General features: G+C 67.0%; 59 protein-coding genes and 1 riboswitch (1 of these 60 only partly in view). Of the genes, 31 read left to right on the forward strand and 28 right to left on the reverse strand.

Translation table 11 applies throughout. The features are described from left to right. Window positions 1-741, forward strand: a 741-nt coding sequence (locus WKF39_RS08560) for a DUF6596 domain-containing protein (RefSeq protein WP_340387354.1), incomplete at its 5' end; no start/stop codon positions are given. Between the two features lie 45 nt (window positions 742-786). Here WKF39_RS08560 and WKF39_RS08565 read toward each other — a convergent pair. Beyond that, a complete protein-coding gene (locus WKF39_RS08565; protein ID WP_340387356.1) occupies window positions 787-1,248 on the reverse strand; it encodes a GNAT family N-acetyltransferase in 462 nt (153 codons plus the stop codon). A gap of 144 nt (window positions 1,249-1,392) precedes the next feature. Here WKF39_RS08565 and WKF39_RS08570 point away from each other — a divergent pair, with 144 nt between their 5' ends. Continuing rightward, window positions 1,393-2,049 (forward strand): DedA family protein, encoded by a 657-nt coding sequence (locus tag WKF39_RS08570; protein WP_340387631.1) that lies wholly within the window; start codon window positions 1,393-1,395, stop codon window positions 2,047-2,049. Between the two features lie 52 nt (window positions 2,050-2,101). Next, window positions 2,102-3,568: an NAD-dependent succinate-semialdehyde dehydrogenase gene (locus WKF39_RS08575; RefSeq protein ID WP_340387358.1), complete on the forward strand. Its 1,467-nt coding sequence runs from the start codon at window positions 2,102-2,104 to the stop codon at window positions 3,566-3,568. Here the strand turns inward: WKF39_RS08575 and WKF39_RS08580 are convergent. Together WKF39_RS08580 and WKF39_RS08585 are read right to left on the reverse strand one after the other, a co-directional pair. Beyond that, complete coding sequence (locus WKF39_RS08580; protein WP_340387360.1) at window positions 3,565-5,559, reverse strand: ABC transporter ATP-binding protein; 1,995 nt, start codon at window positions 5,557-5,559, stop codon at window positions 3,565-3,567. The genes WKF39_RS08575 and WKF39_RS08580 overlap by 4 nt on opposite strands. Further along, a complete protein-coding gene (locus WKF39_RS08585) occupies window positions 5,559-5,870 on the reverse strand; it encodes a YbaY family lipoprotein (RefSeq protein WP_340387362.1) in 312 nt (103 codons plus the stop codon). Before WKF39_RS08585 ends, WKF39_RS08580 begins: the two co-directional genes overlap by 1 nt. Before the next feature lie 107 nt (window positions 5,871-5,977). On the opposite strand from WKF39_RS08585, the gene WKF39_RS08590 reads away from it, so the two are divergent. Next, window positions 5,978-6,958 carry an NAD-dependent epimerase/dehydratase family protein gene (locus WKF39_RS08590; protein ID WP_340387364.1) on the forward strand — a complete coding sequence of 327 codons (981 nt, stop codon included), beginning with the start codon at window positions 5,978-5,980 and terminating at the stop codon, window positions 6,956-6,958. A 20-nt stretch (window positions 6,959-6,978) separates the two neighbouring features. On the opposite strand, the gene WKF39_RS08595 is transcribed toward WKF39_RS08590, so the two are convergent. Further along, window positions 6,979-7,629, reverse strand: coding sequence for a thioredoxin domain-containing protein (locus WKF39_RS08595; protein WP_340387366.1), 651 nt, complete (start codon window positions 7,627-7,629; stop codon window positions 6,979-6,981). Next, the gene (locus WKF39_RS08600; protein WP_340387368.1) at window positions 7,613-8,302 is read right to left on the reverse strand and encodes a cation transporter; all 690 of its coding nucleotides are present in this window, start codon (window positions 8,300-8,302) and stop codon (window positions 7,613-7,615) included. Before WKF39_RS08600 ends, WKF39_RS08595 begins: the two co-directional genes overlap by 17 nt. A 127-nt stretch (window positions 8,303-8,429) precedes the next feature. On the opposite strand from WKF39_RS08600, the gene WKF39_RS08605 reads away from it, so the two are divergent. Then, window positions 8,430-8,861 (forward strand): PaaI family thioesterase, encoded by a 432-nt coding sequence (locus WKF39_RS08605; RefSeq protein WP_340387370.1) that lies wholly within the window; start codon window positions 8,430-8,432, stop codon window positions 8,859-8,861. A gap of 60 nt (window positions 8,862-8,921) precedes the next feature. Continuing rightward, window positions 8,922-9,009: riboswitch (ZMP/ZTP riboswitch) on the forward strand. Window positions 9,010-9,053: 44 nt separating this feature from the next. Next, window positions 9,054-10,298 (forward strand): phosphoglycerate dehydrogenase, encoded by a 1,245-nt coding sequence (serA, locus tag WKF39_RS08610; protein WP_340387372.1) that lies wholly within the window; start codon window positions 9,054-9,056, stop codon window positions 10,296-10,298. On the opposite strand, the gene WKF39_RS08615 is transcribed toward serA, so the two are convergent. From WKF39_RS08615 to WKF39_RS08635, 5 genes are read right to left on the reverse strand one after another with little or no spacing between them, the layout of a single operon-like run. Then, window positions 10,291-11,127: an NAD-dependent protein deacetylase gene (locus WKF39_RS08615; RefSeq protein WP_340387374.1), complete on the reverse strand. Its 837-nt coding sequence runs from the start codon at window positions 11,125-11,127 to the stop codon at window positions 10,291-10,293. The genes serA and WKF39_RS08615 overlap by 8 nt on opposite strands. A 42-nt stretch (window positions 11,128-11,169) precedes the next feature. Then, on the reverse strand, window positions 11,170-11,694 hold the full coding sequence (locus tag WKF39_RS08620; protein ID WP_340387376.1) for a DUF1697 domain-containing protein: 525 nt from the start codon (window positions 11,692-11,694) through the stop codon (window positions 11,170-11,172). A 16-nt stretch (window positions 11,695-11,710) separates the two neighbouring features. Beyond that, entirely contained in the window at window positions 11,711-12,136 is a 426-nt protein-coding gene (locus WKF39_RS08625) for a hypothetical protein (RefSeq protein ID WP_340387377.1), read from the reverse strand. A 47-nt stretch (window positions 12,137-12,183) separates the two neighbouring features. After that, window positions 12,184-14,220, reverse strand: coding sequence for an NADPH-dependent 2,4-dienoyl-CoA reductase (locus WKF39_RS08630; protein ID WP_340387379.1), 2,037 nt, complete (start codon window positions 14,218-14,220; stop codon window positions 12,184-12,186). Further along, complete coding sequence (locus WKF39_RS08635) at window positions 14,213-14,617, reverse strand: nuclear transport factor 2 family protein (RefSeq protein WP_340387381.1); 405 nt, start codon at window positions 14,615-14,617, stop codon at window positions 14,213-14,215. The genes WKF39_RS08630 and WKF39_RS08635 overlap by 8 nt, the downstream gene beginning before the upstream one ends. A 106-nt stretch (window positions 14,618-14,723) precedes the next feature. Between WKF39_RS08635 and WKF39_RS08640 the strand changes: the two genes are divergently transcribed. Continuing rightward, window positions 14,724-14,963, forward strand: a complete 240-nt coding sequence (locus tag WKF39_RS08640; RefSeq protein WP_340387383.1) for a hypothetical protein — start codon at window positions 14,724-14,726, stop codon at window positions 14,961-14,963. Here WKF39_RS08640 and WKF39_RS08645 read toward each other — a convergent pair. Together WKF39_RS08645 and WKF39_RS08650 are read right to left on the reverse strand one after the other, a co-directional pair. Continuing rightward, the gene (locus WKF39_RS08645; protein WP_340387385.1) at window positions 14,939-15,502 is read right to left on the reverse strand and encodes a PadR family transcriptional regulator; all 564 of its coding nucleotides are present in this window, start codon (window positions 15,500-15,502) and stop codon (window positions 14,939-14,941) included. The genes WKF39_RS08640 and WKF39_RS08645 overlap by 25 nt on opposite strands. A gap of 44 nt (window positions 15,503-15,546) precedes the next feature. Further along, entirely contained in the window at window positions 15,547-15,981 is a 435-nt protein-coding gene (locus tag WKF39_RS08650; protein WP_340387386.1) for a helix-turn-helix domain-containing protein, read from the reverse strand. Between the two features lie 61 nt (window positions 15,982-16,042). Between WKF39_RS08650 and WKF39_RS08655 the strand changes: the two genes are divergently transcribed. Together WKF39_RS08655 and WKF39_RS08660 are read left to right on the forward strand one after the other, a co-directional pair. Further along, window positions 16,043-17,464 carry an MFS transporter gene (locus tag WKF39_RS08655; protein ID WP_340387388.1) on the forward strand — a complete coding sequence of 474 codons (1,422 nt, stop codon included), beginning with the start codon at window positions 16,043-16,045 and terminating at the stop codon, window positions 17,462-17,464. Window positions 17,465-17,483: 19 nt separating this feature from the next. Then, complete coding sequence (locus tag WKF39_RS08660; RefSeq protein ID WP_340387390.1) at window positions 17,484-18,170, forward strand: hypothetical protein; 687 nt, start codon at window positions 17,484-17,486, stop codon at window positions 18,168-18,170. On the opposite strand, the gene WKF39_RS08665 is transcribed toward WKF39_RS08660, so the two are convergent. The 4 genes from WKF39_RS08665 to WKF39_RS08680 are packed head-to-tail and all read right to left on the reverse strand — an operon-like array spanning window position 18,167 to window position 22,208. After that, window positions 18,167-18,757 (reverse strand): hypothetical protein, encoded by a 591-nt coding sequence (locus WKF39_RS08665; RefSeq protein ID WP_340387392.1) that lies wholly within the window; start codon window positions 18,755-18,757, stop codon window positions 18,167-18,169. The two genes, WKF39_RS08660 and WKF39_RS08665, sit on opposite strands and share 4 nt — an antisense overlap. Further along, window positions 18,758-20,245: a hypothetical protein gene (locus tag WKF39_RS08670; protein WP_340387394.1), complete on the reverse strand. Its 1,488-nt coding sequence runs from the start codon at window positions 20,243-20,245 to the stop codon at window positions 18,758-18,760. A 36-nt stretch (window positions 20,246-20,281) separates the two neighbouring features. After that, complete coding sequence (locus WKF39_RS08675; protein ID WP_340387396.1) at window positions 20,282-21,364, reverse strand: FAD-dependent oxidoreductase; 1,083 nt, start codon at window positions 21,362-21,364, stop codon at window positions 20,282-20,284. A 34-nt stretch (window positions 21,365-21,398) separates the two neighbouring features. Continuing rightward, window positions 21,399-22,208: an alpha/beta hydrolase gene (locus tag WKF39_RS08680; RefSeq protein ID WP_340387400.1), complete on the reverse strand. Its 810-nt coding sequence runs from the start codon at window positions 22,206-22,208 to the stop codon at window positions 21,399-21,401. A 120-nt stretch (window positions 22,209-22,328) separates the two neighbouring features. On the opposite strand from WKF39_RS08680, the gene WKF39_RS08685 reads away from it, so the two are divergent. Both WKF39_RS08685 and WKF39_RS08690 read left to right on the forward strand, forming a co-directional pair. Beyond that, the gene (locus WKF39_RS08685; protein WP_340387402.1) at window positions 22,329-23,480 is read left to right on the forward strand and encodes a CaiB/BaiF CoA-transferase family protein; all 1,152 of its coding nucleotides are present in this window, start codon (window positions 22,329-22,331) and stop codon (window positions 23,478-23,480) included. A gap of 13 nt (window positions 23,481-23,493) precedes the next feature. Beyond that, complete coding sequence (locus WKF39_RS08690; RefSeq protein WP_340387404.1) at window positions 23,494-24,636, forward strand: acyl-CoA dehydrogenase family protein; 1,143 nt, start codon at window positions 23,494-23,496, stop codon at window positions 24,634-24,636. A gap of 24 nt (window positions 24,637-24,660) precedes the next feature. On the opposite strand, the gene WKF39_RS08695 is transcribed toward WKF39_RS08690, so the two are convergent. Beyond that, a complete protein-coding gene (locus WKF39_RS08695; RefSeq protein ID WP_340387406.1) occupies window positions 24,661-25,377 on the reverse strand; it encodes a MerR family transcriptional regulator in 717 nt (238 codons plus the stop codon). A 159-nt stretch (window positions 25,378-25,536) separates the two neighbouring features. Between WKF39_RS08695 and WKF39_RS08700 the strand changes: the two genes are divergently transcribed. From WKF39_RS08700 to WKF39_RS08740, 9 genes are all read left to right on the forward strand, one after another. Further along, a complete protein-coding gene (locus WKF39_RS08700; protein WP_340387408.1) occupies window positions 25,537-26,748 on the forward strand; it encodes an acetyl-CoA C-acetyltransferase in 1,212 nt (403 codons plus the stop codon). A gap of 18 nt (window positions 26,749-26,766) precedes the next feature. After that, entirely contained in the window at window positions 26,767-28,968 is a 2,202-nt protein-coding gene (locus WKF39_RS08705) for a 3-hydroxyacyl-CoA dehydrogenase NAD-binding domain-containing protein (RefSeq protein WP_340387410.1), read from the forward strand. 208 nt (window positions 28,969-29,176) lie between these two features. Beyond that, window positions 29,177-30,166 carry an ATP-binding cassette domain-containing protein gene (locus WKF39_RS08710; RefSeq protein WP_340387412.1) on the forward strand — a complete coding sequence of 330 codons (990 nt, stop codon included), beginning with the start codon at window positions 29,177-29,179 and terminating at the stop codon, window positions 30,164-30,166. Further along, window positions 30,163-30,996: an ABC transporter permease gene (locus WKF39_RS08715; RefSeq protein WP_340387414.1), complete on the forward strand. Its 834-nt coding sequence runs from the start codon at window positions 30,163-30,165 to the stop codon at window positions 30,994-30,996. Before WKF39_RS08710 ends, WKF39_RS08715 begins: the two co-directional genes overlap by 4 nt. Before the next feature lie 67 nt (window positions 30,997-31,063). Continuing rightward, complete coding sequence (locus WKF39_RS08720; RefSeq protein WP_340387415.1) at window positions 31,064-32,062, forward strand: ABC transporter substrate-binding protein; 999 nt, start codon at window positions 31,064-31,066, stop codon at window positions 32,060-32,062. Beyond that, entirely contained in the window at window positions 32,059-33,111 is a 1,053-nt protein-coding gene (locus tag WKF39_RS08725) for an iron chelate uptake ABC transporter family permease subunit (RefSeq protein WP_340387417.1), read from the forward strand. Before WKF39_RS08720 ends, WKF39_RS08725 begins: the two co-directional genes overlap by 4 nt. 50 nt (window positions 33,112-33,161) lie before the next feature. After that, window positions 33,162-34,142, forward strand: a complete 981-nt coding sequence (locus WKF39_RS08730; RefSeq protein ID WP_340387419.1) for an iron chelate uptake ABC transporter family permease subunit — start codon at window positions 33,162-33,164, stop codon at window positions 34,140-34,142. Next, a complete protein-coding gene (locus WKF39_RS08735) occupies window positions 34,139-34,957 on the forward strand; it encodes an ABC transporter ATP-binding protein (protein ID WP_340387421.1) in 819 nt (272 codons plus the stop codon). Before WKF39_RS08730 ends, WKF39_RS08735 begins: the two co-directional genes overlap by 4 nt. A gap of 47 nt (window positions 34,958-35,004) precedes the next feature. Continuing rightward, on the forward strand, window positions 35,005-35,640 hold the full coding sequence (locus WKF39_RS08740; protein WP_340387422.1) for an LON peptidase substrate-binding domain-containing protein: 636 nt from the start codon (window positions 35,005-35,007) through the stop codon (window positions 35,638-35,640). Between the two features lie 3 nt (window positions 35,641-35,643). On the opposite strand, the gene WKF39_RS08745 is transcribed toward WKF39_RS08740, so the two are convergent. Continuing rightward, a complete protein-coding gene (locus WKF39_RS08745; RefSeq protein WP_340387424.1) occupies window positions 35,644-36,966 on the reverse strand; it encodes a cytochrome P450 in 1,323 nt (440 codons plus the stop codon). A 45-nt stretch (window positions 36,967-37,011) separates the two neighbouring features. Between WKF39_RS08745 and WKF39_RS08750 the strand changes: the two genes are divergently transcribed. Further along, window positions 37,012-37,629, forward strand: coding sequence for a TetR/AcrR family transcriptional regulator (locus WKF39_RS08750; protein WP_340387426.1), 618 nt, complete (start codon window positions 37,012-37,014; stop codon window positions 37,627-37,629). Between the two features lie 2 nt (window positions 37,630-37,631). Here the strand turns inward: WKF39_RS08750 and WKF39_RS08755 are convergent, their stop codons facing one another. From WKF39_RS08755 to WKF39_RS08770, 4 genes are read right to left on the reverse strand one after another with little or no spacing between them, the layout of a single operon-like run. Then, window positions 37,632-39,119, reverse strand: a complete 1,488-nt coding sequence (locus WKF39_RS08755) for an amino acid permease (protein WP_340387428.1) — start codon at window positions 39,117-39,119, stop codon at window positions 37,632-37,634. Window positions 39,120-39,163: 44 nt separating this feature from the next. Continuing rightward, entirely contained in the window at window positions 39,164-39,994 is an 831-nt protein-coding gene (locus WKF39_RS08760; protein ID WP_340387429.1) for a DUF1206 domain-containing protein, read from the reverse strand. Window positions 39,995-40,024: 30 nt separating this feature from the next. Beyond that, the gene (locus WKF39_RS08765) at window positions 40,025-41,530 is read right to left on the reverse strand and encodes an SDR family oxidoreductase (protein ID WP_340387431.1); all 1,506 of its coding nucleotides are present in this window, start codon (window positions 41,528-41,530) and stop codon (window positions 40,025-40,027) included. Window positions 41,531-41,573: 43 nt separating this feature from the next. Beyond that, window positions 41,574-41,894, reverse strand: a complete 321-nt coding sequence (locus WKF39_RS08770) for a hypothetical protein (protein ID WP_340387433.1) — start codon at window positions 41,892-41,894, stop codon at window positions 41,574-41,576. Window positions 41,895-42,068: 174 nt separating this feature from the next. Here WKF39_RS08770 and WKF39_RS08775 point away from each other — a divergent pair, with 174 nt between their 5' ends. Beyond that, complete coding sequence (locus WKF39_RS08775) at window positions 42,069-42,497, forward strand: OsmC family protein (protein WP_340387434.1); 429 nt, start codon at window positions 42,069-42,071, stop codon at window positions 42,495-42,497. Window positions 42,498-42,525: 28 nt separating this feature from the next. Here the strand turns inward: WKF39_RS08775 and WKF39_RS08780 are convergent, their stop codons facing one another. The 5 genes from WKF39_RS08780 to WKF39_RS08800 all read right to left on the reverse strand — a co-directional run bounded on the left by WKF39_RS08780 (window position 42,526) and on the right by WKF39_RS08800 (window position 45,877). Further along, on the reverse strand, window positions 42,526-42,987 hold the full coding sequence (locus WKF39_RS08780; protein WP_340387436.1) for a VOC family protein: 462 nt from the start codon (window positions 42,985-42,987) through the stop codon (window positions 42,526-42,528). Continuing rightward, window positions 42,984-43,478, reverse strand: coding sequence for an SRPBCC domain-containing protein (locus tag WKF39_RS08785; protein WP_340387438.1), 495 nt, complete (start codon window positions 43,476-43,478; stop codon window positions 42,984-42,986). The genes WKF39_RS08780 and WKF39_RS08785 overlap by 4 nt, the downstream gene beginning before the upstream one ends. Continuing rightward, on the reverse strand, window positions 43,471-43,845 hold the full coding sequence (locus tag WKF39_RS08790) for a metalloregulator ArsR/SmtB family transcription factor (RefSeq protein ID WP_340387440.1): 375 nt from the start codon (window positions 43,843-43,845) through the stop codon (window positions 43,471-43,473). Before WKF39_RS08790 ends, WKF39_RS08785 begins: the two co-directional genes overlap by 8 nt. 67 nt (window positions 43,846-43,912) lie before the next feature. Beyond that, window positions 43,913-44,770, reverse strand: a complete 858-nt coding sequence (locus WKF39_RS08795; RefSeq protein ID WP_340387442.1) for an NAD(P)-dependent oxidoreductase — start codon at window positions 44,768-44,770, stop codon at window positions 43,913-43,915. Between the two features lie 9 nt (window positions 44,771-44,779). After that, complete coding sequence (locus tag WKF39_RS08800; protein WP_340387633.1) at window positions 44,780-45,877, reverse strand: FAD-dependent oxidoreductase; 1,098 nt, start codon at window positions 45,875-45,877, stop codon at window positions 44,780-44,782. Between the two features lie 127 nt (window positions 45,878-46,004). On the opposite strand from WKF39_RS08800, the gene WKF39_RS08805 reads away from it, so the two are divergent. From WKF39_RS08805 to WKF39_RS08820, 4 genes are all read left to right on the forward strand, one after another. Then, a complete protein-coding gene (locus tag WKF39_RS08805; RefSeq protein ID WP_340387444.1) occupies window positions 46,005-47,021 on the forward strand; it encodes an MBL fold metallo-hydrolase in 1,017 nt (338 codons plus the stop codon). Then, complete coding sequence (locus tag WKF39_RS08810; protein WP_340387446.1) at window positions 47,021-47,440, forward strand: hypothetical protein; 420 nt, start codon at window positions 47,021-47,023, stop codon at window positions 47,438-47,440. Before WKF39_RS08805 ends, WKF39_RS08810 begins: the two co-directional genes overlap by 1 nt. An 85-nt stretch (window positions 47,441-47,525) precedes the next feature. After that, entirely contained in the window at window positions 47,526-48,281 is a 756-nt protein-coding gene (locus WKF39_RS08815) for an enoyl-CoA hydratase-related protein (protein WP_340387448.1), read from the forward strand. Window positions 48,282-48,289: 8 nt separating this feature from the next. After that, the gene (locus tag WKF39_RS08820; protein ID WP_340387450.1) at window positions 48,290-48,970 is read left to right on the forward strand and encodes a nitroreductase; all 681 of its coding nucleotides are present in this window, start codon (window positions 48,290-48,292) and stop codon (window positions 48,968-48,970) included. Between the two features lie 18 nt (window positions 48,971-48,988). Here WKF39_RS08820 and WKF39_RS08825 read toward each other — a convergent pair whose 3' ends face one another. Then, window positions 48,989-50,407: a hypothetical protein gene (locus WKF39_RS08825; RefSeq protein WP_340387452.1), complete on the reverse strand. Its 1,419-nt coding sequence runs from the start codon at window positions 50,405-50,407 to the stop codon at window positions 48,989-48,991. 141 nt (window positions 50,408-50,548) lie between these two features. Here WKF39_RS08825 and WKF39_RS08830 point away from each other — a divergent pair, with 141 nt between their 5' ends. The 5 genes from WKF39_RS08830 to WKF39_RS08850 all read left to right on the forward strand — a co-directional run. Beyond that, complete coding sequence (locus tag WKF39_RS08830) at window positions 50,549-51,238, forward strand: hypothetical protein (protein ID WP_340387454.1); 690 nt, start codon at window positions 50,549-50,551, stop codon at window positions 51,236-51,238. Window positions 51,239-51,475: 237 nt separating this feature from the next. Then, a complete protein-coding gene (locus WKF39_RS08835; RefSeq protein WP_340387456.1) occupies window positions 51,476-52,144 on the forward strand; it encodes a hypothetical protein in 669 nt (222 codons plus the stop codon). 214 nt (window positions 52,145-52,358) lie between these two features. Next, window positions 52,359-53,057: an anti-sigma factor gene (locus tag WKF39_RS08840; protein ID WP_340387458.1), complete on the forward strand. Its 699-nt coding sequence runs from the start codon at window positions 52,359-52,361 to the stop codon at window positions 53,055-53,057. 21 nt (window positions 53,058-53,078) lie between these two features. Continuing rightward, window positions 53,079-53,720 (forward strand): histidine phosphatase family protein, encoded by a 642-nt coding sequence (locus WKF39_RS08845; RefSeq protein ID WP_340387460.1) that lies wholly within the window; start codon window positions 53,079-53,081, stop codon window positions 53,718-53,720. Window positions 53,721-53,778: 58 nt separating this feature from the next. Then, on the forward strand, window positions 53,779-54,042 hold the 5' end (the start) of the coding sequence (locus WKF39_RS08850) for an SDR family oxidoreductase (RefSeq protein WP_340387462.1). It continues 495 nt past the right edge of the window; only the first 264 of its 759 coding nucleotides appear in the window; it begins with the start codon at window positions 53,779-53,781; the stop codon falls past the right edge of the window.

Consider the following 54,042-nt stretch of genomic DNA (forward strand, 5'->3'; position numbering starts at 1 on the left):
CGGACCGTTTCGGGCGTCCGGTTCAACCAACCTGGCGACGTCGCCACGGTGCTGCGCGTGCTCTACCTGGTCTTCAACGAGGGCTATTCCGGCGAGGTCGACCTCGCCGCCGAAGCGATCCGCCTCACTCGCCAAATGGCGGCCAAGATCAACCACGAGGAGGTCGCGGGTCTGCTCGCGCTCATGCTGCTGCACCACGCAAGGCGCCCGGCACGGACCGCCCCCGGCGGCGTGCTCGTGCCCCTTTCGGAGCAGGACCGCAATCTGTGGAACAGCCGCCTGATCGCCGAGGGCGTCGAGGTGCTCCAGGCAGCCCTCGCCCGAGACTGCCTGGGCGAGTACCAGGCCCAAGCCGCCATCGCCGCGTTGCACGCCGACGCCCGAACGGTCGAGGAGACCGACTGGGTGCAGATCGTCGAGTGGTATGACGAACTGGTGCGCCTCACCGAAAGCCCGGTGGTCCGCCTCAACCGGGCCGTCGCGGTCGGCGAGGCCGACGGACCGCGAACCGGCCTGGCCGCCCTGGCAGAGCTCGACCCCGCCCTGCCCCGCCACACCGCTGCCGAGGCATACCTGTACGAGCGTGACGGCGACCCAACGACCGCAGCACGGCTCTACTCCAAAGCCGCCCGATCAGCGTCCAGCCTCCCCGAGCGCGACCACCTCACACGACAAGCCGCACGGCTCAACGCGCAACTGCGCAGCCGAGCGGCCGACACCGGGCATTCACCGCCCCGATAGGGACACATGCTCACCCTGTCGGCCGGCCGAACCGGCGAGCGCTCTTCAGGTCGCCGCGAGGTTGCGCCGGAGTCGCGGTGCCAGGCCGAACAGGGTCTGCTCGTCCCCGACCCGGACGAACCCCACTGATGCGTAAAACTCCGCAGCGTGCCGATTTCCGGTCACTTCGATCCATGGCATCCCGCACCTCATGGCATCGAGAACTGCATCCTGAACCAATTGCGTCGCGACCCCCTGCCTCATCGCGTCCGGGTCGACAAACAGGTCTTCCAGCTCCCGCCCACCGTCGATGTCGACAGTGGTCACGAACCCGAGGATTCTGCTGTCAGTGTCGACAGCCACCAGGGTGCGGCCCGCTGCGACACCATCGCCTGACCAGTGCAGTGCCTCAGGGACGGCGAGCAGGTTGGCACGATAACTCTCATTGCTCAGGGACGACCGGCGGTAGAGGTCACGAAGGGAAGGCAGATCTTCATCGGTGGCCGGTCGGGTCACGCAATGCGCCATGGCCAGACAGCCTATGTGACCGGCTACGAAACTCGCTGCGTACCGCAGCGCCCGTCGGCACGGCAGGCAGGGAGTGTGGTTCATCCGCCGGTTGGCGGGACGAGCGGATTGAGCCTGCCGGATACGCTCATGCCCGTGACCCTCATGACAACGCTGGCGACGGACGCAGCCAATGCACCCGACTCCGGGCTGGCGGGCTGGACCGTCGACCTGATGGACAAGCTGGGTCTGTTCGGCGCCGCGCTCGCGGTCTCCCTCGACAACTTCTTCCCGCCGATCCCCAGTGAGATCATCCTGCCGCTGGCGGGTTTCGCGGCGAGCCAGGGCACGTTCTCCTTGACCGGAGCGCTGATCGCCACCACGGTCGGCTCCGTGTTCGGTGCCTCGGTGCTCTATTGGCTCGGCGCGATCTTCGGCCGCGACCGGGCAGCATGGATCTTCGACAAGACGCCGCTGCTCAAGGTCAGCGACCTGGAACGTACCGAGGCCTGGTTTGCCAAGCATGGGGGCAAGGCGGTCTTCTTCGGCCGGATGGTCCCGATCTTCCGCAGCCTGATCTCGATCCCGGCCGGCGTCGAGCGGATGAGCTTCACGTTGTTCTTCGTCCTGACGACGCTGGGCAGCCTGATCTGGAACTCGATCTTCGTGATTGCCGGATATCGGCTGGGAGAGAACTGGGATTCCGTCGAGCCGTATGCCTCGCTGTTCCAGAAGCTCGTCATCGCCTTGGTGCTGGCCGTGATCGGCGTCTTCGCCTTCATCCGCATCCGTGAACAGCTCCGGGCCCGCGGCACCGCCTGACGGCCCGTCCGCAGAAGCGGCGGTGGGAGGGCTCCGGTCCTAGGCTGGCGGCATGAGTGATTCACGCGAGACCCAGGTCGTCGATGCCGTCAACCCGCAGCTGTTCATCGGTGGGCAGTGGCGAGCCGCCGAGGGGGGAAAGACGTTCCCGGTCGAGGATCCCTCGACCGGCAAGATCCTCGTCGAGGTCGCCGATGCGGGCGTTGCCGACGGCAAGGCGGCGATCGACGCAGCGGTCGCCGCACAGCAGGAATGGGCTGCGACGCCTCCGCGAGACCGTGGGGAGATCCTGCGCAAGGCATTCGAGATCATCACCGAGCGCACCGACGAGCTCGCGCTGCTCATGACGCTCGAGATGGGCAAGCCGCTCGCCGAGAGCAAGGCCGAGATCGCCTACGGCTCGGAGTTCTTCCGCTGGTTCGCAGAGGAAGCCGTCCGCATCTCGGGCCGCTACTCGATCGCGCCCAACGGGGCGACCCGGCTGCTGACGCTCAAGCAGCCCGTCGGGCCGTGTCTGATGATCACGCCGTGGAACTTCCCGCTCGCGATGGGGACCCGCAAGATCGGTCCCGCGATCGCCGCCGGCTGCACCATGGTGGTCAAACCGGCCGCGTTGACGCCGCTGTCGATGCTGCGCCTGGGCGACATCCTTGCCGAGGCCGGGCTGCCTGACGGCGTCCTCAACATCGTCACGACCAAGAGCACCGGAGAGGTCATGGAGCCGATCATCCGCGACCCCCGTCTGCGCAAGCTGACGTTCACGGGCTCGACCGAGGTCGGGCGTTCGCTCGTGGAGCAGAGTGCCCAAGGGCTGCTGCGGGTCTCGATGGAGCTCGGCGGCAACGCGCCGTTCATCGTGTTCGACGATGCCGACATCGACGATGCCGTCGACGGAGCGATGCTCGCCAAGATGCGCAACATCGGTGAGGCGTGCACGGCGGCCAACCGGTTCATCGTCCACGAGTCGGTGGCCGAGGAGTTCGGCACCAAGCTGACGGCCAAGATGGCCGACCTGTCCGTCGGCCGAGGGACGGAGGACGGCATCAAGGTCGGGCCGCTGGTCGAAGCCAAGCAGCGCGACAAGGTCGCCGAGCTCGTTGACGACGCGGTCGACAAGGGAGCGACGATCCTGACCGGCGGTTCCGCACCGGACGGTGAGGGCTACTACTACTCGCCGACCGTTCTGTCGGACGTACCGCTGGATGCGCGGATCGCCAAGGAGGAGGTTTTCGGGCCGGTCGCACCGATCTTCACCTTCACCGAGGAGGAGGACGCGCTCCAGATGGCGAACGACACCGAGTTCGGTCTCGTTGCCTATGCGTTCACGCAGGACTACTCCCGCGCGATCAGGGTCTATGAGGCGCTCGAGACCGGCATGGTCGGGATCAACCAGGGCATCGTCTCCAACCCCGCTGCCCCGTTCGGTGGCGTCAAGGCCTCGGGCTTCGGCCGCGAGGGTGGAGCAGAGGGCATCGAGGAGTATCTCGAGACCAAGTACGTCGGGCTCGCGCTCGGCTAGAACGACACGTCGGCGCGGCGCTCGTCGGCGCCGGGCTTGTCGCAGTACGTCTGTCCGTCGGTGAATCGCACGCCGTCGGTGAAGCGCGCCTCGATCCGGCCCGAGCCGAACTGCTCGACATACAGGCGCGAATAGAGGCCGCCGAGCGTGAGCAGCTCGTCGTGGGTTCCCTGCTCGACCAGCTTGCCGTCCTCGAGGCCGAAGATCACATCGGCGTTGTGGATCGTGGACAGTCGGTGTGCGATCGCAATCGTCGTACGGTTGTGGGTCGCCCGCTCGAGCGCGTCCTGCACGAGCCGCTCGGTCTCGGTGTCCAGCGCGGAGGTCGCCTCGTCGAGGATCAGGACGCGAGGGTCCATCAGCAGGACCCGGGCAATCGCGAGCCGCTGCTTCTCACCACCGCTGAGGCGATAGCCGCGCTCCCCGGTGATCGTCTCGTAACCATCGACGAACGAAACGATCCGATCGTGGATGTTGGCGTCGCGCGCGGCCTGCTCGATCTCCTCGGCGCTCGCCTCGGGCTTGGCGTAGGCGATGTTGTCGCGGATCGAGCCGTGGAACAGATAGGGCTCCTGCGTCACCATGCCGACGGCCTCGGCGACCGATCCCATCGTCAGGTCGCGGACGTCGGTGCCGTCGATCAGCACGGAGCCTTGGTCGACGTCGTAGAAGCGAGGCACGAGATAGGTCATCGTCGTCTTGCCGGACCCTGAGGGACCGACGATCGCGGCGAGCTGGCCGGGCTGGACCCGCAGCGACACGCCTTCCAGGGCCCAGCCTTGCTCTGGAGCAGGCTCGGAACGGTCGATTCGCACACCGTTGTCCCCAAAACGGTCGCCGCTCGTCGCGCCGGTCAGGCTGCGGGGCTCGGGGTATCGGAAGTAGACGCGGCGGAACTCGATCTCACCGCGCAGGCTCTTGGGATTGAGCGCGAGGGCGCCGGGGCGCTCGGTGATGGCGGGCTTGAGGTCGAGATATTCGAACAGCCGGCGGAACAGCGCGAGCGAGGTCTGCACGTCGAGCGACACGCGCATGAGCTGGAGCAGCGGCATCTGCAACCGAGCCTGCAGCGTCGTGAAGGCCACCAGCGTGCCGGCCGTCAGCGAGCCGGAGCCCCCGTTCAGCATGTAGCCGGCGGCCAGATAGATCAGTGCGGGCGTGATCGCGAAGAAGGTCTGGACTGTCGCGAAGAACGCCCGACCGGTCATGGCCTGCTCGACCTGCAGACGGGTCTGGTTGCGATTGGCCTCGCGGTAGCGCTCGACCTCCGAATCGGCGCGATTGAACACCTTCGACAACAAGATGCCCGAGACGCTGAGCGCCTCCTCGGTGATCGCGGTCATCTCCGAGAGTGATTCCTGGGTCTTGCGCGCAAGCCTCTGCCGGCGCTTGCCGACCTGCAGCTGGATCCACACGAACAGCGGCATCATGACGATGGTCAGCAGGGTCAGCTGCCACGAGAGGATCACCATCGAGACGAAGGCCGCCGCGACCGTGACGCTGTTCTGCAGGATCGACGTCGCGGTATCGGTCAGCACGGTCCGTACGCCGGCAACATCGTTGGCCAGACGGGACTGGATCGCGCCGGTCTTGGTAGCGGTGAAGAACGCGAGCTCCATCTTCTGAAGGTGGGCGAACAGGTCGCTGCGCAGGTCGGCCATCGCCGAGTTGCCGATCGTCGAGGTCAGCCAGTTCTGCCCGATGCCGATCAGGGCAGTCACGACCGGGATCGCGCACAGGCCGGCGACGAGCCAGCCGAGCAGGCCGGTGTCGATGTCGCCGCTGGGTGGGAACAGCGCCTTGTCGAAGACCGCCTGGGTGAAGAACGGCGCGATTGAGGTGAGCGCCGCGGAGACGACGACCGCGATCCCGACGTACGCCATCTTGGTGCGGTAGGGCCGCAGCATCCGGGCAATCCGCCCGAGGATCGGCGGGCCGCCGCCGATCTCGTCGTCGCTCAGATGGGTGACGTTGGGACTGCTCCGGGGCATCAGTCGTCGATCTTGGTGAGCAGCACAGTTGTCGACTCACCTTCGACCGGGACCAGGTCGGTCGTGCCCCAGACGCCGACATCCGTGCGCAGCGCCGCCCAGATCAGCAGGTCGTCCGGGGCGGAGACGAACTCCGGGTCGACACGGAGAACGAACTCGGCCGGGACACCCAAGGCCTCGATCGCAGTGGCGGCAAGGACCTCACCTTCGGTGTCGACGAGCTTGACCGTCGCGACCGCACCGGGGGGCACGGCGATGCGCTCACGGAACGTGACAGAGCCGGTGACAGTGAGGACGTTTTCGGAGGCCATGCGATGAATGCTATGCCTCGCAGTCACATCGCACCGTCGCGAATGCGCCGTTCTGCCGGGAGTGAACACCCTGTCGATGACGGGCCTCGGCATGATTGGTTGAAGGCATGAGCGCGATCCTGGTCCTCGGCGGCACCTCGTGGGTCGGCGGGCAGATCGTCGATGAAGCGGTTGCTCGCGGTCACGACGTCACCTGTCTGGCCCGCGGCGAGTCTGGCGAGGCTCCACCGGGTGCGACATTCGTCAGGGCCGATCGCGCGGACCCAGGGGCGTACTACGAGGTCCGGGCACGATCGTGGGACAGCGTGATCGACGTGTCCCGGCAGCCGGGGCAGGTGCGATCGGCCGTCGACGCCCTCGGTGGCGCCGCGGCACACTGGACCTTCGTCTCGACGGGTTCGGTCTATGCCGATCAGAGTGTGCCGCTCACCGAGGACTCGCCGTTGCTGGTGCCTCTCGCCGGGGAGGTCGGCGAGCCGGAGCAGTATGGCGAGGGCAAGGTCGCGTGCGAGCTGGCCGTGCAGGAACTGCCGCGGCACCTCATCGTGCGTGCTGGGTTGATCGGGGGGCCGGGGGACCGGTCGGACCGGCTCGGCTACTACGTCTCGCGGTTCGCGCTCGCGGGCGATCAACCTGTGCTTCTGCCGGGCGTGGGCAGCCAGCCGATGCAGGTCATCGACGTCCGCGACCTGGCTCGCTGGGTCGTCCTCGCCGCTGAGGACGGCGTCGCCGGAACGATGCACGCCGTCGGACAGCACACCACCGTGGGGGAGATCGGTCAGGTCTCGGCGGAGGTCGCCGGCTTTCGCGGTGACCGGGTCCTCGCGGAGGAGCCCTGGCTGCATGCCCACGACGTCGAGGAATGGATGGGTCCACGATCCTTGCCGCTGTGGCTGCCCGCGAGCCACCACGGCATGGGGATGATGGACGACGCGCGCGCTTTGGCACACGGGCTCGAGCGGCGGCCCGTGGCCGAAACCGTGAGGGACACCCTCATCGACGAGCGGGCTCGCGGCCTCGATCGCCCGCGCCAGGCAGGTCTCGACCGCGCAGACGAGCTCGCACTGATCGCCGAGCTGCGGCCCTGAGCCACCGGGGCTGAGTGGGGCTACCTGGCCAGGGCTCGGTCGATGGCCAGGGTGAACTCCTCGGTCGATCCGGCCACCAACTTCTTGCCGTCGAGGAAGAAGGTCGGCGTCCCGGACACGCCGAGGGCCATCCCGTCCTCGACATCGCGCTTGACCCGGGCGGCGACCGCGGGACTCGTGACGTCCTGGTCATACGTGGACATGTCGAGTCCGAGGTCCTTGGCGTACGAACGGAACAGCTTGGCCTGGGAGTCCTGGCGCTCGCCCCACTCGAGCTGGGTCTCGAACATCTGTTTGTACATGTCCTCGAACTTGCCCTGGCGGGCCGCGGACTCGACTGCGTAGGCGGCGTTGTCGGCGTTGCGATGGCTCTGGATCGGGAAGTAGCGGACCACGAAGGTGACCTCGCCGGCATACCGCGCGCGGAGCTGCTCGATGAACGGATAGGCGGCGCGGCAGGACTCACACTCGAAGTCGAGGAACTCCACCAGCGTGACCTTGCCGTCCCCCTCATCGCCCAGACGGTGACTGTCGCTGCGGACCACTGTTGACGTGCGAGCCGAGCTGTCCACCGGACCTGGCGCGGCGAGCAACTGATAGGCGAAGGCGGCACCGAAGCCAGCGATCGCGACCAGCGCGACGGCGATGGCGACCCTAGTCTGCTTGCTCACAGCAGCCATCCTCGTCGCCCGGCCCAATCGGCCCCGAGACGGGTGCGCAGCAACCGTCCCCCCGCCAGGCCTGGACCCCCTCGCGCGTCGCGACGGCGGCGATCATGAGCCCGGCGATCGGATCAGCCCAGGACCAGCCGAGCGTGGAGTTGAGCACGAGCCCGATCAGGAGGACCGCCGAAAGATAGGTGCACAGGAGAGTCTGGGTGCCGTCAGCGACCACGGCATTCGAGCCCAGCGCCCGCCCGGTACGTCGTTGGGCATACGAGATGAACGGCATGATGATCAGCGAGGCGATCGCCAGACCGATCCCGACACCGGACGGATCGGCGTGAGTGCCGCCGAGCAGGGCCCGGACGGACTCGAAGCCGACATAGCCAGCCAGGGCGAAGAAGGACACGGCCAGCATCCGCAATGCCGTGCGTTCCCGGGTCTCGGGAATCTTGTGGGAGAACTGCCACAAGATGATCAGGCCGCTGGAGACCTCGACGAAGGAGTCGAGACCGAATCCGATCAGGGCTATCGAGCCGGCAGCTATGCCCGCTGCGATGGCGACGAGTCCTTCGACGATGTTGTAGCCCACCGAGAGCCCGGCCAGCATCCTGGCGCGTCGGCTCAGCCGGTTGCGGGTGTCGGTGTCCAGATCTCCCACGCCGTGCGCGACCTCGACCATCTGACGATGATAGGCGAGATTCTCGAAGGCTTGAGAGAAAGCCATCAGGGTGTCGATCTCGGGCGGTTGCGCTTGAGATGCAGACCCGGGCGGCCCCCGTCGTCACCCCATTGCCTAGGCTCGGGACATGAGTGAAGTTCCTGGCCTCGACGGCGCCCTCGGTGTGGAGCACCTGGAGGCGAGCGCCGACAAGGTCGTCGTGCGCTTCACGATCGGCGAGCATCACCTGCAGCCGTTCGGCATCCCTCACGGCGGCGTCTACTGCGCGGTCCACGAGTCGACCGCCAGCATCGCCGGTCAGATCTGGCTCGGCGACAAGGGGATCGTGGTCGGCACCAACAACTCGACGGACTTCCTGCGCCAGGCCAAGGTGGGCGACACCATCACCGTGACGGCGACGCCGATCCACCGGGGCCGCAGCCAGCAGCTGTGGCATCTCGACTCGGTCGACCAGGACGACAAGCTCATCGCTCAGGGCCAGGTACGGCTTGCCAATCTCGACCAGCAGCTGCCGCCCGAAGTGCTTGCGCAGTTCACGGGGTCCGTCGCCAGGGACTGAACGTGCAGACCGACGTACGGACGTCGGTCTGGCCCACCTCGACCACCCGGTACGATTGGTGTAGTCGGTCGCGACTGGCGTTGAGGTGGATACCACCGGGGAGCGACTGCAAGACCAGACATCGGGACCGTTCGCCTGGGCCCCACGTCAGCCGTGCATTGCTGACTGGAGGCAACAGAGATGATGATGACCATGACGACCACTGATCCATTCCCGACCTCGCTGCTCGACGACGAGGACGTTCGGGTCCTCCTGCTCGAGAACATCCATGCCGATGGCGCGGACTTCTTGCGCGGCAAGGGCTTCCAGGTCGAGACCCGCGATGGCGCCCTCAGCGAGGACGAGCTCATCGAGGCGATCCAGGGCGTGCATCTGCTCGGCATCCGCTCGACGACCTATGTCACTGACAAGGTGCTCGCCGCCGCTCCTGATCTGCTCGCGATCGGGGCCTTCTGCATCGGCACCAACCAGATCGACCTCGCCGCGACGAGCAAGCGCGGCATCGCGGTGTTCAACGCGCCCTACTCCAACACCCGCAGCGTCGTCGAGCTGGCGATCGCCGAGATCATCTCGCTCGCGCGCCGGCTCCACGAGAAGTCGACCGACATGCACAACGGGGTGTGGAACAAGTCGGCTGCCGGGAGCCACGAGGTGCGCGGCCGCACGCTCGGCATCGTCGGCTACGGCAACATCGGCAGCCAGCTGTCGGTCATCGCCGAGGCGCTGGGATTCAAGGTCGTGTTCTTCGACATCGACGACAAGCTCGCGCTCGGCAACGCCCAGCGCTGCTCGACGATCGAGGAGCTGCTGCAGATCTCGGACGTCGTGACGCTGCACGTCGACGGCCGTCCTGGCAATGCCGGGCTGTTCGGTGCCGATGAGATGGCGCAGATGAAGCCCCGGGCGCTGTTCCTCAACCTCTCGCGTGGCATCGCGGTCGACACCGCCGCTCTGCGATCGCACATCGAGTCGGGCCACATCGCCGGCGCTGCGCTGGATGTCTTCCCGGTCGAGCCCAAGCGGCAGGGGGATCCGTTCGAGTCGGACCTGCGCGGCCTGCCCAACGTGATCCTCACGCCGCACGTCGGCGGATCGACCGAGGAGGCGCAGCAGGACATCGGCCGTTTCGTCGCTTCCAAGCTCCGGTCGTACGCCTCGTTCGGCGGCACGTCGTTGAGCGTCAACATGCCCGAGATCAACCTGCCGGTCGACTCGACCAAGCACCGGCTCGCGCTGGTCCACCGCAATGCCCCGGGCGTGCTGGCGACGATCAACGGACTGCTCGGCGAGCACGAGGTCAACATCGAGGCTCAGTCGCTGTCGACCCGCGGCGAGATCGGTTATGTGCTGACAGATGTCTCCGCCGAGATCGGGCCAGATGTGCTCAAGGAGCTCGCGAGCCTGCCCGAGACAGTTCGCCTGCGCCAGCTCACCTGAGCGCTCCGCCTCGCGAGGCCAGGGTCTCGGCGCAGCCGGCCTCGAGCTTGAGTGTCGCGAGGTGGTCCGCTCGGGTCGATCCGCGGTTGACGATCACGACCGGAATGCCGCGCTTGTGGGCGGCGCGGACAAAGCGGAGACCGGACATGACCTGCAACGAGGAGCCGAGCACGACGAATGCCTCGGCCTGTTCGACCAGTGCATAGCTCAGTTCGACCCGATCCTTTGGCACGTTCTCACCGAAGAACACGACGTCGGGCTTGAGGTCGCCCTTGCAGTCCTTGCACGCAGCGACGCGGAAGTCGGCAGTGGCTGCGAGCACGACGTCGCCGTCAGGAGCCACGTCCCCGACGCGGGACTCATATCCCGGATTGACCTCCGCGAGCCGGGCGTGGAGCTCGGCGCGCGTGGTCACCTTGCGGCACCCCAGGCAGACGACTCGATCGATCCGGCCGTGCAGATCGACCACATCGTGGTGTCCGGCGCGCTGGTGCAACCCATCCACGTTCTGGGTGACGAGCCCGGTGATCTGTCCATTGCGCTCCATCTCAGCCAGCGCGGTGTGCGTCGCGTTGGGTCGGGCCTCGCGCATGCGACTCCAGCCGACGTGGGCGCGGGCCCAGTAGCGCTGCCGCCCCTCGGCCGTGCGCACGAACTCCTGATACGTCATGGGCGTTCGAACCGGTGATTCCGGTCCGCGATAGTCAGGAATGCCGGAGTCGGTCGAGACCCCGGCACCGGTCAGGATGAGCCACTTCCGGTCCCCGAGGACTTGGTGCATCCGCTGAACAGCGTCAGGGTCCGGGTGCCTCCACGGCGGATCGTCCACGTCGTCCAGCGTACGTTCGTGCTGTACCGGTCGACCATTCGCTCACTGGGCCAGCTCGATGAGCTTGTTGACCGTGTTGAGGTTGCGGGCCGTGCCGGGGACCTTGAGCGCGCGGCTGATCGAGTCGCTCTTCATCGTCGGGCGGCCGGCGCCGTTGGCGTAGCGGATGTGCATCTCGGTGCCGATGACCCGCCAATCGTCGTCGCCCGTCTCATACGTCTCGGCCTTGGCGATCGCTTCGGCAGATGGCTTGCCGGTCAGGAAGACGACGTAGGAATACTTCGGCTCGATGACCTCGAACGGGTGGGCGTCGAGCGCCTTCTGCAGCTGCGCGGTCGTGCGCGAGATGACGTCGCGGAACCAGCCATACCGCTGCTCGATCGCCTGCTCGAGGGCGCGGTCGAACTCGGCGGCCCTGCCGGGCACGTCGGCGACGAGGTTGCCCGAGGCGATGTAGGTCGACACGTCGGTCGCGCCGAGCTCAGCGGCGATCTCGCGCAGCTCCGCCATCGGCAGCTGGGCCGGTCCGACATTGACGGCCCGAAGCAAGATGATGCGGGTGCTCACATCACCAGTATGTCGCTCAGTTCGCGAGGATGGCGAAGAACACGATGGTCGCGACGACCGTGAGCCCGAAGCCGCCGACTGCCCATGGCCACGCGGGCCGCTTGGTCGAGGTGGCGACGATCATGCCGATCAGGGTGGCCACGACGAGGATGGCGAGGGCGATCCAGTAGCCGGAGACGGCGGAACCGGCGCCGCCATCGGCGCAGGCCTCGCTGCCGCCCTCGCACAACGAGTCCACGACGTACGCGAAGATCGAGATGATCCACATCGCCACTGAACCGAGGACCTGCAGGACGAACAGGATCCAGGAGAGGGCAAGGTCGACGGTGCGGTCCTTGACCTGCGGCGCGGGGCCAGTCGGCGTTGGGTACGGCTGCACGTAGGACCCCGGCGGTGGCACCGAGCCGTACGCCGGAAGGTCCGATTCGGGGGGTTGGGTCACTCGTCGGACCCTACGCTGCACACCGGTCTCGCCCGGACCAGCGGCAGCTAGAGGATTGCGGCCAGCTCGGTGGCCTGCTTGATGGCCCGCTTGGCGTCGAGCTCAGCGGCGACGTCGGCACCACCGATGACGTGCACCGGCACACCGCGCGCCTCGAGCGGGGCCAGGAGATCGCGTACGGACTCCTGCCCTGTGCACAGGACGATCGTGTCGACATCGAGCACCCGCGACTCCGTGGAATCCTTGCCGGTCGCAACCGTGATGTGCAGGCCGTCGTCGTCGATGCGGTCGTAGGTGACGCCCTTGATCATCTCGACGCCGGAGTCCTTGAGGGTCTGTCGGTGGACCCATCCCGACGTCTTGCCGAGGCCCTTGCCGAGCTCGGTGCTCTTGCGCTGCAGCAGGATGACCTCGCGCTTGGGCGGCGCCTGCAGCTTGGTCCCGAGCCCACCCCGGATGACGTCGGGGTCGACGACACCCCAGCGCTCCATCCAGTGCTCGACCGACTCGTCGGGATCATGCAGCAAGAACTCCGAGACGTCGAAGCCGATGCCACCGGCGCCCATCACTGCGACCCGGCGCCCGACCGGCGCGCCGGATCGGATGACCTCCTGATAGTTCACCACGCTGGCATGATCGATGCCCGGGAGTGCCGGGATCCGGGGCTCGACGCCGGTCGCGATGACGACCTCGTCGAAGTCCGCGAGATCGTCGACGCCGGCCTTGGCGCCGAGGTGGATCTTGACTCCGCTGATCTCCATGCGACGGGAGTAGTAGCGGATCGTCTCCTGGAACTCCTCCTTGCCGGGGATCTGCATCGCGAGGCGGAACTGCCCGCCGATCTCGGGCAATGCCTCGAACAGCTCGACGCTGTGCCCTCGGCCCGACAGCTCGGTCGCGGCGGCGAGCCCGGCCGGACCGGCGCCGACGACGGCGATCCGCTTGGACGTACGCGTGGGGGACAGGATGAGCGTGGTCTCATGGCCGGCCCGCGGGTTGATCATGCAGCTCGCCCGCTGGTTCTTGAACGTGTGGTCGAGGCACGCCTGGTTGCATGCGATGCAGGTGTTGATCTCGTCTGCGCGGTTCTCGGCGGCCTTGTTGACGAAGTGGGGGTCGGACAGCAGGGGGCGCGCCATTGACACGAGGTCGGCCTGCCCGGAGGCGATGATCTCCTCGGCGACCTCGGGGGTGTTGATGCGGTTGGATGCCACGACCGGCACCGTCACCTCGGGCCTGAGCTTGCCCGTGACCCAGGAGAACGCCCCGCGTGGCACGGAGGTGACGATCGTCGGGATGCGGGCCTCGTGCCAGCCGATGCCGGTGTTGATGATCGAGACTCCGGCGGCCTCGACCTTCTGGGCCAGCGCAACCGTCTCGTCCCAGCTCTGCGCGTCGTCGACGAGGTCCAGGAGCGACATCCGGTACATCACGATGAAGTCGGCGCCGACCGCCTCACGCACGCGCTCGACGATCTCGACCGGGAAGCGCATGCGGTTCTCAGCGCTGCCGCCCCACCGGTCCGTACGATCGTTGGTGCGCGCCGTCAGCATCTGGTTGATGAGGTAACCCTCGGAGCCCATGATCTCGACCCCGTCGTAACCTGCACGTCGGGCCAACCTGGCCGACTCGGCGAAGTCGCTGACGGTCTGGTCGACCTCCTTGGTCGACATCGCCTTGGGCTTGCCGAACGGCGTGATGGGCGACGGCTTCGACGACGCGGCGCGCTTGAACGGGTGATAGCCGTAGCGGCCGGCGTGCAGCAGCTGCATGACGATCTTGCCGTCGTGCTCGTGCACCGCGTCGGTCACGATGCGATGCTTGTCGGCGAGCTTGGCCGACGTCATCAGTGAGCCGAACGGCAGGAGCCAGCCGTGCCAGTTGGGTGCATATCCACCCGTCACCGACAGGGCGACTCCACCCTTGGCGCGCTCGCCGAAATAGGCTGCGAGCTCCGGCAGGTGCTTGGCCCGGTCTTCCATGCCGGTGTGCATCGAGCCCATGATGACCCGGTTGCGCAGGGTCGTGTGGCCGAGGTCGAGGGGTTCCAGCAAATGGGGGTAGACAGCGTTCACGTCATTCATCCTTGATCGCGTCCAGGACTTCGGCCTGGATCTGGGGGAACTGGGCGCCCATCGCCTGGGCGAGGGCGGTGGCGGCCGAGAGGGGGCGCACCATCACGGTGAGCTCTCTGATCAGACCGTCATCATCGAGGCGAATCAGGTCGATGCCGTTGACGCTGACGCCCTCGACGACGGTCTCGAAGATCAGCGCCGAGCCGCGTCCGTCGTCGTCGGTCAGCTCGCGCACGTAGCCGAAGTCCTCGAACACGCGCCCGACTGCGCGCAGGATCGCCGCCACGATCGGCTTGCCCTCGTAGGGCTTGAAGGCGACCGGGCTGCGAAACACCACATCCTCAGCGAGCAGCTCGCCGAGGGCAGCGAAGTCGCCGGCCTCGACGGCAGCGCGGAACGGTTTCATGACGCCACCCCCGTCAAAAACCCACGATACGGAGATGGCGTCATGAACTCTGTCTGATCTTTCCGCTGCCGCTCGGGCATGAGGACTCCTGTGATGGGATGGGCGGGTGATCTCCAAGACCGCGGCCAGGTTCCTCATCGCGGCGGGCGTGTTCAACGTCGTGATCTGGCCGCGCTTCGCCAAGGCGATCGTGGAGGACGACCGGGCGTGGTCCGGCGAGCGGTGGAACAGTGCGCCTGAGGCGTTCTTCTGGGTGCACGCTGTGCTCATCACAACGGCGATCGTGATCGGGCTGGGCGTGCTGCTGGTGGGCGTACGCGCTCATCGCTCGTCACCCAGTCGCTGAGAGACCTGGCCTGGGAGCGAACGAAGGATCTCGTCGCACCACGTGATGCCGGTCTGCTCGGCGAGTATGCCGCCGCGCAGCACGAGCCAGCCGCCGATCTCGTCGTCGGTGAGGTCGTCGGGGCGAGGGTAGAACTTCGCGGCACTGTCGACGTAGTAGGCCAGCTGCTCCGCGTGGGCCCGCCGCCGCACGCGCACGTCGTCGATGATCGCGTCGCTGTCACCGAACGGCAGCGCCCGCAGCTTGACCGCGAACTCGCTGCGCAGGTGCTCGACCGGCGTGGCCTTGGACGTCCACAGCGTGAGCTCCTCGCGCCCACGGACCGTGATGACATAGACCTTCTTGTCCGGTCTGCCGTCCTGGGCGATCAGCTCCGATGCGACCCAGCCGTCGGCCTGCATACGGCCCAGGACCTTGTAGATCTGCTGGTGACTGGCCTTCCAGAAGTGGCCGATCGAGGCGTCGAACCGGCGAGCGAGGTCATAGCCCGACGCGGACTTCTCCGCGAGGGACACCAGGATCGCGTGCTCGAGGGCCATGCCCGCGACCATACTATGCAACGAGTTGCAATGCAATCAGTTGCCTAGGTCGCGATCGCCGCTGCGGCTTGCCGTGCGTCGAACTCCAGCCGCGCACGGACGATGGCCTCCTGGTTGCCCTCGGTCCACCGGACGAGCGACTGGATCGTCTCGATCAGCCCGCAGCCGAGATCCGTCAGTGCGTAGTCGACACGGGGTGGTACGACCGGGTGGACCGTCCGCTCGATCAGACCATCGCGTTCGAGATGGCGGAGCGTGACGGTCAGCATGCGCTGGCTGATGCCCTCGATCTCTCGCTTGAGCTCGGTGAACCGCAGGGTTTGGTGGCCGAGGAGGGAGATCACCATGAGTGACCACTTGTCGGCGACCCGATCGAGGATCTGCCGGACCTCGCAGCCCTCGCGGATGTCCCATTGGAGCGCCGAGCAGCTGTAGGTTACGTCGGCGGAACTGGGTGACTCTGAAGTGCCTTCTTCCATAGTTGACAATGGTGACGCAGGATGGGGTCAGTTACAAGAGGTAACCAGAAATGAGGAATTCATGACGACGTCGACCACACCGCCTGAGCCGGAGGTCAAGCGCCTCGATGGCCATGGTCTTGGGCTGCTGCTCCTTTTGAGCGGAGCCCTGTTCCTCGAGGGTGCCGACATCGCGATGCTGGCAGTCGCGCTGCCGTCGATCGGGGACGAGTTCGATCTCGGAGCCGGCGGTCTGCAGTGGGTCATGAGTGCGTATGTCCTGGGTTACGGCGGATTCCTGCTCCTCGGCGGTCGCGCGGCCGACCTGCTCGGGCGGCGCCGGATGTTCCTGATCTCGCTGGCGGTGTTCGTGGTCTTCTCCGGGATCGGCGGCCTCGCGACGGAGTCGTGGATGCTGATCGTGGCCCGCTTCGTCACCGGGATCGCCGCTGCATTCATGACCCCGGCCGGCCTGTCGATCATCACGACCGGTTTCGCCGAGGGCGCGGCCCGGCAGAAGGCGCTGCTGATCTATGGCGCGGCCGGTGCGGCCGGGTTCAGCCTCGGCCTGGTGATGGGTGGCCTGCTGACCCTGGCGGACTGGCGCTGGGTGTTCTTTGCACCGGTCATCATGTCTGCGCTGTTCTTCGCGGCGGCGATCCGGCTGGTGCCGGCCGATCCGCCCTCGTCCCGCCGCCGGGTGCGTGAGCTCGACCTCAGCGGGGCCGTCTCGCTCGCAGCGGGTCTGCTGCTGCTGGTCTACACGCTCGAGCGGGCCGCTCACGCCTCGGCGTGGGCGACCCTGACCAGTGCGGCGGCGTCGGCCCTGGCCTTGGCCCTGTTCGTGGCGATCGAGCGCCGGACCGAAGAACCCCTCGTACGCCTCGGCATCCTGCGGACCGCCGCAGTCCTGCGGGTCGACACCGTCGCCCTGCTGTTCTCCGGAGCATTCTTCAGCTTCCAGTTCGTCATCGTGCTCTACCTTCAGGAGCTGCGTGGCTGGTCGACGCTCGAGACGAGCCTGACGCTGCTCATCATGGCCATCGACGGGGTGCTCGCGCCGACGCTGACCCCTCGCCTGGTCACCAGGTTCGGCCACGCGCCGGTGCTGACGGCCGGTCTCGTGGCGCAGGCCCTCTCGTTCGTGCTGTTCTTGCCGATGACTGCGGACTGGACCTATTTCGCGATGCTGCCGAGCCTCGTCGCGATGGGATTCGCCTTCACGCTTGCCTACGGGACCCTCGCGATCGCCGCCACCGACGGCGTCGAAGACTCCGAGCACGGGCTCGCCGGTGGCCTGCTCTACACCGCATTCCAGGTCGGTGCTGCGCTGGGCCTGGCGGTGGTCTCGGCGGTCTTGGTGGCTGCGGCCGACGGCGGCGCGCTGACCCTTGCTGACTATCGGGTGGCCCTGCTGGTGCCACTGATCGCTGCGGTCGTCGCGGTCGCGGTCAGCCTGGTCCGCACCTTCGGCCGGCCGGAGGTGGTTGGCATCGAACCGTGATCTGCGAGAGGGTGTATCCATGAAATTCCGCCTGCGACTTCTCGCCCTGTTCATCGCCTCGGCCTTCGCACTGGCGGGGTGCGGCGACGGCTCGGACCAGGACGACGTCTCCAATCTGTCCACGAGCAAGCTCCTGGCAGCGGCCAAGAAGCAGCTCGCCACGCAGGAGTATGTCTCCGTCGAGGGCAAGGGCACCGACAAGGACGACGACACTTCGCTCGAGATCGACCTTGACTTCGCCGGTGACACGGCCTCGGGCACGATCACGGTCAACGGCATGGAGATCGAGCTCCTGAAGGCCGATGGTCAGGCCTACTTCAAGGCTGGCAAGGAGTTCTTCGGTCCGAGCGAGTCGGCGGCCGAGACGATGGACCTGATCGGCGATCGATGGGTCCTAGCCGACCCGGACGACCCGACGTTCGGCGAGATCGCGTCCTTCGTGTCCAAGAAGGACTTCTTCGCGCAGCTGCTCGACCCGGACGGCAAGGTCACCAAGGTCGACGAGAAGTCCGTCAACGGCGTCGACTCGGTCGGGCTCAAGAGCACTGACAGCACGTTCTACTTCGACAAGAGCGATGCCAAGCCGGTCAGCCTGGTCACGACCGACGACGGCAGCGGCACCCTCGACTTCACCTACGACAAGATGGACGCTGCCGAGGCGCCACCCGCCGACGAGATCGTGGACCCGGCCAAGCTGGGCCGCTAGGACGGTGGGTTGATGCTGCTGCAGATCGCCTTGAAGTCGCCACCGTCGGCCTTGGTGAAGGCGCCCTTGTCGAACCAGCCCTGGTCCTGCACGTAGAACTCGCCGGGATGGTCCTTCGACTCCTTGGTCAGGTCTTGGGTGATGAGGTACGTCGCGCCCTGCCCGCCTGACGTCTTGACCAGGAGCTCCACGGAGTAGAAGTCGCGCCAGTCGAATTGCGCCGGCAGCGGCGACTCCGCGCGCAGGCCAGGCACCGGGCTCCCCAGCGTCAGACCTCTGAGGGATGTGATGCCGGAGCCGCGGCTGGGCGCGACGGCAGGCAGCTCGGTGGACGGGATGTAACCCGGCGCGCGCAACACGTACGTCAGTGGTTGCTTGTCATCGGAGTCGCGGCGAAAGCCCAGCTCGACCTCGACGACGTCGCGGCAGGGCTCGCCGAACCAGATGAGGAGCTCACCGTTCGCGGCCTGCTGGAAGCCGGCACCGCGGGGGATGATGGGGTCGCTGCGCGGATCGCACCCGGCCACGAACGCAAGGATCACGAGGATGACGAGGGCCGGAGTCGACTGACGGACGAGTCGCGGCATCTATTCGTCGTATCCGCCGTCGGTGAGGCCGGCCCCGGACTCATAGGAGTTGTCCTTGCCCTCAACCGTGTGTGGGACGGGCGCCTGGAACGGCCCCCATCCCTTCCAGTCCACGTCGACCGACTCGTTGAGGTAGCCGGCGATGAATCCGGCGTAGCCCTCGTCGGCCCATTGCCGGGAGTGCTGCTCTTCATGGTGCAGCAACCGGTCGAGGTCGAGGTGGTCCCCGCGCAGCGCCAGGTTGCCGTCGTCGTCGACGGTCGGGCCCTCGCCGCTCCGGATGATCTGTCGCAGCGCAGCCTCTTCGTCACTGGGGTCGTCGATGTTCATCATGAAGATGTCGCCGAATGTCGTGCCTCCGTTGAGGCTGTAGAGGTCCTGCAGGCCGTCGCCGCCCAGACCCATCAGCATGCCGTTGGGTGTGGTCGACAGGCGCCCGCCGTTGCCGTGGACGAAGCCGACGTCCTGGTCATAGCTGAACCAGTTGTTGGCGTCCTGCCGGTCCTTGATCCGCTGGATCTCCTGAGAGGAGTAGGGCGTCTCGGGGAAGTCGCGAGTCGGCCCGGCGGTGCCGTAATCGGTCCCCGCGTTGAGGATGTAGGTCATCAGGACGGCATTTCGGGCGTCGTCGCCGCTGATGTCGTCGGGCAGGATGAAGTAGGACTTGCCGTCGCGATCCTTGACCTCTTCGAGGCCGTCCAGCACGTCGAAGTCCTCCGGCGTGATGTCGTGGTCGCGAGCGATGTCGATGATGGCGTCGATCGACACGCCCCGCCGCGCCGCGTTCTCCAGCCAGTCGCGGTAGGGGCCGACGGGATCGGAGCCGGTCAGCAGACCTTCCTTGCGCAGCCGGGCAATCGTCTGGGTCACTGCCGCGTTGTAGGCAGCCTGCTTGTCCGAGTCGGTGAGCACCAGGGTCGGGAAGTACGAGGCAGCGGCCAGTGGCATCAGTCCCGCGCGGATGAGCTGGCGTACGTCCTCGTCGGTCGGGCCGTTCCTGAGCTTGCCCGCGACCTCGTCGGCCCGGGCGTCGAGCGCGTTCTCGGCGGCGGTGTAGCGCGGCTGCAGGTTGGCCTTGAACCCGGCCTGGAGGTCAGACATCGACACATCGCCGCCACGCACATCGGGATCGTGTTGTGCCCCGCTGACCATCGAGCGGTAGGACTCGTTGATTCCATTGACCGTCGTGTCGAACGCGTCGACGTCCTGGGCGAACAGTCGGGTGCATCCCGACGCGAACTGCGCCTTGGCCGTCAATGACCTGGCGATCTCGTAGGGCACGAACGGACTGGCTGCCACCGCGGTCGAGATGTCGCCCTCGGTCGACTCGAGGATGTGTTTCTCGTCGCCCCGCAGCTCGTCGGCAAGGGCGCCAAGGTCCGAGGCATGGGTGTCGACCGGGTCGACGGCCGCACGGATCGAGTCACCGGTGACGCCTGCATAGATTTCGCTGTAGTAGGCGAACGGCCCGACCGTACGTGTGACCATGTGCGCTCCCCCCGGGGCAGTGCGGACTTGTGGTCACTATAGGTGAGAACGCGTCGCCGTGGCGCGCTCGTGGACCGGGACCCTGCTGCCGGACAGCCACTCGGCGACGCCGCGCGCAGCCCTCCGGCCGGCACGATTCGCCCCGATCGTGCTGGCAGATGGCCCGTAGCCGACCAGCTGGACCCGCGGATCCACCACCACGGTGGTCGCGTCGAGCTGGATGCCACCGCGCGGCCCGCGCAGGTGCAATGGCACGAGATGATCGACCGCGGGACGGAAGCCGGTCGCCCAGAGAATGGCATCGACGTGCTCGAACGAGCCGTCGGGCCAACGCACGCCGTGGCGTTCGATGCGGGCGAAGAGGGGTCGGCGTTCGTAGGCTCCGAGCCGCTCGGCCTCGCGCTCCTGCTCACGAAGCATCAGCCCCGTGACGCTGACGACGCTGCGGGGCGGAAGCCCCAGACGCACCCGCTCCTCAACCTTGGCCACGACGGCTCTGCCGATCTCGGGTGTGAACTCGCCGGTCCGCCACACCGGCGCGCGCCGGGTGACCCAGATCGTGTCGGTGACGAGCCGCAGCGCCCCGAGGAACTGGACGGCCGAGGCGCCGCCACCGACGACGAGCACACGCTTGCCGCGGAAGTGCTCGGGCCCGGGATAGTCCACGGTGTGCAGCTGCGCACCGCCGAATGTCTCGGCGCCGGGGTAGTAGGGGATGAAGGGCCGGGTCCACGTGCCGGTGGCGCTGACCACGGTGCGCGCCAGCCATGCCCCGCGGTCGGCCTCGACGCGCAGGAGCCCTTCGTCGTCGCGTACGGACTCCACCCGGATCGGGCGGAGCACCGGCAGGTCGCGAGTGCGCTCGTAGTCCGCGAAGTAGTCCGGCACGAACGTGTTGGCTCGGTCGGCCGCCACCGCGTCGGGCACGGGGTTGCCGGGGAGGTCGGACACCCCGTGCACATCGGCCATCGTGAGGGCGGCCCAGCGGTGCTGCCACGCACCGCCCGGGCCGGGGTTGGCGTCGAGGACGATGTGGTCGATGCCTCGGCGGGTCAGGTGGTAGGACGACGAGAGCCCGGCCTGGCCGGCGCCGATGACGACGGAGTCGAAGATCTCCACACGGCTTTCAACGTCCGGAGGCGGGCCGCTATTTCTAGGCGGCCTGCTCGTTCGCCGCACTGGTGGCGGCGACCGTGTTGTCGATGACGCGGACGATCAGCTCGGGGTCGTCGATCATCGGCACGTGCCCACAGTGGGGCAGCGCAACATGCTGCGCCTGGGGGAGGCGCTCCTGAGCGATCGCCGATGAGCTGTAGGGCAGGATCAGGTCACGTGTGCCCCAGGCGATCGTGGTCGGCACGGCGACTCCGGACGTGAATGTGTAGCCGACGCCGGCCAGGATCGTACGCTCGAACGCCGTGCAGTTCTTGAGCGAGCGGGCGTCGCCGTAGACCTCCTCGGCAGTGAAGCGCTCGGGATGCGAATACAGGGAGCTGCCGGCCAGCTTGCGACCCCAGGACCGCCGGGACACGAACCGCAGCGCACCGTCAGGCAGCAGACTGCTGATGCGCAGCAGGATGAGCAGCGCGAAGGTCTGCACCTTGTTGACCACGCCGAAGAAGCCGGCCGGGCTGAGCGCCGTGGCCGAGCGGACCAGCCCCCGGGAGCCGAGCTCGAGCGCGATGGCGCCGCCGAGGGAGTTGCCGACGACATGCGGTCGATCGATGCCCCAGGCGTGGAAGTTGTCCTCGAGGTTGTCGCACGCGCTCGCCATGTCGTACTTCACGCCGACGGGATAGGCCGCGGACTCGCCGAAGCCGGCGAGATCGACGGCGATGACGTCGTACTTCTCCGCGAGCTGTTCGAAGACGGGGTCCCAGGCCTGACGACGGTGCCCGATGCCGTGGATGAGGACGAGAGGCTCCCCGGATCCCTTGCGGGTATAGACGAGTTCGGAGTGCATGGTGGCGTGACCTTCCATCGAGCCGGCAAACGGTGACACTGATGATGACACAGTCGCGTACCCGGAGTATGTGATTGGTGTCACTTGTGATTGTGACAGTTCAACTGTCACAATGGCGCTGTGACGATTCCAGCTTCAGGACCCCTCCACGGCGTACGCGTCGTCGAGCTGGTCGGCATCGGCCCCGGGCCGTTCGCCGGCATGCTGCTCGCCGACCTCGGAGCCGATGTGATCCGCATCGATCGTCCGGGCGGCAATGCCATGCAGGCCTCTCAGCCCGACAAGGACATCCTCGCCAGGGGGAGGCCGTCTGCCGCGGTGAATCTCAAGGACTCACGCGGCATCGACCTGGTGCTCGACCTGGTGGAGAACGCCGACATCCTGATCGAGGGATTCCGGCCAGGTGTCACCGAGCGGCTCGGCATCGGCCCCGAGGCGTGCCATGCCCGCAACCCGGCACTCGTCTACGGCCGGATGACGGGCTGGGGACAGGACGGTCCACTGGCCCACACTGCCGGTCACGACATCAACTACATCGCCGTCGCCGGCGCGCTCGACCCCATCGGACGAGCCGGCGGACCGCCCCAGATCCCGCTCAACCTGGTGGGGGACTTCGCCGGAGGGTCGATGTATCTCGTCACCGGAGTGCTCGCCGCTCTGACCCATGCGCGTACCTCGGGCGAGGGCCAGGTTGTCGACGCCGCGATCACCGACGGCGCCGCACACCTGCTCGCGATGCCGCTGTCGATGCATCAGACCGGGTCGTGGAACCCCGCGCGCGGCACCAACCTGCTCGACTCGGGTGCGCCGTTCTATGACGTCTATGAGACGTCCGACGGCCGATGGATGTCCGTCGGCGGGCTTGAGCCACAGTTCTACTCGGCCATGGAGCTGGTCCTCGAGATCGACGATCTCCCCGACCGGTGGGACCTTGCGGCTTGGCCGGCCCTCCGCAAGGTGCTTGCGGACACGTTTGCGTCGAAGACCCAGGCCGAGTGGACCGCGCTGTTCGACGGGACGGACGCCTGCGTCGCTCCGGTCGTCCCCCTCGGTGAGGCCGCGCAGCACCCGCACAACCTCGCCCGTGGGACATACGTCGAGCACGAGGGACTCGTGCAGGCGGCTCCGGCTCCCCGGTTCTCCCACACCCCCGCGACCCTGACCACCCCTCCGGCCAAGCCGGGGGCCAACACCGCCGAGGCACTCGCTGCCTGGGGCATCACCGATATCGACCAGCTCATCGCCGACGGCGTCGCCGTGCAGGCCGACTAGAACAGGGACAGACATGAAGCGCCATATCTTCGAGGCCGACCACGAAGCCTTTCGCGACACCATGCGCACCTTCTGCGAGAAGGAGATCGCGCCCAACCACGAGCAATGGGAAAAGGACTCGATCGTGCCGCGCGAGCTGTGGCTCAAGGCCGGTGAGCTGGGCCTGCTCGGCTTCATGATGCCGGAGGAGTTCGGTGGAGGCGGCATCTCGGACTTCCGCTTCAACGCCGTCGTCCAGGAGGAGCTGACCCGGATCGGCGCGAGCGGAGTGGGCTTCGCGCTGCACACCGACCTCGTCTCGGGATATCTCCTGTCGTATGCCACCGAGGAGCAGAAGCAGCGGTGGTTCTCCAAGTTCTGCACCGGCGAGATGATCACCGCGATCGCGATGACCGAACCCGGCACGGGCTCGGACCTGCAGGGCATCCAGACCACCGCGAAGCGTGACGGCGACCACTGGGTCATCAACGGCGCCAAGACCTTCATCTCCAACGGCATCCTCGCCGACTTCGTGATCGTGGTCTGCAAGACCGACCCCGAGGCCGGCGCGCTGGGCTTCACGCTGATTGCTGTGGAGCGAGGCGCGGAGGGCTTCGAGCGTGGCCGAAACCTCGACAAGATCGGTCTCAAGGCGCAGGACACCGCCGAGCTGTTCTTCGACAATGTCCGCGTCCCGGTGACCAACACGATCGGTGAAGAGGGCAACGGCTTCTTGCACCTGCTCGAGAAGCTGCCGCAGGAGCGCCTGACCATCTCGGTCGTCGCGGCTGCTGCGTGTCGCTCGATGATCGACATGACGCTCGACTACGTCAAGGAGCGCAAGGCGTTCGGCAAGCCGATCGGCGCGTTCCAGAACTCGCGCTTCACCCTCGCAGAGCTCGAGACCGAGCAGCAGATCGCCCAGGTGTTCGTCGACCGCTCGATCACCGAGCTCAACGCCGGGACCCTGACGGTCGAGGATGCCGCGATGGGCAAGTGGTGGACGACCGAGCTGCAGAAGAAGACCGCCGACCAGTGCCTCCAGCTGCATGGCGGCTACGGCTACATGACGGAGTATCCGATCTCGAGGGCGTACCTCGACACCCGGATCCAGACGATCTATGGCGGCACGACCGAGATCATGAAGGAGATCGTCGGCCGGTCCCTCGGCGTCTGACTCCCCGCAGCCCGCACGATGGGGTCAGCTGCGGCGGCGGATCGTGTCGCGCTTGGCCTCGTCGACCGCGGACTCATATGCCGTGACCAGCGCCTGGATCGTCAGGGGCTTGAAGCGCTCGATCATCTCGGTGATCGCCTCGGGCGGTTGCCCGGACGACTTGAGGTGCGGCCAGACCGTGGTGCGGAACAGCTCGGTGAGCGCGACAGCCATGGCCTGACCGTGCTCGGTGATGATGCGCCGTGCCGCCAGTGCAGCCTCGGTCGGCAGGCCGACGTCAAGGAACTGGATGCCGACGGCGAGGTGGGCCGGGGCGACCTGGAAGACGTCCTCGACCGGCGTGGGCTCGATGACGCCGAGGGCGACCAGCAGCTCCAGATCGTCGTCGGAGAGCTGACGCCCCGATCGTGTCTCCAGATCCGGCCGCGAGACGGTCTCGGGGAGGTCCGGCATCCAGGGCGCGAGCAGCGTGCGGTGCAGCGCCACCTGCTCGGGCGTCGCGCCGGACGGGATGTTCTCGAGATAGCCCTCGATCGCCGAGAGGGTGAAGCCATGGGCCTGGAGCTCGCGGACCAGCTCGAGGCGGGCCAGGTGGTCGGGACCGTAGTAGCCGTTGCGGCCTTCTCGCCGGGGTGGCGGGATCAGACCGCGCCCGGCATAGAACCGGACGGTCCGCACCGTCATCCCGACGCGGGCCGACAGCTGCTCGACGCTCATCGTCTCGGCTGGCGCGGCGTTCATGGTGCTGAGACTATGCCACCGCCACTGTCGAGATCCGCGATCCCGGTGATGTGGGCCACCTCTCAGATGTATTGCTACCACTTTGACAGTGTTGGTGTCACAATCGAGGTTGTCACACTGCTGACTTGTCTTTACACCTGATCTGCGAGGACCCCAGTTATGACCGAGGCATACGTCTACGACGCCATCCGCACCCCACGAGGTCGCGGCAAGAAGACCGGATCGCTCCACGAGGTCAAGCCGATCTCCCTGGTGACCGGCCTCATCGAGGAGATCCAGAAGCGCAACCCCACCCTCGATCCCAACGGTGTCGACGATGTCGTCCTCGGCGTCGTGTCACCGGTCGGTGACCAGGGCTCGGACATCGCCAAGACCGCAGCGCTCGCCGCGGGACTTCCCGACACGGTCGCCGGCGTCCAGCTCAACCGCTTCTGCGCCTCCGGCCTCGAGGCGGTCAACCAGGCCGCCGGACGCATCCGCTCCGGCTGGGAGGACCTGATCCTCGCCGGTGGCGTGGAGTCGATGAGCCGCGTCCCGATGGCCTCGGACGGTGGCGCGTGGGCGATGGACCCGCGCACCGCGTTCGACACGGACTTCGTCCCGCAGGGCATCGGTGCCGACCTGATCGCGACGATCGAGGGCTACAGCCGTACGGACGTCGACACGTTCGCGGCCGAGTCGCAGGCGCGTGCTGCCAAGGCGATCGCCAACGGCTACTTCGCCAAGTCGGTCATCCCGGTCAAGGACGCCAACGGTCTGACGATCCTCGACCACGACGAGTTCGTCCGCGAGGGCACGACTGCCGAGAGCCTTGCCGGGCTACCTGCCTCGTTCGAGGGGATCGGTGAGATGGGTGGTTTCGACGCCGTGGCACTGGAGAAGTACCACAACGTCGAGCGCATCAACCACGTCCACCACGCAGGCAACTCCTCGGGCATCGTCGACGGGGCCTCCCTCGTCGCGATCGGCAGCGAGGCCGCCGGCCAGCGCCACGGTCTGACTCCCCGCGCGCGAATCGTCTCGGCCGCCGTCTCCGGCGCCGATCCCACGATCATGCTCACGGGTCCTGCCCCGGCGTGCTTCAAGGCGCTCGACAAGGCCGGCCTGACGGTCGCCGACATCGACCTGCTCGAGATCAACGAGGCATTCGCGGCCGTCGCGATGCGCCTCATGAAGGACCTGGACTTCCCGCACGAAAAGACCAACGTCAATGGCGGCTCGATCGCGATGGGCCACCCGCTCGGCGCCACCGGCGCCATGATCCTCGGCACCCTCATCGACGAGCTCGAGCGTCGCGATCTGCGCTATGGCCTCGCCACGCTGTGCGTCGGTGGCGGCATGGGCATCGCGACCGTCGTCGAACGAATCTGAAACGGACTAGGAACTCATATGACCAGCACCACCGAAGCTGTCCGCTACGAAGTCGCCGACGGGATCGTCAACCTGATCCTCGACGACCCCACCCAGAGCGCCAACACGATGAACCAGGCGTACGGCGACTCGATGGCCGGCGCCGTCGACCGTCTCGCCGGTGAGATCGCGGCCGACGCCGGCGCGATCAAGGGCGTCATCGTCTCCTCGGCCAAGAAGACATTCTTCGCCGGCGGAGACCTCAAGCTGATGACGCAGGCCACCCCGGCCGACGCGCCGGACCTGTTCGAGAACGTCGAGCGGATCAAGGCCACGCTGCGCAAGCTCGAGACGATCGGCAAGCCCGTCGTCGCGGCTATCAACGGCGCCGCCCTCGGTGGCGGCCTCGAGATCGCGCTTGCCACCCATCACCGCATCGCGGTCGACGGCGGTTATGAGATCGGGCTCCCCGAGGTCACGCTGGGGCTCCTGCCCGGTGGCGGCGGCGTGACCCGTACGGTCCGCATGTTCGGCATCCAGGACGCTCTGATGAACATCCTGCTGCAGGGCCCGCGCATGAAGCCGGCTCAGGCCAAGGAAAAGGGTCTGGTCGACGACATCGTCGCAAGCCAGGACGATCTCCTGCCTGCCGCCAAGGCGTGGATCGAGGCCAACGCCGACAACGAGGAAGCCGCGACGCAGCCCTGGGACCGCAAGGGCTACCGCATTCCCGGTGGCACGCCGTCGAGCCCCAAGCTCGCGCAGTTCCTCCCCGCGTTCCCGTCCAACCTGCGCAAGCAGATCAAGGGTGCCGGCTATGTCGCTCCGCGCCACATCATGAGCGCAGCCGTCGAGGGTTCGCAGGTCGACTTCGACACGGCGTCGCGCATCGAGTCGCGATACCTCGTCGAGCTCCTGGTGGGCCAGCAGTTCAAGAACATGACGCAGGCGTTCTTCTTCGACCTGGGTGCCATCAACGCCGGCGGCTCTCGCCCCGAGGGCATCGAGCGCAAGAAGTTCACCAAGGTCGCCGTGCTCGGCGCCGGCATGATGGGCGCCGGCATCGCGTATGTCTCGGCAAAGGCAGGCATGGAGGTCGTCCTCAAGGACGTCAGCCTCGAGGCCGCCGAGAAGGGCAAGGCCTACAGCGCCAAGATCCTGGCCAAGCAGCTCGAGAAGGGCCGCATCACCCAGGACAAGGTGGACGCATTCCTCGCCCTGATCACGCCGACCGCCGACTACGCCGATCTCGCAGGCTGCGACCTGGTGGTCGAGGCGGTCTTCGAGTCGGTCGAGCTCAAGCACTCGGTGTTCGCCGAGCTCGAGCCGGTCGTCAACGCGGATGCCTTGCTCGGGTCCAACACCTCGACGCTGCCGATCACCGGCCTCGCAGAGGGTGTCAGTCGCCCCGAGAACTTCATCGGCATCCACTTCTTCTCGCCGGTCGACAAGATGCCGCTGGTCGAGATCATCGCCGGCGCCAAGACCGACGACGAGACGATCGCCCACGCCCTCGACTACGTCCAGGCGATCAAGAAGACCCCGATCGTGGTCAACGACAGCCGTGGCTTCTTCACCAGCCGGGTCATCGGCCAGTTCATCAACGAGGGCCTCGGCATGCTGGCCGAAGGGGTCAACCCGACCTCGATCGACCGCGCCGCCACGCAATCGGGCTACCCGACGGGTCCGCTGCAGCTCAGCGATGAGCTCAACCTCGAGCTCATGAAGAAGATCCGGGTCGCCTCGCAGAGCGCGATCGAGGCCGAGGGAGGCACCTGGGTCAAGACCGCGTCTGAGGACGTCGTCGACACGATGATCGGGCTGGGGCGCTCGAGCAAGCTCGTCGGCAAGGGCTTCTTCGACTACGACGAGGCCGGCAAGCGGGCCGGTCTGTGGCCGGGACTCGCCGAGCAGTTCCCGGTCGCGGCCGAGCAGCCAGACTTCCAGGACCTCAATGACCGGCTCGTGTTCGTCATGTCCCTCGACACGGTGCGCTGCCTCGAGGAGAACGTGCTGCGGACGGTCGCCGACGCCAACATCGGCTCGATCTTCGGCATCGGCTTCCCTCCCCTCCTGGGCGGGGCGCTGCAATACATCAACGGCTACGAGGCGCCCGACGGACGCATCGGCGTCGAGGCGTTCACCGAGCGCGCGCAGGAGCTCGCGGCGACGTATGGCGAGCGGTTCGAGCCGCCGGCACTGCTGCTCGACAAGGCCAAGAACGGTGAGATCTTCGCCTGACGATCCGCCACATCGCCGAACGCCCACAGGTCATGCCTGTGGGCGTTCGGCATTCTTGGGCGCCGCATTGACATCAACCAAGGTTGAGGTTGGAGCATGGGCAACGTTGTTGGGAAACCGGATGATCACAAAAATGTCAGTGGTCTCCTGTATTCCTGTTAGGAACAACGCGATAGTCTCGCACCCTGGCTCTTTTGGAAGGAAGAACATGTCTGCTCCGGCAGTCGAGGCACTGGACCTCGTCAAACGATTTGGAGACAACGCTGCGGTCGACGGCGTCAGCTTCGTAGTACCCGAGGGGACGGTCCTCGGGCTGCTCGGCCCCAACGGCGCGGGCAAGACCACGACGGTCCGTATGCTCACGACCCTGAGCGTGCCCACCAGCGGCACGGGCACGGTGGCAGGTCACGACATCCTGACCGAGCCCGACGCAGTGCGACGAAGCATGGGCCTGACGGGTCAGGCCGCGACGGTCGACGAGCTGCTGACCGCCCGAGAGAACCTCAAGCTGATCGGCCGGCTCTATGGTCTGCCGAAGGCATACATCGCGCAGAGCTCCGAGGAGCTGCTCGAGAGATTTTCGCTGACCGATGCTGCTGACCGGATCGCGAAGACCTACTCCGGTGGCATGCGCCGCCGGCTCGACCTGGCCGTCAGCCTGATCGCCAACCCCCCGGTCTTGTTCCTCGACGAGCCCACCACAGGTCTCGACCCACGTAGTCGCACCGAGCTCTGGGAGGTTCTGCGTGGGCTGGTCCGCGACGGCACGACCCTGCTGCTGACGACCCAATACCTGGAGGAGGCCGATCACCTCGCCGACGACATCGTGGTGATCGACAAGGGCAAGGTCATCGCCGCCGGCACGCCGACCCAGCTGAAGGACCAGGCTGGCGCAGCGAGCGTCGTGGTGACCGTGACCCACGGGAGCGACCTACAGCGCGCCGCGGATCTCTCCAGGACCGTGTCAGGCGAGGTGCACGTCGATGAGACGTCGCGACGCCTCACCGCCAAGGCATCGGGCTTGGAGGACATGACCCGCATGGCCCACGTGTTCGAGGGCAGCGGCATCGCGGTCGACGACCTCGGTCTCAAGCGCCCGAGCCTGGATGATGTGTTCTTGCATCTCACCGGCCACAAGGCCGAAGAGGCCACCGACGATCTCGAGTCACAGTTCGCCGAAGAGGAGGCGCTCTCATGACCACCCTGACCACCCAGACCCGCCCACCGATCGCCCCACCGTCGCTGCTCCGAGCCTCGACCACGGTCGTGTGGCGCAACCTGATCCACATCAAGCGCATGCCCGAGATGCTGATGGACGTGACGGTGCAATCCGTGATGTTCGTGTTGCTCTTCGCGTATGTCTTCGGGGGCTCGATCGACCCGCCGGGCGAGACTTCCTACAAGGAGTTTCTGCTGCCCGGCATCATGGTGCAGACCATGGTCTTCTCCTCGGCCGTCGTGGCCATGGGTTTGACCAACGACTTGCAGAAGGGCATCGTCGACCGGCTCAAGTCGCTGCCGATCTCGCGATCCTCGGTGCTGGTCGGTAGGAGCATCTCCAGTCTCATCCACTCCAGCATCGGCATCGCGGTGATGGGCGTGACGGGCGTGCTGATCGGCTGGCGAATCCGCGACGGTGTGGTCAACGGCGTGCTGGGCTTCGCGCTGCTGCTGCTGTTCGGCTTCTCCATGATCTGGCTCGGGATCTGGGTCGGTTCGCTGATGCGAACCGTCGAGGCGGTGCAGGGATTCATGTTCACCGTGATGTTCCCCCTGACATTTGTCGCCAACACCTTCGCGCCCACCCAGGACATGCCGGGGTGGTTGCGGTTCATCGCCGAGTGGAATCCGGTGTCGTCACTGACCCAGGCCACCCGCGATCTGTGGGGCAATGGTGCGCCGGCAGGATCAGATGCGGCCTGGCCGTTGCAGCACCCCGTGTTGATGTCGGTCGTGTGGTCGATCGTGTTGACCGCGATCTTTGCGCCGCTGGCCCTCAAGGCATTCCGGAATCGGTCCAAGGATTGACCCGCCTGGCAAGGTAAGCCAGTCCTAAGTTAGGGTAACCTGTGTTTCCCTGACGGAAGGCCTGCCCGTGTCGTACGCAACCCGCCTGGTGGGCGGAGCGCTTGCCGCTCTGCTCACCGGTGCCCTCGCTTCATGCGGCTCGACTGCCTCGGACGACGCCGAGAGCAGTGGCGCGTGGTCGTTCACCTCAGGCAGCGGCACGACCGTCGAGCTGGACTCGACGCCCGAGCGCATCATCGCCAGCGGCGCCGAAGCGGCGGCGCTGATCTCGTTCGGGATCAAGCCGGTCGGCATCTATGCGCCCGGACCGGTCAAGGACGATCCCAATCTCAAGGACCTCGACCTGTCCGGCATCACGATCCTCGGCGAGACCTGGGGCGAGATCGACGTCGAGAAGGCCGCGTCGCTCGAGCCGGACCTGATCGTCGCCGACTGGTGGCCAGCAGAGAAGGCATACAGCGGGCTCGAGGAGGGCGCCAAGGCCAGCAGCAAGAAGATCCTCGACCTGGCCCCGATCGTCGGCGTCTCCCAGGGCGATTCGATCGAAGAGCTGGCCAATGGCTATGAGGACCTTGCCGAGTCGCTGGGCGCCGAGGTCGACGCGCCGGAGCTCGCAGGGCACAAGGAGGCATTCGAGAAGGCGCGGGCCGACTTCAAGAAGGCCGTCGAGGCCAAGCCCGACCTCACGGTCCTCGCCGTCTCCCCGGCCGACGACGTCCTCTATGTGGCCAACCCGAAGTACGCCCCGGAGCTGCTGGACTTCCAGCGGTGGGGGCTCGACGTCATCAGCCCGGACAAGCCGGACAAGGGATTTCCGTACTGGGAGAACCTCAGCTGGGAGAACGCTGACAAGTATCAGCCTGACCTGCTGTTCATCGACAACCGCACGTACGACTCGACGCTCAAGCAGGGTGAGAAGCAGCCGACGTGGTCGAACATCAAGGCCGCCAAGGCCAAGGCCTACGCGCAGTGGCCGGCCTATTGGATGCACACCTATGGTGAGTACGCCGAGCAGCTGACCCAGCTGACCGCGGCGATCCAGAAGGCCGACGACACCCGAGCATGACGCTGCTGACCACGCCGACCTCCGACCTTGAGACCGCTCCCCGCCATGGCCCGGGTGCCGGGCTGGCGGCCGGGTTGGTCGTGCTGCTCGGGATCCTTCTGGTCGTGTGCTTCGCCAGCGTCACGCTGGGCTCGCGCGGCGTCGGGGTGTCGACGATATGGAAGGCCTTCACCGACTTCGATCCCGCATCGGCCTCGGAGACGGTGGTCCGCCAGATGCGGGTGCCGCGCACCCTGATTGGCGTCTTCGCGGGTGCGGCACTCGGCCTCAGTGGAGCGATCCTGCAGGGCGTGACCCGTAATCCGCTCGCGGATCCGGGCATCATGGGCATCAATGCGGGCGCGGCAGCCTTCATCGTCTTCGGGATCATGGTGCTCGGCGCGCAGAGCGTCAGCGTCTACATCTGGCTGGCCTTCGCCGGCGCGGGCGCCGCCACCGTCGCTGTCTACGGCATCGCATCATTCGGCCGCGAAGGAGCGACGCCGGTCAAGCTCGCGCTCGCGGGGGCCGCTGTCACGGCTGTGTTGATGTCCGTGGCCTCGGCGATCGTCATGACGAACGTCGATGCACTCAACGAGCTGCGCTTCTGGCAGGTCGGCTCGCTCGCCGGTCGCTATCTGCCGGTGTTCTGGCAGACCGCGCCTTTCATCTTGGTCGGTCTCGTGGTCGCCCTCGGCGCGGGCCGCGCGCTCAACGGGCTCGCCCTGGGCGAGGACCTGGCGGTGGCGCTGGGCCAGAAGGTGCGGCTCACCCGGATCGTCCTGTTCGTCACGGTCGCGGTGCTGTGCGGCGCGGCAACCGCGGCCTGTGGCCCGATTGCGTTCGTCGGGCTCGTCGTACCGCATCTCGCGCGACTCATCTGCGGCCCGGACTACCGCTGGATCCTGCCCTATTCGCTGCTCCTCACCCCGATCGTGCTGCTCACTGCCGACATCCTCGGCCGGGTCGTCGTGTCTCCCGGCGAGCTGCAGGTCGGCGTGGTGCTGGGCGTGCTCGGTGCACCCGCATTCATCGCCCTCGTCCGCTATCGCAACCTGGCCGAGCTGTGAGCAGCGGGGCCGCTCTCAGGACTCGTCGATCGCCGACGCGCCGTACGCGTATGACGGCAGTCACGTCCGGCCTGGCGCTCGTCGCGTGCGCCCTGTTCGTGCTCACGATGATGGTCGGGAGCTATGCCCTCTCGGTGACCGATGTGATCGTGTCGGTGCTGCACGTGCGTGATGAGCCGGCGGTCGACTTCATCGTGCGAGATCTCCGTCTGCCCACCGCGACGGCGGCTCTGGCGGTCGGGTTCGCCCTGGGTGTTTCCGGCCTGATGTTCCAGAAGCTCCTGGGCAATCCGCTCGCCTCCCCGGACTTCGTCGGCATCTCTGCCGGTGCCAGCCTGTTCGCGGTGTCGTCGATCGTGCTGTTCGGAGCGAGCAGCGCCGTCATCTCCGGTTCGGCGCTCGTCGGTGCGTTGCTCAGTGCCGTCCTGATCTACCTGCTGGCCTGGCGTGACGGGATCTCGGGCTATCGCTTCATCCTGATCGGCATCGGGATCTCGCAGTTCATGGTCTCGATCATCGGTTACATCGTGGCCCGTGCTGAGCTCTACGAGGCGCAGCAAGCGATGACGTGGTTGGTGGGCACGGTGGGTCAGGCCGGATCCACCGAGCTGCGGGTCCTGATCCTCGGCCTGCTCATCCTGGTTCCCGCAGCGCTGTTGCTCGAACGGCCGCTGCGGGTCCTGGAGCTCGGTGACGACACCGCGATGGCGTTGGGCGCGCGGGTCGAGACCAGCCGGCTGGCCCTCATCGCGGTCTCGATCGTGCTGATCGGACTCGCCACCGCGGTCGCGGGACCGATCATGTTCGTGGCCCTCATCGCCGGGCCGATCGCACAACGGATCGTGGGCCGGGGTGGGGGCGGGATCGTGGCGGCTGGGTTGGTGGGAGCGATCATCGTTCTGGCCGCTGACCTCGTCGCCCATCACGTCGTGCCGGTCGACCTCCCGACCGGCGTCATCACGGGCATCATCGGTGCCCCATACCTGATCTGGCTCCTCGCCACGGTCAATCGGGAAGGACGGGGCGGATGACCCACGACCTGCGCGCCAAGGACCTCACCCTCGGCTATTCGGATGTCGACATCGTCGACAACCTCGACGTCCAGATCCCCGATGGCCGGATCACGGTGATCGTTGGGGCCAATGCGTGTGGCAAGTCGACGCTGCTGCGGGGGCTCGCCCGGCTCCTGCGGCCCCGCGGGGGGCAGGTGAACCTCGACGGCACCTCGATGCAGGATCTCAAGAGCATCGAGGTCGCCAAGGTGCTTGGTCTTCTGCCGCAGTCACCCGCCGCACCGGATGGCATCACCGTCGCCGACCTGGTCGGTCGTGGCCGCTATCCACATCAGGGGTGGTTCCGCCAGTGGAGCGTCGAGGACGACCGTGCGGTGGTCGGTGCGCTCGAGGCGACCGGCACGGCTGAGCTTGCCGCCCGCAACATCTCCGAGCTCTCCGGCGGGCAGCGCCAACGGGTGTGGGTCGCGATGGCACTCGCGCAGGACACCGATCTCTTGCTGCTCGATGAGCCGACGACATTCCTCGACATCAACCACCAGGTCGAGCTGCTGGACCTGCTGACCGATCTCAATCGCGAGTCGGGCAAGACCATCGTGATCGTGCTCCACGACCTCAACCTTGCGTGTCGCTACGCCGACCACCTCATCGCGATGAAGGGCGGAAAGATCCTCGCAGAGGGCCCTCCGGTCGACGTCATCGATTCCGCAGTCGTGACCGAGGTGTTCGGACTGTCGTGCGAGGTGGTGCCCGATCCGGTCAGCGGGACGCCGATGATCGTCCCGCGGGGCAGACATCACGCTTCGGGCGAACCGATCGCAGCACTGTTGTGATCCACGATTCGAGTTGCTCGTCACTGCTCGCGTGATTGGCTGAATGGATGGACGGTGAGCGCACGGGCGATGTCGTCGAGATGCCGATGTTTCCGCTGGGATCGGTGCTGTTCCCTGCGATGCCGCTGCCGCTGCGAGTGTTCGAGCCGCGTTACCTCACGATGCTCCAGGACCTGCTGCCGTCCAAGCCGATGGAGTTCGGCGTCGTCCTGATCGAGCGTGGGCAGGAGGTGGGTGGCGGAGAGAAGTGTTTCTCAACCGGCACGGTGGCCCGGATCGGAGAGGTCAGGGCCGGAGACGACTTCGTGGGCATCCTGTCCACCGGCACGGATCGCATCGAGGTTGTCGAGTGGCTGGAGGAGTCGCCATATCCTCGAGCCAGGGTTCGCCTCATCCCCGATCTCGAGTGGGACGAGACGTGCGAGGATCGGCGGGTGCAGACCGAGCTCCTGGTGCGCCGGACCCTCGCCCGGGCGAGTGAGTTCGAGGAGCAGCTGTGGCCGCCGACGATCGAGCTGATGGACGATCCAGTTGGCAGCCTGTGGCAGCTTGCCGGGATCGCACCGGTCGGACCACTTGACCAGGTGCGGCTGCTCCGCTCGGGGTCGGCCAGAGAGATCCTCGACGCGACCTTCGTGGCCGTGACCGACGCTGCCGAGGCGCTGGACGCTCGATCGACCTGATCGTCAGAGGCGGGTGAGGTGGACGGGCTGCCCGTCCTTGGGGAACGGCAGCGAGTGGTAGTTCATCGGCGCGCGGTAGGCCGGGTCCACCGTCCAGGAATAGCGCCGCAGGAGGTGCACGAGGATCGTCTTGACCTCGGCACCGGCGAAGAACATGCCGAGGCACTTGTGCACGCCGCCGCCGAACGGCTCCCAGGCGTAGCGGTGGATCTTGTCCTCGCGCCGATCGTCAGCGAACCGCTCGGGGTCGAACTGCTCAGGATCGGGCCACAGCTCGTCGAGGTGGTGTGAGAGGTGCATCATGACCGCGACGAGGCGGTCGGCAGGGATGGTGTGGCCCAGGACCTCGGTCTCCTTGACGGTCTTGCGGGCCAGGACCGGAACCGGCGGGACCAGCCGTAGGCTCTCCTTCATCACGAGATCGATCGCCTCGAGTCCGTCGAGCTCGGCCATCGTGGGGTGCTCGGGCAGCGCCAGCGCCTCCTCGCGGCAGCGCCGCTGCCACTCGGGGTGCTGTCCGAGGTGCTGCATCATGGTCGACACCGTGATGGTCGACGTGTCGTGCGCGGCCATGAGAAGGAAGATCATGTGGTTGACGATGTCCTCGTCGGAGAACCGCTCGCCATCATCGGTCGTGATCTGGCACAGCACAGAGAAGAGGTCCGTGCCTGGATTCGCTCGTTTGGCGGCGAGGTGGCGGCCCAGGAACTCCTCGAGCAGCGCGCGGCCTCGGATCGCCCTCCTCCAGCGGGTCCCGGGGAGGTTGAGCCGGACGAGCGCCGTCGCTGACTGCACGCAGTCGATGAAGGCCTGGTTGACCCGGGCCATCTCCTCGGTCGAGGCGAGGTCGACACCACCCATGAACACCGTCGTCGCCAGGTCGAGCGTGAGCCCTTTGAGCGCCGGGTACGCACGAAAGTGCTCGGCCGAATCCCACCGCTCGAGCCCGGCGATGACGGCGGGCTGCAACGCCTCGGTGTAGCCCTGGAGCCTCTCGCGAGTGAAGGCCGACTGCATGATCCGCCGATGGCGGTGGTGCTCCTCGAAGTCCAGCAGCATCAGGCCGCGGTCGAAGAATGGACCGACCAGATATCCCCAGCCGTCACCGCTCGCGAACGCCTTGTCGGCGTTGCGCAGCGCCGCCTCGCACGCGTCGGGTCCCAGCAGGACCGTCCATCTCTTGCCGATGAAGTTGATGTCCGAGACCGGACCGCTGCGGTCGTAGTGGCTCTGCATCATCGCCAGCGGGTCACGGATGTAGGCGAGCGTGTGACCCACGTAGGGCAACCCTCGTCGCCGCGGCGAGGCCTTCGTCCCAATCGTCATGCCCGCCATCTTGATTCAGACAGGGCGCTCTGTCAACATGAGGTCATGGCGGTCAAGGCGGGGACATATCGCGGGATGAGCGCCGAGCAGCGTCGGACGGAGCGACGCTCGCGACTCCTCGATGCGACGCTCGAGGTGTGGGGTCGCGAGGGTGGGCCCCCGGTCACGATGACACGCATCTGCGTGGAGGCGGGTCTGACCGAACGCTACTTCTACGAGAGCTTCGACGGTCTCGATGCGGCCCTGATCGCGGTGATGGACGGTATCGCCGATGAGATCGAGGAGCGTACGGTGACGGTCCTCGACCGCGCAGCCGGCGGCCCGGCCGAGCGGGTCAGGGCAGGCATCGGCGAGTTCATCCGCATCCTGACCGAAGATCCGCGCAAGGGGCGGGTCACGATCGTGGAGTCAATGGCGGTGGAAGCCCTGCGGGTGCGTCGGGCGGAGCTGCTGCGCAGGTTCGCCGACCTCGCGGCGCACGAGGCTCGCGAGCTCTACGGGCTCGAGGCCTGGAGCGAGCCCGAGGGCCAGATGGTCGCGACGATGTTCATCGGTGGGGTGGCCGAGCTGGTCACTGGGTGGATCGAGGGCACCGTTGAAGCGAACCCTGAACAGATCGCTGATGCTGCGGCGCACCACTTCGTCGCGACCGCGCACCGCTGAGGTCATTCGACGGTGGGCGCGTCACGGTCGACCTTGGCCTGCCGCAGCCCCTTCCCGAGACGGGAGCTCCGATAGCCGTAGGCGAAGTAGAGGACGAATCCGATCAACAGCCAGATCAGGAACCGGATCCACGTCTCGACCGAGAGGTTGACCATGAGCCACAGGCACGCCGCGATCGACAGGATCGGCACCAGCGGGACGCCGGGCACACGGAACGGCCGGTGCAGGTCACCGCGCGTGCGGCGCAGGATGATGACGCCGGCCGACACGACCACGAAGGCGAACAGAGTGCCGATGCTGACGAGCTTGGACAGCTCCGACAGCGGGACGAATCCAGCGAGCACCGCCACGAAGCCGCCAGTGATGATCGTGATGCGATAGGGCGTGCCGTACTTCGGGTGGACCTTGGCCAGGGCGACCGGGAGCAGTCCGTCGCGGGACATCGCGAACAGCACGCGCGCCTGCCCGAGCATCAGGACGAGCACCACCGTCGTGAGGCCGGCCACCGCGCCGACCGAGATGAACTTGCTGGCCCAGTCGAGATCATTAGCCTTGAAGGCTTCGGCGAGGGGCGCGGCGGTGTTCATGCGCTCGTCGCTGTACTTGAGCATTCCGGTGACGACGAATGCCACGGCGGCATAGAGCACCGTGACGATCGCCAGCGAGCCGAGTATGCCGCGGGCCATGTCGCGCTGCGGGTTCTTGGTCTCCTCGGCCGAGGTGGCGACGATGTCGAAGCCGATGAACGCGAAGAAGACGACCGAGGCCGCAGCGATGATGCCGTAGACGCCGAAGACGGTCGGCTCGACACCGAAGATCGACTGGAGGAGCGTCGAGTCCAGCCCCGAGGTCCCCTCGGTGGGCTTCGACTCCGGGACGAACGGCGAGTAGTTGGCAGCCTTGATGAAGAACAGGCCGGCCACGATCACGAAGGTGACGACAACGACCTTGACGACGACGAGGACGCTCGTGACACGGCCGGAGAGCTTGGTGCCCAGCACGCCGAGAGCGGTGAGTGCCAGGACGATCGCGATCGCGCCGAAGTCAGGGATGGCCTCGTCACCCGCGAGCCAGGTGGGCAGCTCGAGCAGCGACTGGAGGTATGCCGACCAGCCGCGCGCCACGACGGCCGCGCCGAGTGCCAGCTCGAGCACGAGGTCCCAGCCGATGATCCACGCGATGAGCTCACCGAGCGTGGCATACGAGAATGTGTAGGCGCTGCCGGCGACCGGGACCGTCGAGGCGAACTCGGCATAGCAGAGCGCCGCGAGCCCGCACGTGACGCCGGCCAGCAGGAACGAGATCACGATCGCCGGCCCGGCGTTGCTGAACGCCTGCTCCCCGGTGAGGACGAAGATGCCGGTGCCGACCATGACGCCGACGCCGAAGACCGTCAGATCCCATGCCGACAATTCCTTTTTGAGCCGGTGCTCCGGCTCGTCGGTCTCCGCGATCGAACGCTCGACGGACTTGATGCGAAAAAGGTCCATGGTCCGATCCTGTCGTTGGTGGCAGGCGGACGCAAACTATTGCCTCAGCGTGTTCGGACGTAGCGCGCCCAAGCGAAGCAGAACAGGCCGTATGCCGCGAGGCCCAGCGCCACGAGTGTCAGCAGGTAGGGACCGAAGGCCTGGTCACGCACGGTCTTCAGGGCATCGTCCAGACCGCCGGCCTTCTCGGAGTCGTAGGAGATGGCGGCCCAGCCGAACAGCACGCCGATCACTGCGATCGCGATGCCCTTGCCGACATAGCCGACCCGGCCCACCATGATCACGCCCGAGCCCGACGTCCCGCTGGTGGCCGGACCCTCGAGATCGTGGGTGAACTTGTCAGTCACGCCGCGGTGCACGTGCCGCGCCGCGATGACCAGGATCGCGATGCCGACGGCGGCGACGAGGATGCGGCCGGCCGGCGCGGAGAGCAGGTCCGACGTGAGACCTTCCTCCTTCGAGTCCCCACTGGATCCACCCGAGCCGGCGGCGGTGCGGGCCGCCGAGAACGCCAGCAGGGCATAGACGATCGCACGACCCACCGCGGACAGGCGCTTGAGGAGCCGCTTCTTGTCATCGGACTCGGACTGGTAGCCCCAGATCGCGGTCATGACCTGCCACGCCGCGAGGGCGACGAGCCCCGCCGCGGCGATCCACAGGAGGGCCTTGCCGAACGGCTGCTCCGCGATCTTCTGCAGGGCGCCACCGCTGCTGGCATCGCCACCGCCGCTCCACGCGATCTGCAGTGCGATCCACGCGATGATCAGGTGGACGATGCCGTATGCCACCAGCCCGACTCGAGCCGCAGCCCGCATCGTCGTGCTGTGTCTGGCCTCCTGGCCTGCTCGGTTGCCCTGCTCTGCCACGTCTCCCATGATGTGCTCCCTCTTCCACGCCCGATCCTGTCAGCGTCGGGGCGGGGCCGCATGTCGAGGGCTCTGCTCCTCCAAAGCCTCCGCGGCCTTGGCGATGTTCTTCTGCATCGAACCGAAGATGATGCCGTGGTACGGATAGATCGACCACCAGTAGAGGTGGCCGAACAGGCCCTTGGGGTGGAACAGCGCCCGGTGGTGGAAGGTCGTCGTGCCGCCCTCGGTCGAGCCGACCTGCAGCTCGAGCCAAGCCAGGCCGGGCAGCTTCATCTCGGCACGGAGGCGCAAGAACGTACGGTCGTCGGTTTCCTCGACCCGCCAGAAGTCCAGAGCGTCACCCACCACGAGATCCTTCTCGTTGCGGCGGCCGCGTCGCAGACCCGGACCGCCGACGATCCGGTCGAGCAGACCGCGGATCCACCAGGCCAGACCCCAGGAATACCACCCGTTCTTGCCGCCGATGCCCTCGATGATGGCCCAGAGGTGCTCCGGAGAGGCGTCGACCTCGCGGGTCCGCTCGTCCTGGTAGAGCGATCCGCCGGCCCAGTCGGGGTCGGTCGGCAGACCCTCGGCAGGAGCCCCCGCAGTGGCGGCGGACGACCAGCTCGTCGGGACGTCGAGCTTTTGGATCTTGGTCAGGGCAAGCTCGACCGAGCGGTCGAAGTCGATGAGTCCCTCGGGCGGGTCGGGGACGTACTCCCGGATGTCGGTCTCGGCTGCGACCACGGTGTTCTTGAGCGACTCGACCAGGGGCCGGGCGAGGCTCGCCGGCACCGGCGTGATGAGGCCGACCCAGTGGCTCGAGAGCCCGGGAGACAACACCGGCACGGGGAGCACGCGGCGCTTCGGCAGCCCCGCGACCGCGGCATAGCGCTGCATCATGTCGAAGTACGTCAGCACGTCCGGCCCGCCGATGTCGAAGCGCCGGTTGACGTCGTCGGGCAGCGAGGCGCAGCCGACGAGGTAGCGCAACACGTCCCGGATCGCGATGGGCTGGATCCGGGTGTGGACCCACTTGGGCGTGACCATGACCGGCAGGCGCTCGGTGAGGTAGCGGAGCATCTCAAATGATGCCGAGCCCGAGCCGATGACGACTCCGGCCTGCAGGACGGCGGTCGGCACGCCGCAACCGAGCAGGATGTCGCCGACCTCCTCGCGTGAGCTGAGGTGCTCGGACAGCTGCTCGCCTTCGGCGACCATCCCGCCGAGATAGACGATGCGCCGCACCCCGGCCCGTTCGGCCTCGGCGGCGAAGGTCTGGGCAATGCCTCGCTCGGTGGCGGCGAAGTCTTTGCCAGAGCCGATGGAGTGCAGCAGGAAGTAGGCGACATCGACGCCCTCGAGCGCTGCGGCGACCTGCTCTGCCTCGGTGGCGTCCGCGACGGCGACGTCGACGTCCGCGGCCCAGGCGTGGGCCCGGGCCTTGCGTTCATCGCGCACCATCACGCGTACGTCATGGCCCGCTTCGAGTAGCTGCGGGACGAGCCGGCCGCCGACATATCCGGTGGCGCCGGTGACAAGACTGCGGGTGGCGGGCATCTGTCCAGTCTTCGTGCAGAGCGGGGATGCTGCACGCCGAGTCCTACGTGAAGAGACGCACTCCCGCGTCCTCGTAGGCGAAGCAGTTGGGGAAGTCGTGCGGTGTCAGTGGGCGCCCGGTGGGTCTCGCCTCGCCGGGGTCTGGGGGCAGTGCCAGGCACGGCCGGTCATACCAGTCGTTGCGGCGGACCAGCCGGTCGTCCACGACGGTGCCGAGATAGTGCCCCTCGAGATCGACGGCATCGTGGTCTCCCCACGGGAACCAACCGATCCAGCTGCCTCGCATGTCGAAGACGTAGGGGTCGGTCCACGTTCGTCGGAACGCGATCGACTCGCCTTGCATGTCGAAGAGGTAGACGCTCATCTCCCAGATGTCCTTCCGATGCCCCTGGTCCGACCGTACGTTCGGGTCCCCGGGATTCCGGGGATTGTGTTGGGAGACACGCGAGAATGACGGTATATGTCTAGTCCTTACCCTTCGGTCGGCGCGGTATGCGGCGAGTCTGGAATTTCGTTCGAACCGCGCTAGCGTCGACCCATGACGACTGACACCGAACGATCCGTGGAGCTCGACCGCACCGGCAAGGCCCGATTCCGGGCGACCAATGTCCGGGGCGGGACCCTGGACTTCGGCGAGGGCGACGACAGCGATTTCACCCCGGTCGAGCTGCTCCTGGTGGCGATCGCCGGGTGTAGCGCAATCGACGTCGATCATCTCGTGGGCAAGCGCGTCGACCCCGATTCATTCGAGGTCTCGGCGCGGGCCGACAAGATCCGCGATGACCTCGGCAACCGGCTGACCGACATACGGGTCTCCTTCGACCTCACGTTCCCCGACGGTCCAGACGGGGACCGTGCGCGCGAGATCCTGCCGAGGGCGGTGACCCAGTCGCACGACCGCCTGTGCACCGTGACGCGCACCGTCATCGTCGGTACGCCGGTGGACTCGGTCATCGCCAGCCGCTGAGCGAGCTGCTCAGCGGCCGGCGTACGACTCAGGACCGGTCGTCGAACGCGTCCTGCAGCCCCTGGATGCTCAACCGCTGCATCGTCATCATCGCCGCCTGAGCACGCCCGGCTGCCTCCCGGTCGGGATCGGCGAACAGGACGAACATGGTCTCGGGGACGATCTGCCAGGACAGCCCGTACGCATCGACGAGCCAGCCACAGCGCCCCTGGGTGCCCCCGCCTGCGATCAGCGCGTCCGAGATCGTGTCGACCTCTTCCTGCGTCACGACGGTCACGGCCAGGGAGAACGCGTCGGTCAGGCGATGATGCGGTCCGCCGTTCATGAGGGTGAGGCGCTGGCCCTGGATCCCGATGGTGCCGACGAACAGCGAGCCGTCGGGGTGGCGGTTCTCCTCGACCAACTCGGTGTCGGGGAACACCCGGAGGTAGCGCTCGATGGCCGCCTCTGCGTCGTCGTCGAACCAGAGGAACGGGGTGACGGTGATCATGACGCCTCCACTGTGCTCGGGGCACGAAACTTCGCCGGCGTGGCGAGCAGGGCGTCGAGCTTGAACAGCGACTGGCTCCATCCGGTCTCGCTCATCTCGCGCATCTGCTCCGGGAACGGTCCCTGTCGCAGCTTGAGCAGCGTGCCGTCGCCGTCAGGCAGGAACTCGAGGGTCAGGGTCATCTTGGTGCCGTCCGCCATGTTCGGGAAGTCCTGCGCGATCTCGTAGCCGACCAGCAGCTGGTTCTCGACGACCTCCACCAAGGTCGAGGTGATCGGCGCCTTCCAGCCCGGGTCGTCGTTGCCGACCATGGTCATGTGCCACGCGCCGCCCGGGCGGGCGTCGATCGTGACGGTGTCACGGGGCACGTGGAACGCCAGCGGGCCGAACCACTGCGCGATCTGGTCGGGGTCGACGAAGGCCTGGTAGACCATCTCGACCGGGGCGTCGAAGTGTCGTTCGAGGACGACTTCGTAGGTGGTGTCAGTCATCGTGCTGCTCCTCTTCCGTGCTGTCGGTTGTCGGTCTGTCCTGCAACGCCTTCATGGCTGCCAGGTGGGTGTCGAGGCGGGCGAATCGGTCATCCCACAGGTGGCTGAGATGCTCCATCCAGGTCGTCGCCTCCTTCAGCGGTGCGGCCTGAAGGGTGTTGGTCCGCCACTGGGCCCGTTTGTCCCGACTGATCAGGCCGGCGGTCTCGAGCACCTTGAGGTGCCGAGATATCGCCGGGAGGCTGATCGGATAGGGATCGGCGAGCTCCGAGACGGTGGCATCGCCCTGGCCGAGCCGGGCGAGGATGTCCCGCCTAGTGGGGTCGGCCAGTGCCGAGAACACCTTGCTGAGCTGATCGGTCGCCATGCGTTTAACGTATGGGTTAATTAACCAGGGTGTCAAGTACGAAGTCGCGGGTCATCCCGCGCAGGAGTCAGTGCAGCCTGAGATCGGGGTTGTGAGCGCCCTTGGGCTCGACCCAGAAGTCGAGCGCAAGGTCGTCCTCGGTGCCGCCGTTGAGATAGATCGAGAAGTCGGTGACCCCAGCGTCCTCGAGCACGTCGTCGTCGATCGTGAACTGGCCGGTGAACTCCCGGCTGGGCTTGGTGAGGATCTCGTAAGCCGCGTCGGCCATGATCGCTGGCTTGCGGGAGTGACTGACGAGGCCGGCGCCCACGACGTTGCGGACCGCGGCGGTGTCGATCGCGGTGCGCGGCCACAAGGCATTGGCAGCAATGCCGAACTCGCGCAGCTCCTCGCTCAGACCGAGGGTCACCAGGCTCATGCCGTACTTCGCGATCGTGTAGGCGGTGTGCTTGGTGAACCACTTGGGGTCGAGGCTCATCGGGGGGGAGAGTGTCAGGATGTGGGCGTTGTCGGACCGCTTGAGCCACTCGATCGAGGACTTGGCGAGCAGGAACGACCCTCGGGTGTTGATGTCGTTCATGAGGTCGTACTTCTTCATCGAGATGTCGGCGGTGTCAGTCAGGTCGATCGCGCTGGCGTTGTTCACGACGATGTCGATGCCCCCGAATGCCTCGGCGGTCTTGGCGACGGCATCGACCACGAAGTCGTCGTCGCGCACATCGCCGACCAGGGGCAGCGCCGTGCCGCCGGCTGCCTCGATCGCGGCGGCGGCGGTGAAGATCGTGCCCGGCAGCTTGGGATGGGGCTCGCTGGTCTTGGCCAGCAGGGCGACGTTGGCGCCGTCCTTGGCAGCGCGGACTGCGATGGCCTCGCCGATCCCACGGGATCCGCCGGACATGATGATGGTCTTTCCTGCAAGCGACATGGTCACACCCTAGACAGTGGGACGGTGAGCCGAGATGGTGAAGCGGGGCTCGGGCCGAGCAGTGCCTGCCACGAGTCCGGCGACCATCCGGCCGACCAAGGGCACGAACTTGAAGCCGTGACCGGAAAATCCGATCGCAACGGTGACCCGACCTGAGCGGTCGATGAGGAAGTCGTCCTCGGCCAGCCCTCCGTAGAGGCAGGTGCCAGCGTCCAGGCTCGCCGGATCGACGCCCGGCAGCCAGTCGGTGGCGTACGCGCGCAGGTCCTCCAGCTCCTGGGCGACCACGGCGAAGTCTCGATCATCGGGATCGACGGGTTTGCCGCCGCCGTGGAATCCGACCTTGACGCCCTCCGGGGAGGGAAGCCCGTACGCCTCGGGGATCGGCCTGCCACTGCCGTCTGCCCGGCGATGTATGAACGTCGGCCATGCCGAGCCGGGTTCGATCGCCACGAAGTGCGCGGGCTGGACCTGCGTCGCCGCTTCGACCGGGAGCGTGGCAAGTAGGGAGGTCCAGACACCGGTGGTCAGGACGACCTGGTCGGCGGTGAACACACGATCGGCGGCCGCGACCGTCACCCCGTCAGGGGTCTCCTCGATCCGGACGACTCGGGTCTGGGTGTGCCACTGCGCCCCATGGGACTCCGCATCCCGTTGAAGGGCAACCATGGTGTTGTCGGGGTGGGTGACGCCGGCATCGGGCTGGAAAAGCACGGCCTCGTCGAACCGCATCCCCGGCCAACGCCTGGCCGCCTCGCCCGGGAGGAGCCATTCGTAGGAGAGCCCGACTTCGTCGAGCGCGGCCGCGAATGGCTCGAGCAGACGTCGTGGCCCGTGGTCGACACCTCCGGTGATGCGCAGGAGCTCGAGGTCGGTGGTCAGCTGGAGCTCGTCCCAGAGGGGCCGGGCCTCCACGGCCAGTCGCACGTAGAACGGGTCGTCATACACGAAGCGCATGATGCGAGAGGTGCCGTGCGAGCTGCCGTGATGGTGCAGTCGGTCGTGCTGCTCGAGCACCGTCACCGCGTGCCCGCTGCGAGCCAGCTCGCGGGCGGCGCTGGAGCCCATGGCCCCGCCGCCGACCACGATCACGCTCGGGAGGTGCATCACATGGTGATGCTAGGTGTGGGGTCGCTTGGTCCCACGCGCCCCCACCTTAACGATAGCGAAACAAGATCGGAGTGGGTCGCCAAGACTCTTTGACACTCGACGCTGACGAGCCAAGAATCTCGGCATGACTTCCTCAGACACGAAAGAAAAGCCGCAGGCCGGACCGGGGATGGGTCGGCGCGCGCTGCTCACGACCGCCGGGGGCGTGGCTCTTGCGGGCATCACCGCCGGAGCGGCCGCTGCCGACCCCTCGTCCGCTGGGAAGCGTTCGCCGGCGAAGCCTGGATCAGCCACGTTCGAGTGGCTCGGCAACGCCGGCTGGCGGGTATCCACACCCACGACGACGATGCTGGTCGACCCCTACCTCAGCCGTTTCGACACGGGTCTGGCAGCAGGGGCGTTCAGGGCCACGACGCCGATCACACTCGACACCACGGCGATCGACGAGGTGCTCGGCGCACCGGGCACTGGGGGCGCATCCGTGGACGCCATCCTGGTCACCCACACCCACTGGGATCACTTCGCCGACGTCCCCCACATCGCCACGACCAGGGGAGCGACGGTCTACACCAGCCTGAGCGGCTACCACCTGGGTCAGGCGATGGGGATTCCTGCCAGCAAGCTCGCGGTCGTCAAGGGGAGCGAGGAGCTCCGCGTGGGAGATGCAGTCGTACGGGTGGTCCCCTCGCTGCACAGTCGCACCGGGGGTGGGGGTTTGCTGTTTCCGGGGCTGCGTACGCAGGTGCCTGAGCCGCCGAAGACGATCGCGGACATGCCCGAGGGTGACACCCTCGGCTTCGTCATACGGCGCTCGGGCGGCGGCGGCGGTGTGCTGCTCCTCGGCGCCAGCGACTACGACGACCAGGCGCTGGACGGCCTCGACGTCGACACGGTGGCGTTGCCGGTGCCGAGCAACGACGTGACTGTCGATTACGTCGGCCGGCTGCTCCGCGCGCTCGAGCTGCCGAGGACTGTGGTGCTCGTGCATTGGGACAACTTTGAGACCGTCCTCCGCAATCCGCCGAGGACCGATGAGGCGACCCGCCGCCGGATGCGTGCGATCACGGCAGAGATCAGGCGTATCTCGCCGCGGACCCGGGTGCTGGAGCCGACCTACCTGACGCCGATGAGGTTGCTCTGATGGCAGGGCGACGCCAGGACCTGCCTGTCGCGCTCTCCCTTCTCAGGTTCTTGCTCACCTTCCTCGTGGCTGCCTGCATCCTCGGCCTCGCCGGTGTGGCTGCGGTGTTCTTCGTGCTCTCGTCGGACCGGGGCGGAGTCTGGGATGCCTTTCTCGCCGATCTCGCCCTGCTCGCGGGCCTTGTCATCCTGGTCGTGATGGTGGTCGCCGGCATGACGCTGCGGTTGATCAGACGCTCCCCGGTGACCGGTGCCAGCTTCGCGGTGGCCTACGGCGTCGGCCTGTGTCTCGTCTCGCTCGTGGTGGCGCTGGCGCTCGGCTCGATCATCGCCGGGGGCTTCCTGCTGGCCGGCCTACCGGTCGCCACGCTTGGCGCGATCGGGCTCGCCCAGCTGACGGGCGCACCCGACCAGACGTGATATCGACTGAGCGCAGCTCGGTCGGGAGCGGGTTGCCGGATTCGTCACTTACCGTCAATACTGACCGTAAGTGAGAGAGGCCTGCATGAGCGATTCCGTGCTCTTCGACACCACTGACGGTGTCCTGACCATCACGTGGAACGAGCCGGACCGGCTCAATGCCCTGACCGCGGAGATGCTCCACGACGCATCGGCAGCCATCGAAGGCGTATCGGAGGACATCCGGCTGATCGTCGTGACCGGTTCGGGGCGTGCGTTCAGCTCCGGCGCGGCGCTCGGGGCCGGCTTCGACGGTTCCGCGACCCTTGATGGCGCCAATCGGCTGGTTCGAGCGATCACGCGTACGCCGATCCCGGTGGTGAGCGCGGTCAACGGCATCGCGGCGGGAGTCGGCTGCTCGATCGCGATCGCTGCCGACATCACGATCGCCAAGAGCTCTGGCTACTTCTTGCTGGCGTTCATCAACATCGGCCTGATGCCTGACGGCGGGTCGACCGAGCTGGTTGCTGCATCGATCGGGCGCGCTCGCGCCAATCGGATGGCGTTGCTGGGCGAGCGGTTGACGGCAGACGACGCTGCGCAGATCGGCTTGATCCACAAGTCTCTCGACGATGCGGCATACGACGCCGAGCTGGCCGTGCTGATCGGGAAGCTCGGCCGCGGGCCCACCGTGGCTCTCGGTCTGACCAAGGCGGCGATCGCCGCAACGACTCTGACGCGTCTGGAGGAGGCGCTCGATCGTGAGCGCGAGGGCCAGATCTCGCTGTTCTCGACTGCCGATGCGGCGGAGGGCGGACGGGCATTCATCGAGAAGCGCGCGGCGGAGTTCACGGGCCGATGAGTGATTCGATGAGCGACTTCGAAGCAGTTGAGCGCGTCCTCACCAACCGGCGCAGCTGTCGCGGATACCTCGACGAGCAGGTCTCGCGGGAGGTCATCGACCAGGTGGTGACGGCGGCCCAGCGCACCGCGTCGTGGTGCAACACGCAGCCGTGGCGGCTCCACATCGTCTCGGGGGACTCGACGCGTGAGCTGTCGAAGGTGCTCGTCGAGAGCGTCATCGCTTCCCTCGGCCAGCCAGCTCCTTCGGACTTCCCGTTTCCGGCCGCCTACACCGGCGTTCACGACGAGCGTCGCAAGGAGGTCGGATGGCAGCTGTATGAGGCCGTCGGCGTCGTCAGGGGCGACCGCGAGGGCTCGGCGATGCAGATGCTCCGCAACTTCGAGTTCTTCGGAGCGCCGCACGTCGCGATCGTCACCACCGATGCCGACCTCGGGGTCTATGGTGCGATCGACTGCGGGCTCTACGTCAACTCGTTCCTGCTCGCGGCTGAAGCCCTGGGGCTCGGGACCTGCGCCCAGGCGGCAATGGGTCAGGTCGCGCCGGCGCTTCGCGAGCACCTGAGCCTGTCGGACGATCGCCTGGTCGTCTGCGGCATCGCATTCGGCTACGCCGATCCCGACCACCCCTCGGCAGACTTCAGGTCAACGCGGGCGGCGATCACAGATGCCGTCACGTACGTCGGCTGAGCCGTGCGTCAGCGGGAGTCAGCCGCGCAGGGCGCCGATCCCCAGCACGGCGGCGAGCCCGAGCGCGCTTCGCGGGTGGTAGGCCGAGGTCCACAGTCCCCCATGGGCGGCATTGATCGCCTCGTCCTGCCATGGCTCGGCCTGGGCGGCGGCGCCGGAGCGCAGGTCGTATGCCAGCAGCGCGGCCATCAAGGTGTTGCTCGTCGCGGGCTCGAAGACCTCGACGCCGAAGCGATGCGCCCCCGCATAGGCGGCGGCGAGGGCCTTGTTCTTGACCACGGATCGGGTGCGGGTGGCCGGTGCAACATTGAGCGAGACGGTCGTGCCCTCGTGGCGAGCCGCGGTGGCACGCCAACGCTGGAGCCGCTTGGCGAGCGCATAGTTCGGCCCCTGCTGCGGCACCAAGGCGTCGCACACGCCGGGATCTGCCCCGGGCGGATAGTTGCGCTGGAGCAGCCGGCCGCCACTGATCATCCGCAGCGGCCCGCGAATCATCCGGGACGACTCGGCATACGCGCGGTTGGCGGCGGCGACTTCCTCAGGCGGCACGGCGAACGTGTCGGTCGGCGTCGCCAGGAATGCGAGGGACGTGTCGGGCCGATGCCGCGTGAGGTGCATCGCGAGGGCGTCAGCGGCCATCGACACGCGTACGTGGGCTGCTCCATCGGCATAGCAGTAGTTGCCCAGGACCAGGCGTCCCTCGATGCCGTCGATCCAGTGCGCGATGGCGGGCAGCTCGGTGATGAGGTCGGCGCCTGAGTCATCGTCGCCGTTCGTGATGATGCGAGCCGGCACGTGCGCTCGTCCCGCAGACTCCTGCGCATGCGAGCGCACCCGCGCCTGCAGGTCAGGCTTGGGCAGGTCGATCGCGACGACCTCGGCACCCCATCGGAGCAACGCCCGGTAGGGCGCCATCTCGGCACCGGCGCCGAGCACGACGACCGTGTCACCCTCGAGGCGCAGCCACTCAGGGTTTTCCTGGACGGTCTGCAGCGCCTCGGAGCACGACTGCGTGATGATGCCTCTGGTGACCCACTCCTCGAGCTGCACCTGCAGCGCACGGTCCCGCAGGATCTCACCCCGATAGGGGACCGAGAGCTCGGTCTCGGCCTCCCCGGTTCCGTCGATCGTGCGGGTGTGGAAAACCTGGGAGAGGGCCGTCCCGTCGATCGCCTCGTCGAGCGGGGCGTCGCCGAAGCGCATCATCTCCTGGGCGCTGCGCAGCCCATCAGCGGCGATCGAGTGCGCCGCCGGCGCCTCGCCGATGCCGGCCTCCAGCGCCCGACGGAAGTGGCTCAGATAGTTGCGGCGCCAGCTCGTCTCGTGCTCGACCCCGCGGGCTCCCACCGGATCGGCCTTGCGCAAGGCATCGGACAAGATCTTGCGCGCGGTGGCTGACGTGCTGTCTGACGAGAATGACACTCCTGCATCGCTCATCACCTCAGACTAGGAGCGATTTTCGGTTACTCACGAGTCAGCCGGCGAGAATCTTTCACTCGATCACGATTGCACCAATCCCTTCGGCAACTGGTGGCGAAGCACTGGTACAAGCCACTTACAGAGGATTGAGAGAACATCATGAGTACTGTCCGCAACCGCAAGTTCCTGGCCGGCATCGCGCTGGCCGCCGTCGCGGCCTTCCCGCTCGCGGCCTGCAGCTCGTCCGACTCGGGCGGATCATCGTCATCGTCCTCGTCGGAGTCCGGCTCCTCGTCGGCGCCGAAGCCTCTCGCTTCGATCGATGCCCTCACCGGCAAGGACACCGCCGTCGCCCTGGACAAGGGCTTCACCGACGCACTGACGTCGCTCAAGCTCACGCCCGGCGTTGTCGGCGGCGCCAAGCTGACCGACGGTTCGCTCGTCTTCCCCATTACGGGCGGCAACGTGACCTACTTCAAGCCGGGCACTGCTTCGCCGTACGTCATCGGCCAGATCCAGCACGAGGGCTCAGGCTTCTCGCTCAAGGCCGGCGACACGCTGGTCGAGATCACGAACCTCAACGTCGATCCGGGCGAGTCCCGCATCTACGGCGATGTGTCGGTCAACGGCAAGGTTGCCGCTCCCAGCGCCTACGTCATGACGCTCAACGGTTCGACGCTCAAGCCGCTCCAGACCGAGGGTGACACCGCGATCCTCGAGGGCACCAAGGTCTTCATCAGCCCGGTTGCTGCCGGCCTGCTGAACGACACGTTCAAGACCGACGCCGTGACCGAGGACCTGCTGGTCGGCATCGCGAAGATCACCGTCAACACCACTTCAGGCGACTGACGGTCATCCCCTGACCTCCCCCCGTGGGTGGGAGCAAAGCAGCAGCCGACGCACCGGGAGCCCGGTGCGTCGGCTGTTGCATGTGCCATGACGTGGGCGCGCTGGATCACCCGGCGCGCCCACGTTGCTGACTGGGGTGGCACGCAAATCCGAATCCGTTCCACCCGGGACCAATCCTCGGGATGCATGGCGGCGAAGCACTTGTACAAGCCACCGACAGAGGATTGAGAGAAGATCATGACCACCTTCAAGAACCGCAAGCTCGTCGCAGGAATCGCGATGGCGGCCGCAGCAGCGGTCCCCGTCACGATCGTCGCCACCACGATGGACTCGGCCACCGCCTCGTCCTCGACTCCGCCGAAGGCGCTGGCCCACATCAGCGCGCTGACCGGTGAGACCACCGCCGTCGCCCTGGACAAGGGCTTCACCGACGCGTTGACCTCACTCAAGCTCAAGCCCGGCGTCGTCGGCACCGCAAAGCTCACCGACGGATCACTGGTCTTCCCGATCTCGGGCGGCAACGTCAGCTACTACAAGCCGGGCTCGATCTCCCCGTACGTCCAGGGTCAGCTCCAGCACGAGGGCTCGGGCTTCTCGCTCGAGGCCGGTGGAACCAAGGTTGAGATCACCAACCTCAACGTCGACCCGGGCGTCTCCCGCGTCTACGGCGACGTGCTCGTCAACGGCAAGGTCGCGGCCACCTCGGCATACGTCCTGACGCTGAACGGCACGACGCTGAAGCCGCTCCAGGCTGAGGGCAACACCGCCATCCTCGAGGGCACCAAGGTCTTCGTCAGCCCCGTTGCTGCCGGCCTGCTGAACGACACCTTCAAGACCGACGCCGTGACCGAGGACCTGCTGGTCGGCGTTGCGAAGATCACCGTCAACACCACTTCAGGCGACTGATCGATCGCGCATCCCCTCCGGGGGGTGCGCGACAGCAACCCAGAGCTGTGGATGCGCCCCAGGGGCGCCATCCACAGCTCTGTTTTTCGTGGTGATCTCGCACCCATCCAGACCCTCCGCGGCAACGAATGACCATTGAGAAGAATTGCACCACTCCCGCCGTTTCGGAGCGCGACTTCCCGGCACACATCGATCAACCCGTGAGGAGCTCAGGATGGCTGACATGCACTCGCTGTCCGGCGCTTGGGCGTTGAACGCATTGAGTGAGCGGGATCGCGAGTCCTTCGAGGAGCACCTCAACCAGTGCGAGGCCTGCCGGGCAGAGGTGGCCGGTTTCGCCCGTACCGCCGCCCGTCTCGCAGAGGCCGAGGCGCGTACGCCGCCGGCAGGCGCCCGCGTTCGCTTGCTGAGCGCGGTCAGCACGACTCCCCAGCAACGCCCGGTCATGATCGACAGGGGTCGTCACCAGCGGCTGCGCCGGGCCATCCCCCGTCTCGCCCTTGCTGCGGTGTTCGCCATCGGCATGGTCGCAGCGGGCGGCTTCGCGATAGAGCGGGACCATGCCCGCGACAATCGAGCAGCGACTGACTCGATCACGTCGGTCCTCGCCGCGCCGGACGCCTCGACCAAGGCCCGTGCGTTCAGCGGCGGCGGCAACGTGCGGCTCGTCTCCTCAGCTGCTCGGGACGTGGCCGTCATCGTGGCCAACGATCTGCCCGCGCTCACGAAGGGCCGGGTCTACCAGGTCTGGATGATCAAGGGCGAGACTGCGTTCTCCCAGGGAACGTTCGCGACCGATCACAGCCTGATCATGAGGCAGCTGGAGAAGGCCGACCACGTCGCGGTCACGGTCGAGCCGCGCGGCGGGTCCGCAACCCCCACGACGCTGCCCGTCGTCGATCTCGCCATCTGACCCCCCGGTAGGCTCCGGGTCATGGGATCGGTTCACCTCATCCGGCACGGCCAGGCGTCGTGGGGAAGTGATGACTATGACCAGCTCTCCGCGGTCGGCAAGGATCAGGCGATCGCTCTCGGCACGTCGTGGGAGGCGTCCGGCTGGGCGCCCACCGCTGCCGTCGCCGGGTCGATGAAGCGCCATGCGCAGACCGCGATCGCGACGATCGATGCGTGCGGCCAGGGCGATGGCTATGACGTCGACGACGGATGGGACGAGTTCGACCACATCGCGATAGCTCGCGCCCATGACCCGGCCTCCATGACTGCCGACCCGCGGGAGTTTCAGCGCCTGCTCAACGTCGCGCTGGACGGCTGGATGGCTGGCGAGGGCGAGCACGGCGAGACATACGCGACCTTCGTGGATCGGGTCATGACGTCATTCGGCAAGGTCGTGGCGGATGCGGGTCCGGGGCGCACGTTCGCCGTGTTCACCTCGGGAGGCCCGATCGCGATGATCTGCTCGCACCTCCTGACCGGGGACGACTCGGTGTTCCAGCGCCTCAACGACATGGTCATCAACACCAGCGTCACCACGGTGATCAACGGTTCGACCGGTCCGCGACTGTTGGCGTTCAACGAGAGCGGCCACCTTCCTCGGGACATGGTGACGTTCCGATGAATTCGGATACCGCTAGTATCTGAGCACTCCCGCACACGTCGAAGAAGGACTGAATCGCATGCGCAAGAACGTTCTCATCACGGGCGCCAGCTCCGGTCTCGGTGCTGGCATGGCCCGGATCCTCGCTGCCAACGGGCACAACCTCGCCCTGACGGCGAGGCGCCTCGACCGGCTCGAGTCGTTGCGCGACGAGCTTGTCGCGGCACACCCGGACGTCGAGGTGGTCGTCCACGCCCTCGACGTCAACGAGCACAAGCAGGTCTTCGCGGTCTTCAAGCAGGCGATCACCGAGCTGGGCGGGCTCGACCGGGTCATCGTCAAC

Source organism: Aeromicrobium sp. (assembly GCF_037719875.1).
Classification (GTDB): Bacteria; Actinomycetota; Actinomycetes; order Propionibacteriales; family Nocardioidaceae; genus Aeromicrobium.

What these genes read in the sequence shown, in the direction of transcription:
- WKF39_RS08710 (WP_340387412.1), top strand. Translation starts at nt 29,177, where the DNA reads ATGTCTGCTCCGGCAGTCGAGGCACTGGACCTCGTCAAACGATTTGGA.
- WKF39_RS08670 (WP_340387394.1), bottom strand. Translation starts at nt 20,245, where the DNA reads ATGGTCACACGTACGGTCGGGCCGTTCGCCTACTACAGCGAAATCTAT.
- WKF39_RS08630 (WP_340387379.1), bottom strand. Translation starts at nt 14,220, where the DNA reads ATGAATGACGTGAACGCTGTCTACCCCCATTTGCTGGAACCCCTCGAC.
- WKF39_RS08705 (WP_340387410.1), top strand. Translation starts at nt 26,767, where the DNA reads ATGACCAGCACCACCGAAGCTGTCCGCTACGAAGTCGCCGACGGGATC.
- WKF39_RS08695 (WP_340387406.1), bottom strand. Translation starts at nt 25,377, where the DNA reads ATGAACGCCGCGCCAGCCGAGACGATGAGCGTCGAGCAGCTGTCGGCC.
- WKF39_RS08570 (WP_340387631.1), top strand. Translation starts at nt 1,393, where the DNA reads ATGACAACGCTGGCGACGGACGCAGCCAATGCACCCGACTCCGGGCTG.
- WKF39_RS08740 (WP_340387422.1), top strand. Translation starts at nt 35,005, where the DNA reads ATGGACGGTGAGCGCACGGGCGATGTCGTCGAGATGCCGATGTTTCCG.
- WKF39_RS08680 (WP_340387400.1), bottom strand. Translation starts at nt 22,208, where the DNA reads ATGCACTCCGAACTCGTCTATACCCGCAAGGGATCCGGGGAGCCTCTC.
- WKF39_RS08825 (WP_340387452.1), bottom strand. Translation starts at nt 50,407, where the DNA reads ATGAGCGATGCAGGAGTGTCATTCTCGTCAGACAGCACGTCAGCCACC.
- WKF39_RS08760 (WP_340387429.1), bottom strand. Translation starts at nt 39,994, where the DNA reads ATGGGAGACGTGGCAGAGCAGGGCAACCGAGCAGGCCAGGAGGCCAGA.
- WKF39_RS08660 (WP_340387390.1), top strand. Translation starts at nt 17,484, where the DNA reads ATGAAATTCCGCCTGCGACTTCTCGCCCTGTTCATCGCCTCGGCCTTC.
- WKF39_RS08580 (WP_340387360.1), bottom strand. Translation starts at nt 5,559, where the DNA reads ATGCCCCGGAGCAGTCCCAACGTCACCCATCTGAGCGACGACGAGATC.
- WKF39_RS08635 (WP_340387381.1), bottom strand. Translation starts at nt 14,617, where the DNA reads ATGAAACCGTTCCGCGCTGCCGTCGAGGCCGGCGACTTCGCTGCCCTC.
- WKF39_RS08770 (WP_340387433.1), bottom strand. Translation starts at nt 41,894, where the DNA reads ATGAGCGTCTACCTCTTCGACATGCAAGGCGAGTCGATCGCGTTCCGA.
- WKF39_RS08575 (WP_340387358.1), top strand. Translation starts at nt 2,102, where the DNA reads ATGAGTGATTCACGCGAGACCCAGGTCGTCGATGCCGTCAACCCGCAG.
- WKF39_RS08750 (WP_340387426.1), top strand. Translation starts at nt 37,012, where the DNA reads ATGGCGGTCAAGGCGGGGACATATCGCGGGATGAGCGCCGAGCAGCGT.
- WKF39_RS08565 (WP_340387356.1), bottom strand. Translation starts at nt 1,248, where the DNA reads ATGGCGCATTGCGTGACCCGACCGGCCACCGATGAAGATCTGCCTTCC.
- WKF39_RS08590 (WP_340387364.1), top strand. Translation starts at nt 5,978, where the DNA reads ATGAGCGCGATCCTGGTCCTCGGCGGCACCTCGTGGGTCGGCGGGCAG.
- WKF39_RS08800 (WP_340387633.1), bottom strand. Translation starts at nt 45,877, where the DNA reads ATGCACCTCCCGAGCGTGATCGTGGTCGGCGGCGGGGCCATGGGCTCC.
- WKF39_RS08725 (WP_340387417.1), top strand. Translation starts at nt 32,059, where the DNA reads ATGACGCTGCTGACCACGCCGACCTCCGACCTTGAGACCGCTCCCCGC.
- WKF39_RS08775 (WP_340387434.1), top strand. Translation starts at nt 42,069, where the DNA reads ATGACGACTGACACCGAACGATCCGTGGAGCTCGACCGCACCGGCAAG.
- WKF39_RS08805 (WP_340387444.1), top strand. Translation starts at nt 46,005, where the DNA reads ATGACTTCCTCAGACACGAAAGAAAAGCCGCAGGCCGGACCGGGGATG.
- WKF39_RS08835 (WP_340387456.1), top strand. Translation starts at nt 51,476, where the DNA reads ATGACCACCTTCAAGAACCGCAAGCTCGTCGCAGGAATCGCGATGGCG.
- WKF39_RS08690 (WP_340387404.1), top strand. Translation starts at nt 23,494, where the DNA reads ATGAAGCGCCATATCTTCGAGGCCGACCACGAAGCCTTTCGCGACACC.
- WKF39_RS08715 (WP_340387414.1), top strand. Translation starts at nt 30,163, where the DNA reads ATGACCACCCTGACCACCCAGACCCGCCCACCGATCGCCCCACCGTCG.
- WKF39_RS08765 (WP_340387431.1), bottom strand. Translation starts at nt 41,530, where the DNA reads ATGCCCGCCACCCGCAGTCTTGTCACCGGCGCCACCGGATATGTCGGC.
- WKF39_RS08790 (WP_340387440.1), bottom strand. Translation starts at nt 43,845, where the DNA reads ATGGCGACCGATCAGCTCAGCAAGGTGTTCTCGGCACTGGCCGACCCC.
- WKF39_RS08815 (WP_340387448.1), top strand. Translation starts at nt 47,526, where the DNA reads ATGAGCGATTCCGTGCTCTTCGACACCACTGACGGTGTCCTGACCATC.
- WKF39_RS08730 (WP_340387419.1), top strand. Translation starts at nt 33,162, where the DNA reads ATGACGGCAGTCACGTCCGGCCTGGCGCTCGTCGCGTGCGCCCTGTTC.
- WKF39_RS08605 (WP_340387370.1), top strand. Translation starts at nt 8,430, where the DNA reads ATGAGTGAAGTTCCTGGCCTCGACGGCGCCCTCGGTGTGGAGCACCTG.
- WKF39_RS08810 (WP_340387446.1), top strand. Translation starts at nt 47,021, where the DNA reads ATGGCAGGGCGACGCCAGGACCTGCCTGTCGCGCTCTCCCTTCTCAGG.
- WKF39_RS08755 (WP_340387428.1), bottom strand. Translation starts at nt 39,119, where the DNA reads ATGGACCTTTTTCGCATCAAGTCCGTCGAGCGTTCGATCGCGGAGACC.
- WKF39_RS08600 (WP_340387368.1), bottom strand. Translation starts at nt 8,302, where the DNA reads ATGGTCGAGGTCGCGCACGGCGTGGGAGATCTGGACACCGACACCCGC.
- WKF39_RS08645 (WP_340387385.1), bottom strand. Translation starts at nt 15,502, where the DNA reads ATGGCCCTCGAGCACGCGATCCTGGTGTCCCTCGCGGAGAAGTCCGCG.
- WKF39_RS08665 (WP_340387392.1), bottom strand. Translation starts at nt 18,757, where the DNA reads ATGCCGCGACTCGTCCGTCAGTCGACTCCGGCCCTCGTCATCCTCGTG.
- WKF39_RS08785 (WP_340387438.1), bottom strand. Translation starts at nt 43,478, where the DNA reads ATGACTGACACCACCTACGAAGTCGTCCTCGAACGACACTTCGACGCC.
- WKF39_RS08795 (WP_340387442.1), bottom strand. Translation starts at nt 44,770, where the DNA reads ATGTCGCTTGCAGGAAAGACCATCATCATGTCCGGCGGATCCCGTGGG.
- WKF39_RS08830 (WP_340387454.1), top strand. Translation starts at nt 50,549, where the DNA reads ATGAGTACTGTCCGCAACCGCAAGTTCCTGGCCGGCATCGCGCTGGCC.
- serA (WP_340387372.1), top strand. Translation starts at nt 9,054, where the DNA reads ATGACGACCACTGATCCATTCCCGACCTCGCTGCTCGACGACGAGGAC.
- WKF39_RS08780 (WP_340387436.1), bottom strand. Translation starts at nt 42,987, where the DNA reads ATGATCACCGTCACCCCGTTCCTCTGGTTCGACGACGACGCAGAGGCG.
- WKF39_RS08700 (WP_340387408.1), top strand. Translation starts at nt 25,537, where the DNA reads ATGACCGAGGCATACGTCTACGACGCCATCCGCACCCCACGAGGTCGC.
- WKF39_RS08650 (WP_340387386.1), bottom strand. Translation starts at nt 15,981, where the DNA reads ATGGAAGAAGGCACTTCAGAGTCACCCAGTTCCGCCGACGTAACCTAC.
- WKF39_RS08655 (WP_340387388.1), top strand. Translation starts at nt 16,043, where the DNA reads ATGACGACGTCGACCACACCGCCTGAGCCGGAGGTCAAGCGCCTCGAT.
- WKF39_RS08820 (WP_340387450.1), top strand. Translation starts at nt 48,290, where the DNA reads ATGAGCGACTTCGAAGCAGTTGAGCGCGTCCTCACCAACCGGCGCAGC.
- WKF39_RS08845 (WP_340387460.1), top strand. Translation starts at nt 53,079, where the DNA reads ATGGGATCGGTTCACCTCATCCGGCACGGCCAGGCGTCGTGGGGAAGT.
- WKF39_RS08840 (WP_340387458.1), top strand. Translation starts at nt 52,359, where the DNA reads ATGGCTGACATGCACTCGCTGTCCGGCGCTTGGGCGTTGAACGCATTG.
- WKF39_RS08735 (WP_340387421.1), top strand. Translation starts at nt 34,139, where the DNA reads ATGACCCACGACCTGCGCGCCAAGGACCTCACCCTCGGCTATTCGGAT.
- WKF39_RS08745 (WP_340387424.1), bottom strand. Translation starts at nt 36,966, where the DNA reads ATGACGATTGGGACGAAGGCCTCGCCGCGGCGACGAGGGTTGCCCTAC.
- WKF39_RS08585 (WP_340387362.1), bottom strand. Translation starts at nt 5,870, where the DNA reads ATGGCCTCCGAAAACGTCCTCACTGTCACCGGCTCTGTCACGTTCCGT.